At 59.2% G+C, this 57,671-nt stretch carries 52 protein-coding genes (2 of these 52 cut by a window edge); 24 read left to right on the top strand and 28 right to left on the bottom strand.

Features of this window, described 5'->3' with window-relative positions; translation table 11 throughout:
* Positions 1 to 244, top strand: partial view of a YqiA/YcfP family alpha/beta fold hydrolase gene (locus MLC70_RS09195; RefSeq protein WP_248183281.1) — the 3' end only. The gene continues 281 nt to the left of window position 1, outside the view; the window shows 244 of its 525 coding nt (coding positions 282-525); its start codon lies beyond the left edge, outside the window; the stop codon is at positions 242 to 244.
* On the opposite strand, the gene MLC70_RS09190 is transcribed toward MLC70_RS09195, so the two are convergent.
* Positions 228 to 689, bottom strand: a complete 462-nt coding sequence (locus MLC70_RS09190) for an META domain-containing protein (RefSeq protein ID WP_248183280.1) — start codon at positions 687 to 689, stop codon at positions 228 to 230. The two genes, MLC70_RS09195 and MLC70_RS09190, sit on opposite strands and share 17 nt — an antisense overlap.
* Positions 690 to 933: 244 nt before the next feature.
* Between MLC70_RS09190 and MLC70_RS09185 the strand changes: the two genes are divergently transcribed.
* From MLC70_RS09185 to MLC70_RS09160, 6 genes are all read left to right on the top strand, one after another.
* Positions 934 to 1,965, top strand: coding sequence for a TRAP transporter substrate-binding protein (locus MLC70_RS09185; protein ID WP_248183276.1), 1,032 nt, complete (start codon positions 934 to 936; stop codon positions 1,963 to 1,965).
* Between the two features lie 104 nt (positions 1,966 to 2,069).
* On the top strand, positions 2,070 to 2,663 hold the full coding sequence (locus MLC70_RS09180) for a TRAP transporter small permease (protein WP_248183274.1): 594 nt from the start codon (positions 2,070 to 2,072) through the stop codon (positions 2,661 to 2,663).
* A 33-nt stretch (positions 2,664 to 2,696) separates the two neighbouring features.
* A complete protein-coding gene (locus MLC70_RS09175; protein ID WP_248183271.1) occupies positions 2,697 to 3,983 on the top strand; it encodes a TRAP transporter large permease in 1,287 nt (428 codons plus the stop codon).
* Between the two features lie 33 nt (positions 3,984 to 4,016).
* Positions 4,017 to 4,460, top strand: a complete 444-nt coding sequence (locus tag MLC70_RS09170; protein WP_248183270.1) for a universal stress protein — start codon at positions 4,017 to 4,019, stop codon at positions 4,458 to 4,460.
* 83 nt (positions 4,461 to 4,543) lie between these two features.
* Positions 4,544 to 6,127 carry a hypothetical protein gene (locus tag MLC70_RS09165; RefSeq protein WP_248183269.1) on the top strand — a complete coding sequence of 528 codons (1,584 nt, stop codon included), beginning with the start codon at positions 4,544 to 4,546 and terminating at the stop codon, positions 6,125 to 6,127.
* A gap of 117 nt (positions 6,128 to 6,244) precedes the next feature.
* Complete coding sequence (locus tag MLC70_RS09160) at positions 6,245 to 7,657, top strand: alanine/glycine:cation symporter family protein (RefSeq protein ID WP_248183268.1); 1,413 nt, start codon at positions 6,245 to 6,247, stop codon at positions 7,655 to 7,657.
* A gap of 20 nt (positions 7,658 to 7,677) precedes the next feature.
* Here the strand turns inward: MLC70_RS09160 and MLC70_RS09155 are convergent, their stop codons facing one another.
* The 7 genes from MLC70_RS09155 to MLC70_RS09125 all read right to left on the bottom strand — a co-directional run bounded on the left by MLC70_RS09155 (position 7,678) and on the right by MLC70_RS09125 (position 17,709).
* Positions 7,678 to 9,975: a sensor domain-containing diguanylate cyclase gene (locus MLC70_RS09155; protein WP_248183267.1), complete on the bottom strand. Its 2,298-nt coding sequence runs from the start codon at positions 9,973 to 9,975 to the stop codon at positions 7,678 to 7,680.
* A 161-nt stretch (positions 9,976 to 10,136) separates the two neighbouring features.
* Positions 10,137 to 11,177 carry an extracellular solute-binding protein gene (locus MLC70_RS09150; RefSeq protein ID WP_248183265.1) on the bottom strand — a complete coding sequence of 347 codons (1,041 nt, stop codon included), beginning with the start codon at positions 11,175 to 11,177 and terminating at the stop codon, positions 10,137 to 10,139.
* Positions 11,174 to 11,947 carry a spermidine/putrescine ABC transporter permease PotC gene (potC, locus tag MLC70_RS09145; RefSeq protein WP_248183262.1) on the bottom strand — a complete coding sequence of 258 codons (774 nt, stop codon included), beginning with the start codon at positions 11,945 to 11,947 and terminating at the stop codon, positions 11,174 to 11,176. Before potC ends, MLC70_RS09150 begins: the two co-directional genes overlap by 4 nt.
* Positions 11,944 to 12,801, bottom strand: coding sequence for a spermidine/putrescine ABC transporter permease PotB (potB, locus tag MLC70_RS09140; protein WP_248183260.1), 858 nt, complete (start codon positions 12,799 to 12,801; stop codon positions 11,944 to 11,946). The genes potC and potB overlap by 4 nt, the downstream gene beginning before the upstream one ends.
* Complete coding sequence (gene potA / locus MLC70_RS09135) at positions 12,794 to 13,918, bottom strand: spermidine/putrescine ABC transporter ATP-binding protein PotA (RefSeq protein WP_248183258.1); 1,125 nt, start codon at positions 13,916 to 13,918, stop codon at positions 12,794 to 12,796. The genes potB and potA overlap by 8 nt, the downstream gene beginning before the upstream one ends.
* Positions 13,919 to 14,027: 109 nt before the next feature.
* Positions 14,028 to 15,107, bottom strand: a complete 1,080-nt coding sequence (locus MLC70_RS09130; protein ID WP_248183256.1) for a TRAP transporter substrate-binding protein — start codon at positions 15,105 to 15,107, stop codon at positions 14,028 to 14,030.
* A 115-nt stretch (positions 15,108 to 15,222) separates the two neighbouring features.
* Positions 15,223 to 17,709, bottom strand: a complete 2,487-nt coding sequence (locus MLC70_RS09125) for a penicillin acylase family protein (protein WP_248183254.1) — start codon at positions 17,707 to 17,709, stop codon at positions 15,223 to 15,225.
* 176 nt (positions 17,710 to 17,885) lie between these two features.
* On the opposite strand from MLC70_RS09125, the gene MLC70_RS09120 reads away from it, so the two are divergent.
* Both MLC70_RS09120 and MLC70_RS09115 read left to right on the top strand, forming a co-directional pair.
* Positions 17,886 to 19,238: a CHAD domain-containing protein gene (locus MLC70_RS09120; protein ID WP_248183253.1), complete on the top strand. Its 1,353-nt coding sequence runs from the start codon at positions 17,886 to 17,888 to the stop codon at positions 19,236 to 19,238.
* The gene (locus MLC70_RS09115) at positions 19,222 to 19,596 is read left to right on the top strand and encodes a thiol-disulfide oxidoreductase DCC family protein (RefSeq protein WP_248183252.1); all 375 of its coding nucleotides are present in this window, start codon (positions 19,222 to 19,224) and stop codon (positions 19,594 to 19,596) included. The genes MLC70_RS09120 and MLC70_RS09115 overlap by 17 nt, the downstream gene beginning before the upstream one ends.
* Before the next feature lie 17 nt (positions 19,597 to 19,613).
* Here the strand turns inward: MLC70_RS09115 and MLC70_RS09110 are convergent, their stop codons facing one another.
* Both MLC70_RS09110 and MLC70_RS09105 read right to left on the bottom strand, forming a co-directional pair.
* Positions 19,614 to 20,072 carry a YchJ family protein gene (locus MLC70_RS09110; RefSeq protein WP_282448395.1) on the bottom strand — a complete coding sequence of 153 codons (459 nt, stop codon included), beginning with the start codon at positions 20,070 to 20,072 and terminating at the stop codon, positions 19,614 to 19,616.
* A 59-nt stretch (positions 20,073 to 20,131) separates the two neighbouring features.
* Positions 20,132 to 20,812 carry a Frag1/DRAM/Sfk1 family protein gene (locus MLC70_RS09105; protein WP_248183246.1) on the bottom strand — a complete coding sequence of 227 codons (681 nt, stop codon included), beginning with the start codon at positions 20,810 to 20,812 and terminating at the stop codon, positions 20,132 to 20,134.
* Between the two features lie 202 nt (positions 20,813 to 21,014).
* On the opposite strand from MLC70_RS09105, the gene MLC70_RS09100 reads away from it, so the two are divergent.
* The 7 genes from MLC70_RS09100 to pelG are packed head-to-tail and all read left to right on the top strand — an operon-like array spanning position 21,015 to position 32,934.
* The gene (locus tag MLC70_RS09100) at positions 21,015 to 23,789 is read left to right on the top strand and encodes a bifunctional glycoside hydrolase/polysaccharide deacetylase family protein (RefSeq protein WP_248183243.1); all 2,775 of its coding nucleotides are present in this window, start codon (positions 21,015 to 21,017) and stop codon (positions 23,787 to 23,789) included.
* A gap of 2 nt (positions 23,790 to 23,791) precedes the next feature.
* Entirely contained in the window at positions 23,792 to 27,148 is a 3,357-nt protein-coding gene (locus MLC70_RS09095; protein WP_248183241.1) for a tetratricopeptide repeat protein, read from the top strand.
* An 11-nt stretch (positions 27,149 to 27,159) separates the two neighbouring features.
* Complete coding sequence (locus tag MLC70_RS09090) at positions 27,160 to 27,687, top strand: hypothetical protein (protein WP_248183239.1); 528 nt, start codon at positions 27,160 to 27,162, stop codon at positions 27,685 to 27,687.
* Between the two features lie 9 nt (positions 27,688 to 27,696).
* Positions 27,697 to 29,040, top strand: coding sequence for a PelD GGDEF domain-containing protein (locus tag MLC70_RS09085; protein WP_248183235.1), 1,344 nt, complete (start codon positions 27,697 to 27,699; stop codon positions 29,038 to 29,040).
* Complete coding sequence (locus MLC70_RS09080) at positions 29,037 to 30,023, top strand: HEAT repeat domain-containing protein (protein ID WP_248183234.1); 987 nt, start codon at positions 29,037 to 29,039, stop codon at positions 30,021 to 30,023. Before MLC70_RS09085 ends, MLC70_RS09080 begins: the two co-directional genes overlap by 4 nt.
* Positions 30,020 to 31,558: a GT4 family glycosyltransferase PelF gene (pelF, locus tag MLC70_RS09075; protein WP_248183232.1), complete on the top strand. Its 1,539-nt coding sequence runs from the start codon at positions 30,020 to 30,022 to the stop codon at positions 31,556 to 31,558. Before MLC70_RS09080 ends, pelF begins: the two co-directional genes overlap by 4 nt.
* Positions 31,558 to 32,934 (top strand): exopolysaccharide Pel transporter PelG, encoded by a 1,377-nt coding sequence (pelG, locus tag MLC70_RS09070; protein WP_248183230.1) that lies wholly within the window; start codon positions 31,558 to 31,560, stop codon positions 32,932 to 32,934. Before pelF ends, pelG begins: the two co-directional genes overlap by 1 nt.
* A 23-nt stretch (positions 32,935 to 32,957) precedes the next feature.
* Here pelG and MLC70_RS09065 read toward each other — a convergent pair whose 3' ends face one another.
* On the bottom strand, positions 32,958 to 33,383 hold the full coding sequence (locus tag MLC70_RS09065) for a hotdog fold thioesterase (protein ID WP_248183229.1): 426 nt from the start codon (positions 33,381 to 33,383) through the stop codon (positions 32,958 to 32,960).
* A 93-nt stretch (positions 33,384 to 33,476) separates the two neighbouring features.
* A complete protein-coding gene (locus MLC70_RS09060; protein ID WP_248183227.1) occupies positions 33,477 to 34,859 on the bottom strand; it encodes a ribonuclease J in 1,383 nt (460 codons plus the stop codon).
* A 216-nt stretch (positions 34,860 to 35,075) separates the two neighbouring features.
* Here MLC70_RS09060 and MLC70_RS09055 point away from each other — a divergent pair, with 216 nt between their 5' ends.
* Entirely contained in the window at positions 35,076 to 35,759 is a 684-nt protein-coding gene (locus MLC70_RS09055; protein ID WP_248183226.1) for a type 1 glutamine amidotransferase domain-containing protein, read from the top strand.
* 30 nt (positions 35,760 to 35,789) lie between these two features.
* Here the strand turns inward: MLC70_RS09055 and MLC70_RS09050 are convergent, their stop codons facing one another.
* Entirely contained in the window at positions 35,790 to 36,242 is a 453-nt protein-coding gene (locus MLC70_RS09050) for an acyl-CoA thioesterase (RefSeq protein ID WP_248183225.1), read from the bottom strand.
* Between the two features lie 142 nt (positions 36,243 to 36,384).
* Between MLC70_RS09050 and MLC70_RS09045 the strand changes: the two genes are divergently transcribed.
* Positions 36,385 to 37,116: a flagellar motor protein MotA gene (locus MLC70_RS09045; RefSeq protein WP_248183222.1), complete on the top strand. Its 732-nt coding sequence runs from the start codon at positions 36,385 to 36,387 to the stop codon at positions 37,114 to 37,116.
* A 6-nt stretch (positions 37,117 to 37,122) separates the two neighbouring features.
* Positions 37,123 to 38,169, top strand: coding sequence for a peptidoglycan -binding protein (locus MLC70_RS09040; RefSeq protein WP_248183221.1), 1,047 nt, complete (start codon positions 37,123 to 37,125; stop codon positions 38,167 to 38,169).
* A 4-nt stretch (positions 38,170 to 38,173) separates the two neighbouring features.
* Here MLC70_RS09040 and MLC70_RS09035 read toward each other — a convergent pair whose 3' ends face one another.
* Positions 38,174 to 39,286 carry an S-(hydroxymethyl)glutathione dehydrogenase/class III alcohol dehydrogenase gene (locus MLC70_RS09035; protein ID WP_248183219.1) on the bottom strand — a complete coding sequence of 371 codons (1,113 nt, stop codon included), beginning with the start codon at positions 39,284 to 39,286 and terminating at the stop codon, positions 38,174 to 38,176.
* A 130-nt stretch (positions 39,287 to 39,416) separates the two neighbouring features.
* On the opposite strand from MLC70_RS09035, the gene MLC70_RS09030 reads away from it, so the two are divergent.
* The 3 genes from MLC70_RS09030 to MLC70_RS09020 all read left to right on the top strand — a co-directional run bounded on the left by MLC70_RS09030 (position 39,417) and on the right by MLC70_RS09020 (position 41,861).
* Positions 39,417 to 40,742: a DASH family cryptochrome gene (locus MLC70_RS09030; protein ID WP_248183217.1), complete on the top strand. Its 1,326-nt coding sequence runs from the start codon at positions 39,417 to 39,419 to the stop codon at positions 40,740 to 40,742.
* Entirely contained in the window at positions 40,739 to 41,236 is a 498-nt protein-coding gene (locus MLC70_RS09025; RefSeq protein WP_248183215.1) for a DUF6231 family protein, read from the top strand. The genes MLC70_RS09030 and MLC70_RS09025 overlap by 4 nt, the downstream gene beginning before the upstream one ends.
* A gap of 217 nt (positions 41,237 to 41,453) precedes the next feature.
* Complete coding sequence (locus tag MLC70_RS09020) at positions 41,454 to 41,861, top strand: DUF6316 family protein (RefSeq protein ID WP_248183214.1); 408 nt, start codon at positions 41,454 to 41,456, stop codon at positions 41,859 to 41,861.
* Between the two features lie 70 nt (positions 41,862 to 41,931).
* Here MLC70_RS09020 and MLC70_RS09015 read toward each other — a convergent pair whose 3' ends face one another.
* Complete coding sequence (locus MLC70_RS09015; protein WP_248183211.1) at positions 41,932 to 44,205, bottom strand: Ig-like domain-containing domain; 2,274 nt, start codon at positions 44,203 to 44,205, stop codon at positions 41,932 to 41,934.
* A gap of 18 nt (positions 44,206 to 44,223) precedes the next feature.
* On the bottom strand, positions 44,224 to 45,321 hold the full coding sequence (locus tag MLC70_RS09010; protein ID WP_248183208.1) for an OmpA family protein: 1,098 nt from the start codon (positions 45,319 to 45,321) through the stop codon (positions 44,224 to 44,226).
* 198 nt (positions 45,322 to 45,519) lie between these two features.
* Between MLC70_RS09010 and MLC70_RS09005 the strand changes: the two genes are divergently transcribed.
* Positions 45,520 to 46,857, top strand: a complete 1,338-nt coding sequence (locus tag MLC70_RS09005; RefSeq protein ID WP_248183207.1) for a putative bifunctional diguanylate cyclase/phosphodiesterase — start codon at positions 45,520 to 45,522, stop codon at positions 46,855 to 46,857.
* Between the two features lie 12 nt (positions 46,858 to 46,869).
* On the opposite strand, the gene wecA is transcribed toward MLC70_RS09005, so the two are convergent.
* Entirely contained in the window at positions 46,870 to 47,952 is a 1,083-nt protein-coding gene (gene wecA / locus MLC70_RS09000) for a UDP-N-acetylglucosamine--undecaprenyl-phosphate N-acetylglucosaminephosphotransferase (protein WP_248183206.1), read from the bottom strand.
* Positions 47,953 to 48,262: 310 nt separating this feature from the next.
* Here wecA and MLC70_RS08995 point away from each other — a divergent pair, with 310 nt between their 5' ends.
* Entirely contained in the window at positions 48,263 to 48,514 is a 252-nt protein-coding gene (locus tag MLC70_RS08995; protein WP_282448394.1) for a TIGR03643 family protein, read from the top strand.
* Between the two features lie 17 nt (positions 48,515 to 48,531).
* Here MLC70_RS08995 and MLC70_RS08990 read toward each other — a convergent pair whose 3' ends face one another.
* The 11 genes in view from MLC70_RS08990 to MLC70_RS08940 are tightly spaced (at most 41 nt apart) and all read right to left on the bottom strand, a layout consistent with a single transcriptional unit that may run on beyond the window.
* A complete protein-coding gene (locus MLC70_RS08990) occupies positions 48,532 to 48,828 on the bottom strand; it encodes a hypothetical protein (RefSeq protein WP_248183204.1) in 297 nt (98 codons plus the stop codon).
* A 41-nt stretch (positions 48,829 to 48,869) separates the two neighbouring features.
* On the bottom strand, positions 48,870 to 49,268 hold the full coding sequence (locus MLC70_RS08985) for a hypothetical protein (protein WP_248183203.1): 399 nt from the start codon (positions 49,266 to 49,268) through the stop codon (positions 48,870 to 48,872).
* Between the two features lie 27 nt (positions 49,269 to 49,295).
* Positions 49,296 to 49,661: an STAS domain-containing protein gene (locus MLC70_RS08980; RefSeq protein ID WP_248183200.1), complete on the bottom strand. Its 366-nt coding sequence runs from the start codon at positions 49,659 to 49,661 to the stop codon at positions 49,296 to 49,298.
* Positions 49,662 to 49,682: 21 nt separating this feature from the next.
* Positions 49,683 to 50,075 carry an ATP-binding protein gene (locus MLC70_RS08975; RefSeq protein WP_248183199.1) on the bottom strand — a complete coding sequence of 131 codons (393 nt, stop codon included), beginning with the start codon at positions 50,073 to 50,075 and terminating at the stop codon, positions 49,683 to 49,685.
* A complete protein-coding gene (locus MLC70_RS08970) occupies positions 50,072 to 52,399 on the bottom strand; it encodes a GAF domain-containing SpoIIE family protein phosphatase (RefSeq protein WP_248183198.1) in 2,328 nt (775 codons plus the stop codon). Before MLC70_RS08970 ends, MLC70_RS08975 begins: the two co-directional genes overlap by 4 nt.
* 5 nt (positions 52,400 to 52,404) lie before the next feature.
* Positions 52,405 to 54,234, bottom strand: a complete 1,830-nt coding sequence (locus MLC70_RS08965) for a hypothetical protein (protein ID WP_248183196.1) — start codon at positions 54,232 to 54,234, stop codon at positions 52,405 to 52,407.
* Entirely contained in the window at positions 54,224 to 54,517 is a 294-nt protein-coding gene (locus tag MLC70_RS08960; RefSeq protein WP_248183193.1) for a hypothetical protein, read from the bottom strand. The genes MLC70_RS08965 and MLC70_RS08960 overlap by 11 nt, the downstream gene beginning before the upstream one ends.
* A complete protein-coding gene (locus tag MLC70_RS08955; RefSeq protein WP_248183192.1) occupies positions 54,514 to 55,239 on the bottom strand; it encodes a tetratricopeptide repeat protein in 726 nt (241 codons plus the stop codon). Before MLC70_RS08955 ends, MLC70_RS08960 begins: the two co-directional genes overlap by 4 nt.
* 37 nt (positions 55,240 to 55,276) lie before the next feature.
* Positions 55,277 to 56,140, bottom strand: a complete 864-nt coding sequence (locus tag MLC70_RS08950; RefSeq protein WP_248183388.1) for a type II secretion system F family protein — start codon at positions 56,138 to 56,140, stop codon at positions 55,277 to 55,279.
* Between the two features lies 1 nt (position 56,141).
* On the bottom strand, positions 56,142 to 57,059 hold the full coding sequence (locus tag MLC70_RS08945) for a type II secretion system F family protein (protein ID WP_248183189.1): 918 nt from the start codon (positions 57,057 to 57,059) through the stop codon (positions 56,142 to 56,144).
* Positions 57,056 to 57,671: the 3' portion of a TadA family conjugal transfer-associated ATPase gene (locus MLC70_RS08940; RefSeq protein WP_248183184.1), read on the bottom strand. 578 nt of this gene lie beyond the right edge of the window; only the last 616 of its 1,194 coding nucleotides appear in the window; its start codon lies beyond the right edge, outside the window; the stop codon is at positions 57,056 to 57,058. Before MLC70_RS08940 ends, MLC70_RS08945 begins: the two co-directional genes overlap by 4 nt.

Genomic DNA, 57,671 nt, shown 5'->3' with positions numbered 1-57,671 from the left:
CTTTTTGCTCGCCCCGGCACTGGCTCTGCCCGATTACCCCCAGTCCAGCCCGCGGATTGTTGCCGACCACGCACAGATCATTCACGGCTGGGACGACGACGTGGTCCCGGTGATGCCGGTAATTGCCCTGGCACAACAACAGGGACTGCCCATTCTGATGCTGGCCGATGGCCACCGCCTGGAGCACAGCCTTGACCGGGTCGTGGCTGAATTCCGCCAATTCCTGATCAGGGCTGGCGTGTAGCGACGAACTCCGCCAACGTCTCGCCCTCGGAATTCAGCAGATGCAAGCGGCGCGCACCCATCTGAACCCCGGCGGTGCTGGCCATGGCGGCAAACAGTGCCCGCTCCGGATTGTCCCTGTTCTGACAGGCACGGCGGGTGCTCGCCATACTGCTGAAGACAAGATTGCGGTTGTTGATCACTTCGTACTCGCCGCGAAACGCGTTGCAGCCACCAAAGCCGTTCACCATACCATCGTCCCGTAAAATCAGGTGGGCTTCGCTGGCCGCGTCGGAATCGGCCACCGGTTCACCCGCCACCACATGCAACTGCCAGTATGTGTTCGTCAGCGGTACCTCCGCCTCAAAGCCCCCCTCTCCGGGCATCGGCTGAGACACGCAGCCGGTGAGCAGGACGAGTCCCACAACAGCCACCAGCCCGCGGGCGCGATTCCAGAATGTATCCATGAGTCCATCCTCCACTGTGTGCGCATTATCCAATGCGATAGCAATCAACGAGGCGACCGGTCGCACTAAAACGCTACGTACCGCACCACCAGAGCGCGCCATGATGCGGCCCGCCAAAACCATTTTGAAGTGTGACTTACCAGCCGGCTAAATTGGCCAATTTCTTGCGAAACTCGGTTTGATTTGCCAGTCTTTAATAATGTAACAAGAAATTACAGCGAAAAAATCAAACGGAGACAACACGATGAGCAGCTTGAGTAAATTCAGAAAACTGGCCGGTGTATCCGCGATCGCTTTCGCAGCCCTGACCGCGGCGAACTCGGTGAACGCCGCCAACTGGCGCTATGCCCACGAGGAATACGAGGGTGATGTCCAGGATGTCTTCGCCTACAAATTCAAAGAGTACATTGAGGAAAACTCCGACCACACCCTGCAGATTTTCCGTTTCGGGGAACTCGGTGAGTCTGACGACATCATGGAACAGACCCAGGCCGGCATTCTCAACTTCGTCAATCAGTCTCCGGGCTTCACCGGTTCGCTGATTCCGGAAGCGCAGATTTTCTTCATTCCCTATCTGATGCCGACCAACATGGAAACGGTGATCAAATTCTTCCGTGAGAGTGAAGCGATCAATGAGGACTTCCCGGAACTCTATGCCGAGAAGGGCCTTGAGCTTCTGCAGATGTATCCGGAAGGTGAGATGGTCGTCACTGTTGATGAGCCGGTCACCAGCCCCGAGGATTTCAACAACAAGAAGATCCGGGTCATGACCAACCCGCTGTTGTCCGAGACCTATTCCGCCTTCGGTGCCACCCCCACCCCCCTTCCCTGGGGCGAAGTGTACGGTGCACTGCAGACCAACATGATCCAGGGTCAGGAAAACCCGATCTTCTGGATCGAGTCCGGTGGTTTGTACGAAGTGTCTCCAAACCTGGTATTCACCAGCCACGGTTGGTTCACCACCGCCATGATGGCAAACCAGAACTTTTACGCAGGCCTGTCCGATGAAGACAAAAAGCTGGTTCAGGACGCTGCCGACTTTGCCTTCGAAGAAATCATTGTGCACATCGACGGGCTTGCCGATGAGGCTCTGGGGAAAATCCAGAAAGCCAGTGATGAGGTCACGGTGACCCGCCTGAATGATGAGCAGATCGCCTCTTTCAAGGCCCGTGCGCCGCAGGTGGAAGAAAAGTTCATCGAGATGACCGGAGAGCGCGGCAAGGAACTGCTGGCCCAATTCAAGGAAGATCTTGAAGAAGTGCAAAGCGACGACTGAACCTCGCCATCTATTCCCGCCGGTACGCCGGCGGGAATCCGTTTCACCCCGCCCCGCCGGGGACCTCCTTCCGGCCGGGAGCGACATGTTCTGGAGCAGAACCCATGTCCGAGAAATCCCCGGAGATAGAAGACGACACCGGTAGCTACGAGTCCGGCTTGCCCGGGTTTCTGGGAACCATTGATGTGTTCATCAGCAAGGTAGAGGCTGTCATGCTGGCGGCTGGCGTGATCCTGATGGCGATCAATACCTGTATCAATGTAATCGCACGTTTTGTCTTTGGCGAAGGCCTGTTCTTTTCCGGAGAAATCAACCGCATCCTCATTATCCTGATCACCTTTGCCGGCATTGGCTACGCAGCCCGGCACGGTCGACACATTCGCATGTCAGCGGTGTACGACGCCATACCGGCCAAAGGCCGCAAGGTTCTGATGATATTTATTGCCCTGTTCACGTCGGTGGTCATGTTTTTTCTCTGCTATCACGCGTTTGGTTACGTGGAAACGCTGCACAGCCGTGGCCGCATCCTCCCAGCACTCGGGTTCGAAATCTGGTGGATCTACGTCTGGGCGCCGATCGGCTTCGCCATTACCGGGATCCAGTATTTGCTGACCGCGGTCAAAAACATCACCAGTGATGACGTCTATCTCTCAACTGGCGTGGTTGATGGCTATGCAGACACCGAATCGGAAGTCTGACCCCCGCAGACCCAAATCAGAAAGGATAAAAACATGGCAACTATAATGATGCTGGTCATGGTCGGGTTGTTGCTGCTGGGCTTCCCGATGATGGTCCCACTGATCACCGGTGCAGTGGTCGGGTTTGTAATGATGTTTGATGGTTTCGGTCAGATGGGCACCTTCATTCAGCAGATGATGGGGGGTATCCGGCCGGCCTCGCTGATCGCGGTTCCCATGTTCATCCTCGCCGCTGACATCATGACCCGAGGCCAGTCCGCAGATCGCCTGATCAATATGGTCATGGCCTTTATCGGTCACTTCAAAGGCGGCCTCGCGATCAGTACCGCCACGTCCTGCACACTGTTCGGCGCGGTGTCCGGTTCTACCCAGGCTACCGTTGTCGCTGTGGGTTCGCCGCTACGGCCGAAAATGCTGAAAGCGGGTTACTCCGATCCGTTCACCCTGGCATTGATTATCAACTCCAGCGACATTGCCTTCCTGATTCCACCCAGCATCGGCATGATCATCTACGGGGTGGTGTCCGGCACCTCCATTGCCGAACTGTTTATTGCCGGCATCGGACCCGGCGTGCTGATCCTGTTGATGTTCTCTGCTTACTGCCTGATCTACGCCTATAAGAACAACGTGCCGACGGAGGACAAGGCGACCTGGACGCAACGGGCCGTGTCCGTCCGGGATGCTCTCTGGCCGCTCTTCTTCCCGGTCATTATCGTTGGCGGTATTTACGGCGGCATTTTCAGCCCCACGGAAGCGGCCGCGGTGTGTGTGCTGTATGCCTTCCTGCTGGAATTTGTGGTTTTCCGTTCCCTGAAACTGCCTGACATCTACCGCATCGCCAAATCCACCGGCCTGATCACGGCGGTGGTCTTCATTCTGGTCGCGGTCGGCAATGGCTTTTCCTGGATCATCTCCTTTGCCCAGATTCCCCAGGCGATCCTGGAATCCGTCGGGGTCAATGATGCCGGTCCCGTAGGCGTGCTGGTCGCGATCTGTATCGCCTTCTTCATCGCCTGTATGTTCGTTGATCCGATCGTAGTCATACTCATTCTGACGCCGATCTTTGCTCCCGCCATTCAGTCCACCGGGCTCGACCCGGTACTGGTGGGCGTGCTGATCACGCTGCAGGTGGCCATCGGCTCGGCGACGCCACCGTTTGGTTGCGATATTTTCACCGCCATCGCCATTTTCAAGCGCCCCTACCTGGAGGTGATCCGGGGCACACCTCCGTTCATTTTCATGTTGGTGACCGCGGCCGGGCTGATCATCGCCTTCCCGGACATTGCCTTGTTCCTGAGGGATCTTGCCTTCCGGGATTGACGGGGATAGGGCCATAGCCAATTGGAGAAAGCCATGTTCAAGAAAATGCTGGTTGCTGTGGACGGTTCGAAAACCTCGCTCAAAGCGCTGGACAAAGCCATTGCGCTGCAGAAACTGATGCCGGATGCAGAGATTTACATACTCTGCGTGTTCAAGCATCACAGCCTGTTCGAAGCGTCATTGTCCATCGAACGCCCGGTTGAGCTCGACATTCCCGACAAAGTGCTCTCGGATTACGCCAAAGGCGTGGTCAACCACGCCAAGGACCTTGCAAAGGACCATGGAGCCACCAAAGTGCGAGGCTTCGTCAAAGGCGGCCGCCCGTCCAAGGTGATCGTCAAATTCGCAGAGGACAAAGAGGCGGATCTGATCGTGGTAGGCACCCGCGGCACCCACAGCGACAAAGACGGCATGCTGCTGGGCAGCGTGTCACACCGGGTCGCTTCCCATGCCAAATGCCCGGTACTGGTGGTGTAGCGGGGCCCGATAGCCCACTCGTAACACAGACGTCACACTGACGCGGTAGAAACGGTCCGACATGTGTTTTTGGAGCTGTATCAATGTCGGATCGTTCATCTCTGCTGGTGGAAAAACTCTGGCGCCTCAAGCGCCTGATAGACAAGGGCGAATGCCCCGGTGTGTCTTTTGTTCATCTGAATAATCTGTTGCGGGAACCGGGGTACCGGAGCGATGTCCTGCGTCGTGTTGAGGGCGCCGGCTCCGAGAAACTGAAGCGACTGGCGGAGGAGATCCGTGCCGAAGACACCGGCGCACCCCTGATGGCAACTGCCACCACTTCAACTGCGCAAATCACCCCCCCCGAGTCAACGACGCGCGATCACTCCTGGTTCCGCCGCAATCTGGTCTGGATGGCGCCCGGCGCTGTCGCCGGTGTTATCGCCATCGTCGGGTTCACCGCTTTTGAGCCTCAGACGGTCCGCGTGCATGAAGACATCATTGCCAACACGGTGTGGGAGTCCGGAAAATCCTACATTCTCGAAAAACCGATTTTCGTCGAAAATGCCCAACTCACCATTGAGAGCGGCGTCACCGTGAAAGGCAACAATGGTTCGGCCTTGATTGTGAACAGCGGCAGCAAGCTGTTTTCCCGCGGTCGCCCGGACAGCCCGGTCGTCTTTACCAGCAATCAGCCTGAAGGGAAGCGTTCACGAGGCGATTGGGGCGGGGTGGTCGTTCTCGGCAAAGCACCGGTTAACCAGCCCGGCGCGTCAATCGAGGGCGTTTCGGAACAGGACGCACGTGGTCAATTTGGCGGCAAGGATCCGCGCCACAGTTGCGGGGTCATCGAGTACACCCGCATCGAATTCGCGGGCTTCGAGGTTTACCAGAACAATGAACTCAACGGCCTGACCCTGGGTGGCTGCGGCAGTGACACCATCGTCCGCAATGTTCAGGTCCACCGGGCCCTGGACGATGGCATCGAGATGTTTGGGGGCTCCGTCGACCTCAAGAACATTGTGGTCACCGGCGCTGCGGACGACAGCATAGACTGGGACTGGGGCTGGACCGGGCGGGTTCAGTTCCTCGTTGTGCAGCAGCACAGTGACGTGGGTGACAATGCCTTCGAGGGGGACAACAACGGCAACGATCATCAGGCCTTGCCGCGCTCCGAGCCGGTGTTCTACAACGTGACCCTGGCCGGAACCGGGCAAACCGCCACAACCCACCGCGGCATGGTGCTTCGCGAGGGTACCGGCGGGCACTTCCACAACATGATCGTGGACAGTTTTGGTATCGAGGCCGTCGACCTGAGGGACGAAGTTGCGACCCTGGTCAACAATGGCACCCTCACGTTCTCCCACAACATGATTGCCAACACCGGCAACCTCGGCAGAGACTCTGACGAATCCGGCAGCGGCAACGACGATTTCGGCTTCAGCGAGAATCGCTGGCTGACAGATGCCCGCAACGGTAACGCCAGACGCCTCGACAGTGCCCTGCACGTTACCGCCCGCGACCCGGTCAATCCGAACTTCTTTTCCCGCGGCCAGGTCAGACAAATGGCGGCAAAAACGCCTCCGAAATCGGAATTCTTCGATGAGTCTGCCTCCTGGGTTGGCGCCCTCAACCCACGCCTGCAAAGCAGCTGGTTAACCGGCTGGACCGCCTTCCCTTCGCACTGATGAACCACGCGCGGATATCCGGGTCAACTTCGGATATCCGCAACATCTCTCTGAAATCCAGCTGCTAGACTTTTCGGCCTACCCTCAATCCAATTCGAACAACGACAAGGCGTCGGTATGACTGCAGTGGTTGACTTCCTCAACTCCATTCTCTGGGGTTACGTTCTGGTATATGGGCTTCTGGCCGTCGGTGTGTTTTTCACCATTCGCCTGAGGTTCCTTCAGTTTGTCAATTTTGGCGAAATGGTGCGGGCCATTCGCGGCTCGCGGGAAAGTGACGTACACGGCATTTCTCCGTTCCAGGCCCTGTGCACCAGCCTCGCTTCCCGTGTTGGCACCGGTAACCTGGCCGGCGTGGCGGTGGCACTCTACCTAGGGGGTGCCGGCGCCATTTTCTGGATGTGGATGGTGGCGCTCGTAGGCATGGCAACCGGCTATGCCGAGAGCACCCTGGCTCAGTTGTACAAGGTTCGTGACGGCAAGGGGCAGTATCGGGGCGGCCCGGCGATTTACATTGCCAAGGGCCTGCGGGCACCCTGGGCGGCGGGCATCTTCGCGGTGTGCCTGATCATCTCATTCGGGCTGGTGTTCAATGCCGTGCAGGCAAACTCCATCGCGGATGCCATGGCCGGCGCCTTCGGTTTTGAGAAACTGACCGTGGGCATTGTGATCGCGGTGCTTGCCGGCGTCGTCATATTTGGTGGTCTTCGCAAGATCGTCCGCTTCGCCGAGTTCGTGGTGCCGTTCATGGCCGGCGCCTATGTTCTGGTTGCGCTGGGCATTATGGCCATCAACATCACCGAGGTGCCGGGCATTCTGATGTTGATTGTCAAAAGCGCCCTGGGGCTCGAGGAAGCGGCCGGCGGCGCGGCCGGCTCGGTCACTGCCGCTATGCTGAACGGCATCAAACGGGGGCTGTTTTCCAACGAGGCCGGCATGGGCTCAGCGCCGAACATTGCAGCGACCGCCACGCCGGCACCTCATCACCCATCATCCCAGGGTCTGGTCCAGGCTTTCGGGGTGTTCGTCGACACCATCATCATCTGTACCGCCACCGCGGTCATGATTCTGCTCTCCGGCGTGCTGGAACCGGGTTCCGGCGTCACCGGTACGCAACTGACCCAGGAGGCAATGGAAGCCCACCTTGGCGATTTCGGTGGTTACTTCATTGCCGTGGCCATTCTGTTCTTTGCTTTTACATCCATCGTGGCCAACTACACCTACGCGGAAAATGCGCTCTATTATCTGAAAGGTGGCAATACGCTCGGCGTAACGGTCCTGCGTCTGGCGGCACTGGGCATGGTGATCTGGGGCGGTTACGAGGCCGTCATTACCGTGTTCAATACCGCTGACGCCTCCATGGGGCTGATGGCAGCGATCAACCTGGTGGCCATTGTGCTGCTCTCGGGCACGGTGGTGAAGCTGACCCGGGATTACCTCGCCCAGCGCAAGCAAGGCGCGGTGCCGCACTTCCGTTCGAAGGATTATCCGGAGCTGCACGAGAAAATCGACAGCGATATCTGGCACTGAGGTCATCCATCTGCCCGCCGTCACTCCAGACGGGCGGGCAGGTCTGTCGGACACGCCTCAATCCGGTCGCGACCACCTTCCTTGGCTTTGTAGAGCGCGCTATCGGCGAGCCCCAGCAGAGCGTCCGGATTGTGCGCGCATTCGGGCCAGGCAGCCACACCAACCGAGAGAGTAACGCAACCCAGGCTCCTGCTACCGTGCTGTACCGGCGTCGTCCGCAACACCCGGCAAAGGCGCTCGGCTTTGTCCCGCGCACTCGCCAAACTGGCGCCTGGCATGATCACCACAAATTCTTCACCGCCAAAGCGGCAGACCACGTCGCTGTCACGGAACTGCTGCAACAGCACGCAGGCAACGGTTTTCAGAGCGCTGTCGCCGGCCTCGTGGCCATGGGTATCATTGAAGCGTTTGAAATGGTCGATATCCACGATCAACAACGCCAGGGGCACTTTGCTGCGCTCGGCCACCGCACCTTCATGCTCCAGTAACTGATTGAAGTAACGCCGATTCTTGAGCCCGGTCAGCGCATCTTCGTAGGAGTACTTCTGGAGTTCCTCATGCAGACTGATGCTGGACAGGGTAATGCTGATGCGTTGCATGCCCTGATCCAGCGCGTGAAACAGGCGGGCCGCTCCGTAATCAGCGCCCTCGGAAGAGAAATCATCAGGAATCTCCACCATCAGTAACCCGAGCGTCAGCATACCCTCACTGGCGGACTGGACATCCAGGTACAGGCACACCGAGCCATTCAGTCCGGCGCGTTTGTCGTCTTCGTAATCCTCCGGGAATGTCCGGTATCTTGAGGGCAGCGTTGTTGCCTCCGGGACGCCCTCGGTGGTGTCGAGGATCAGGGCAAAATCCGGAATTTCCCGGGCATAACCCCAGTAGTTCAAACGCTCGTACGCCCTGCCGTCATCCACCCGCTGGTAAAGTGCGCCGCGCAGGGGGCTGCACAGATCCGGCATGACCCGGGACAGGTAATTGAACGCCTGATTCAGGCTGAGGCAGTCCTGCAAGCCGGCAATGATGTCGTTCAGCACCCGGTTCTTCTCGTTCTCGAAGGTCAGCAACCGGACCCGGGCCTGTTCGCGATGCACCAGAGATTCCGCTTTGCGGGTTCGCTCGGTGACCTGCTTTTCGAGAGAAACATTCAGGGTGTGAAGGGCGTGCTGATTGCGGGCATAGTGCACCAGCGAAATGATCACCACCGACAGCGAGAACGCCAGGGCGCCCCAGCTTACCGGCACCCGACCCCAGGGCAAAAAGCCGTGGGCAACGGCCATGTCCAGGATCAGCAACACACAGAAAATACCGTAGGTCAGCAAAATGATCTGCCGCTCTATCGCCAGATCCCGAAACCGCTTAATCACCACCACACTGATGGTAACCAGAGACACCAGGAACAACAGATCGAACGGCGGAAAAGTGGAGGACAGATTGATGGCGCCCACCGCGGACAGCCCCAGAGCCCCGGCCAGGTAGATAAAATGGACCTTCCACACCAGATTGATCAGCCACGGGCGTTGGTCGGCGAACCACTGTTCCAGCAGCAGCGCCATGGCCACCGGCAACAGGTAGTAAGACCCTGCCGCGAGGTAATCCCAGGCCAGCGGGGCATTCCAAACCAGCAGGCTGGCCTGGCTTTCCGCCACCAGCATGAGGCCCGATGAAAAGGCAAACAGGGCGATGCTGGCGAAGCTCTTTTTCTCAGCCTGGAGGATGGCGAAGAACAGTGCCAGCAGCCCGATCAGGGCGGAAAATCCGGCGATAATCAGCGCTTCCATGGAATTGCCAAGGATATAGAGCACCAGATCCGGCCGATCCATGACCGACACTTCCCCCCACAGGCCGATATCGGTGTAATTGGAAAACACGCGGAAATACAGCTCCTTGCCCTCGAAACCTTCCGGCAACGGGACCTCATGCCAGGGCCAGCCCTCAAACCGGCCCCGCCCTACCTCGTCAAATGTGCCGTGCTGGTATATCCGCTCTCCGTCCAGATATACCTGGACAATCAGGTCCACACTGAAGATGTACAGCACCGGCTCCTGCCAGTCACCGGGAGGAAGGGTCACCCGAAACCAGACGTTTTCACGCCCGGCCCGCCCGGGCGGATTGGAGGGGAAGCCGATTTGGTGCCATTGCCCCGGTGTTTCGTCTCGCACCCATTCCGGGACACCGGCGGGAGCAAAGGGAGAGTCGCCCCAGCGATATTCCCAGCCCTCGGTTACAGGCTGTGATGCAGCAAGCACCTGGCCAGACAGACAGAATGCCAGCAGGAGAGGGACGATCAGGCGTGGCAGGCTTGACGGTGGCATCAGCAAGGAGACCCTGAATAGGTTGGCGGTCTGCCCTGATTATAGACCACTCCCCGTTGATACGGCCCAAACGGACAATCCGCAAGGTGCACGGCGCGACAGACAAAAAAACGGAGGCCTCGGGCCTCCGCTCTTTGCAAACTAATACACGTTCGTGGCTTTTAGCGGCCGGATTTCAGCATCTCCCAATATTTTGCGTACACCTGCAAAGCATCGTCTCCGATATCCACCTGAAACTCGGCGTTTTCCATGTCCTCGGGTGTCGGATAGCTGGCGCGATTGCCCGCCACTGCATCGTCCAGCAGCTCACGGCCTTCCAGATTCGGCGTCGCGTAGCCGATGTCCTCGCTGATCAGCGCTGAAATCTCGGGCTGCAATACAAAGCTGATGAACTGGTGGGCGGCGTCCGGATTGCGGGCATTCTTCGGAATCACAAAGCTGTCGAGCCAGGCGATGACCCCTTCCTCCGGGTACACGTATTCCAACGCGCCCATGGTGTCCTTGCCCATCACCGCCTCACCGTTCCAGATCATGCCCACATCGGTTTCGCCCTCCAGGTAGGGCATCCGTGGCGCATCGGAGTTGAACGTGCGCACGGACGGCATCAACTCCGACAGCTTCTTGTAAGCTTCCTCAATCTCCTTCGGGTTGGTGCTGTTGCCGGAATAACCCAGCACCCGCAGGCCCACATGGAACACTTCCCGCATGTCATTGGTGAGCATGACCCGACCCTCGAAGCGGTCATCCCACAGGTCCTGCCAGGCGTTTACCGGCTCACCCTCAATATCGGCGGTATCAACCGCGAGGCCAGTGGTGCCCCAGAGATAGGGAACGGAGAACTGGTTATTCGGATCGATGTCCAGGTTCACCAGCTCGGGGTCAAGCCGGTTGAAGCCCTCGATCTTGCTGCGGTCGATGGGCATCAGCAGGTCTTCCTGGCGCATCTTGCTGACGTAGTAGGTTGAGGGCACCGCCAGGTCGTAGGCGGCACTGTCGTCCAGCAACTTGAGGCGGGCATACATTGCCTCGTTGCTGTCATAGGTGGTGTAGACAACCTCTATACCGGTCTCCTCGGTAAAGCGGTCCAGAACCTCCTGGGGCATGTACTCGGACCAGTTATAGAGGCTCAGAACCTGCGGCTCTTCAGAACTGCAGCCGGTCAGTCCCACAGCCAGCAAGCCGGCCAGCGCCAGTTTTTTCATCGTTTGCTCCTTATCAGAATCCATTGAGACAACATCAGCATGACCAGTGAAAACACCAGCAGCAAGGTGCCGAGGGCGTTCACCTCGGGTTTCAGGCCCACACGCACCATGGAATAGATGCGCAGCGGCAGAATCTCATAGCTGGGGCCACTCACGAAGGTGCTGACCACCACATCGTCGAGAGACAGTGTAAACCCCAGCAGCCAGCCTGCCAGTAACGCCGGCATGATCACCGGTATCAGCACGGTGCGGGTCATGGTGAAATCGGACGCGCCAAGATCCCGCGCTGCCTCCGGCAGGCTGTCGTCAAACCCGCTCAGGCGGGCCATCACGGTGATCACCACAAACGGCAGGCAGAAGGTCACGTGCGCCAGCAACAGGGACACGTAGCCCAGTTGCAGGCCGACCAGCAAAAACAGCGCCAGCAGGGAAATCGCCAGCACAATCTCCGGCGACATCATCACCACAAACAGCATGCCGTTCAGCAGCTTCTTGCCCCGAAACCGGTAACGGTGCAACGCCAGGGCGGTCAGCGCACCGATCACCGTGGAAACCGTGGCCGCCGACAGCGCCAGCCAGATCGAATTCCACATAGCCGCTACCATGGCGCGGTTATTGAAAAGCGCCTCGTACCAGCGCAGGCTCAGCCCTTCCCAGGCATATCCGGTACGGGATTCATTGAACGAGAACACCACCAGCACCACGATCGGCACGTAGAGCAGGATATAAACCAGCGTAAGGTAGGTGCGCGGCAACCATCGGTGTGTCACGGGCCTTCCTCCCCCAGACGCCGCTTACTTAGGCGATGGGCGAACATCAGAAACGCCATGGCCACCGTCAGCACGATGCTGGCGGCCGCACCGAACGGCCAGTTGCGGGCATCAAGAAACTGGTTCTTGATGACATTACCCACCAGCAGATGGCGCGAGCCGCCAAGGATGTCCGGCACAAAGAACAGACCCATGGCCGGCAGCAGCACCAGCATCACGCCCGCCAGCACGCCCGGCAGCGTAAGCGGCACGATCACGTGAATGAAAGTGGACAGGCGCCCTGCCCCCAGGTCGTGGGACGCCAGCAACACTTCCTGCTTCAGGTCATCAAACACCGAGTACAGGGGCAGAATCATGAACGGCAACAACAGGTACACCAGTCCGACAATCACCGCACCTTCGGTATACAGCAGCTGCAACGGCTCATCGATGAGCCCCAGGGACATCAACCCGTTGTTCAGCAGTCCGTTGGTGGCGAGGATCAGTTTGAGGGCGTAAGTGCGCACCAGCGAATTGGTCCAGAAAGGCACAATGAGCAGGAAAATCAGCAACAGCTGCCGTTGCTTGCCCACCCTGGACAATGCCCAGGCAAAAGGATAGCCAATCAGCAGGCACACCAGCGTGGTCATCGCCGCCATGAAGAGCGAATGGAGAAACACCTCCAGGTAGAGAGGATCAAAAAGCTGGCGGTAGGCGTCCAGATTCAGAGGCAGCGACAGAAACGACACCGGATCCCGTGTCATCATACTGGCGCCGACCACCAGCAGATTCGGGGCCAGCACCAGAAACAACAGCCAGCCCCAGACCAGGACCAGCACCGCGGTTTTGAACGGCTGCTGCCGCACGCTAAGCATCGGCCGTTCGTTCCCCGTCCGGCACCGCCTGACCGGCTTCTTCCGGCAGCAGCCATTCCCAGCCATCGACCCAGCTCACCTTGACCGGCTCGCCCAGGCGGTAATCGAATGCCGGGTCATCCTCGTCGAAAAATTCACTGGCCAGCACCTCGGTGCCATCGTCCAGGTGAATGACCGAATCCAGGGTGCTGCCCTTGTAATTCCGCTCCACCACTTTGCCAGACAAACCATGATCGGCGTTCGGTTCCAGCACACGGATGTCTTCAGGGCGCAGCAGCACGTGTACGCTCTGACCGTCAGCCACCGAAAAATCCGGTCTGCGCAGGGTTCTGTGCACACCGAACACGTCCACGGTGATTGCGCTTTCGGTTATCTGCTTCAGGCGCCCGGGGAACAAATTGGTTTCCCCCACAAAACGGGCGGTAAAGAGGTTGGCCGGGCGTTCATAGATTTCACGCGGCGTACCGAGTTGCTGAACCACACCGTCCTTCAGCACCACCACCCGGTCCGACATGGACAGCGCCTCTTCCTGATCGTGGGTCACGAAAACGAACGTGATGCCCAGTTCCCGCTGCAAACGCTTGAGCTCCACTTGCATAGTGCGACGCAGTTTGTAATCCAGTGCAGACAGCGGCTCATCCAGCAGCAACAGCCGGGGCCGTTTGACCACCGCGCGGGCAATCGCCACACGCTGTTGCTGACCGCCCGATAACTGGTGGGGCTTGCGGCGGGCGTAGTCACCCAATTGCACCATGGCCAGGGCGTCTTCGACCCGCTCGCGGATTTCGTGTTTCGGCCGCTTTTCCATTTTCAGGCCGTAGGCGACGTTGTCGAAGACGGTCATGTGCGGGAACAGGGCGTAATGCTGGAAGACGGTGTTGAGCGGGCGATGTTCCGGAGGCGCATGGCTGATGTCGTTATCGCCAAGCAGGATACGACCGGCGTCAGCCTGCTCGAAACCCGCCATCAGGCGCAGCAATGTGGTTTTGCCACAACCGGACGGTCCCAGCAGCGTAATGAACTCGCCATCGTAGATGTCCAGATCCAGGCCATCGAGTACGGTTTTGTCTGCAAAAACCTTGCTGATGCCCTGCAATGACAGCAGTGTCTGTTTCATCGGCCCTGCCTCAATAATGAGCGGCCTATTTTTCCAGAAACCACTGCAAACAAAAAGGGCACAGCAGGCTTTTGTAAGCAGCCACTGCACCCTTTTCAGCAATCCCTGATCAGTCGGTAGCGATGCTGTTCAGATAGGCCTTGTCAGAGATGTTGGTCCATTTGCGCACCTTCCGCAGGTAGTCACGCTGGGAGGTGATGATTTCTTTCGCCAGCGGGTCGTTCTCCGCTTCCTGCGCCAGCAGCTTGTCGGTGGCCTCCCGCAACGCCTCGATCACCTCCGGTGGGAAAGTCTTGTGGGTCACATCGGGGTAGTCTTCCTTCATGCGGTCCCAGGCCTCCGCGCTCATGTGGGTGCTCTGGCTGTACATGTCGTAGGCCGCGGTACGCATGGCCACCCGCAGAATCTCCTGAAGGTCTTCGGGCAGGCTATCCCAGGTTTTCTGGTTGATCAGGAACTGAACCTCCGCCCCGGGTTCCTGCCAGCCGGAGTAGTAATAATCCGCGATCTGATGAAAGCCCATGGGCAGATCCAGTGCCGGCCCCACCCACTCCAGTGCATCAATGGTGCCGCGCTCGAGGGCGGTGTAGAGCTCGCCGGGTGGAATGTTGGTGACCGCCACACCGATTTCCGACATCACCTCGCCGGCAAACCCGGGGGTGCGCATTTTCAGCCCCTTGAGGTCCTCGAGGGAGTTGATCTCCTTGCGGAACCAACCGCCCATCTGATTGCCGGTATTGCCGCCGGGAAAAGACAACAGACCGTGGGGCTGGTAAACCTTTTCCATCAGCTCCATGCCACCGCCGTAGTAGAACCAGGCATACTGTTCAGGCGCCAGCATTCCGAACGGCACGGTGGTGAAGTACATGGCGTTGGGGATCGTGCCCTTATAGTAGTAGGAGGCAGTATGCCCCATGTCGTACTGACCCTGGCGCACCATGTCGAAGATCCCGAAGGGTGCCTTGTGTTTGTTGGAGGAATCAATACGGAACTTCAGGCGCCCGGCGGACATCTTCTCAGCCATGGCGGCCATGCTGCGGGGTGTATCCCCCAGGATCGGTGAATTGGGCCCCCAGGTCTCGGCCAGCCGCAGGGTGTAGGTCTTGTCTGCCATCAGTGAGGTGCTGACCATCGACAGCAGCAGCGCGATAGCCGCAAAATAGGATTTGCGGTGAGTAAGGGTTGGCATGGTGTTACCTGTTATCGGATAGGTTCCTGGAATCCCGACCATAGTAGCCCGCCAAATACCGCTTAGCCAATGGGGCGGGCTCCGGCGCCGGTGCCCGCCCCATTGGCGATTTCAACTAGTTACCTTCCAGTTCCACCAGACGGTAACGCACCAGTTCCGGATCAGCGTCGATCTCGGCCTGCCGGTAAGGGAAGCGGATCCATTGCTTGCCGGAATAGGCCTCGGTCATGTCGCTGAAATAGGGCGAGGCCGGGTCAGTGGACTGGGAATAGGTTACAAACCCTTCCGCCAGTGGCTGGCCGGCCTCGTCCCAGGTCACGGTTTGAATGTAGCTGTTGCCGTAGTTCACGTTGTACTGGCCATCGCTGAGGTCGTTCGGCCGCGAGCTGGCAATGGTAAAGGCGCCCTCGAAGCCTTCGCCGCCGAAAATCGGAATGGCGGTGTCGTGCAGGCCGGATACCTGTAGCGTGCCCATAGCGGCGGTCATTGCCATGGGTGAATCCTGGATGGCCTTAACGCCGTCCGCGAAAGCGGTCTGGATCAATGGGCTGAAGACGTTCAACATTGCCGGCGTGTTGACCGGATCGGCAGGATCAAAGGGTGTCAGCCATTTGATCGGGGATTCCACCGGCAACGGGTCTACATTCCGCCAGAACTCGCGCCAGATGTGCCCGCCGACAGACCCCAGGTTATGGGTGCCGTCCCAGCTTTGCAATACGGTGCAGGCTTCGGAGATGTCTACCGGCTGGCCATCGCTGCCCAACAACGTGCCGAGGGGGCAATAGGCGTTCAGGACGTTCTCGCGGGCCAGCTGTTCAGACAGCAGCGAGCTGTCAAGCACCATGTCCTGCAGGTTGGCCATATCAAAACCGGTACTGCCCGGTCGTCCATCGGAGCCATCGAGGCGCTGGATCACCTGCTCCATGCACTTGCGGGTGCGCAGGGACCGGGGGGTTTCCTCGTCACCGATAATGGCCGCAAAGCCAGTCAGTGGTTCTGCGGGATTGGTAACCCAGTAACTGTCATTGCAGTTATGCACCCAGTCATCCCGCTGCAGCGATGGCAGGTTGGCGGGCCCGAACACGCCTTCTGCCGGTGCATCGGGGTCATTGTCCCACTGGCAATCGGCACGGGCGCCGTCCAGCAGCGGCAGGCCCGGAGCCAGCAGGTCAAACACCGGCGACAGTAACGTGGTACAGGCCTGCACCTTGCTGTCGGGCACATTGGGCACCACCGTCAGGTCACCGTAATACGCCGGCTTGCCGGGCCCGGTGGCGACGGTATTGACCCATGGCGTCCCGAGCACACTGCCGTGGAGTTCCACGAATTCCTCGAAACTGTCTGCCTGATTCCAGCGGAAAAACTGGTTCAGTAACCGGTCATTCTCGGCATTGGCATCCCGCAGAGTGTAAGCCTTGAGATTGGACCAGTTCAGTATCGGCACACCGGCCGCCTCAAAGGTCAGCAGGGGGCCATAACGGGAACGGTACAGGGTGCGGGTGACCTCGCTCAACTCCCCGGTATCGTCCATCGCCTGCACGGTGATGTCCGAGGCCTCCATATCCACGAATTCGCCTTCGTAAAGGTACTGGGTGGGGTCGGCGGGATTCAGCGTCAACTCGTAGAAACTGAAACGGTAGGCCGCTGAGACCGTGTGGCTCCAGGCAAAATGCTCGTTAAAACCGATCAGCACCGCCGGCAGGCCATAGAGCGCCGCTCCCATAATCTCGGTATCGTCCCCGACCTTGAGATGCGCCAGATACAGGCGCTCGGTGGCCTCCCATGGAAAATGGGGGTTGCCGAACAGCAGGGATTCACCACTGCGACTGGCACCGGCCGACAACCCGTACATGTTGCTGCCGATGGGCAGCTCGGTGTCAAAAGGGAACGGCAGGGCCCCGCCATCCTCAATGCCGAGGTCAGCCAGCGCATCCAGAATGGCGTCAGCCGACAGCTCCGGTACGTCGGTCGCGGGCGGCTGCGCCGTGGCAATGCCTTCCACGAACACCGATGACGACGCCAGCACCGCGAGGCGGAGATAGCGACGGTACATGTCATCTTCCTCAATGGGCATCAGCCACGGCTCATTCCGGCAGGCCTCATGGCGACCGGGATGTTGGCCCTTGCGAAGTTCCTGCAGATAGCGATTGAAACCGGCCACATAGCCCCGGGAGGCCTCGCCCACCTCGGGGTCGCTGCCAGTTTTCAGGGGCTGGATGGCGTCGTCCGTCGCCGTTGCCCGCCAGAAGAAGTCAGCATTCAGGTTAGTGGTGGTGGCGCCATTGGAGGGTATCTGGTAGTTACCCCCGGCCCCAAGAAAGCGGGCCCGCAATCCGCGGATGGTCAGGGTATCTTCCGCCAGCAGGCACAGGTTGTCTTCGGCCTGGGCATAGCCGTAGGCGTACCCCATACTGCCGAAATCATCGGCTTCAATGTGGGGAATGCCGAAGGCGGTACGCTTGAGGGTTGCCTTGAAGACTTGCTCATTGCCGCCAACCACCGGCGCCGGGGCATCGGAGCCGTCGCTGCCACTGCTGCTCAGACAGCCGGCAAGCAGGACTGCAGACACGGCAATCCCGCCCAGTTTCAGTTTATTGTTCATGGCTTCATCCGTCGTTGTTATTGTTGGTTACAAAGCTGACGCCCTGTCACTTACAAACGGCCAGCGGATGAAAAGGGTTCCCTGCCGGGATGAAATTTATGCCTTGAGCTGGGCGGCAGTCACGTAATTGTCTTGAAGATTCGTTAGACTGAAAGACCATGACACGCGGTCGGCCAATGAAGCACCTGTTTCTCGTTCGCCATGCCAAATCCAGCTGGGCTGATGATCGTCTCAGTGATCGGGAGCGCCCGCTCAACCACCGGGGGGAGAGTCAGCTCGCCCCCCTCGGCAAGGCACTGACCGCTGCCGGTGCCTTCGAGGCAGAGGTCTATGCCAGCGACGCCTGCCGTGCACAGGCGACACTGTCCGGAATACTGCCAGCGGGGTTTCCGGCGGACGCGCACCATGTGCGAAGTGAGCTGTACACCTTTGATTACCGGCGACTGCTGGCCTGGTTACAGCGCAAGGGTGACACGCCGCGAATCACGCTGATCGGCCACAACCCCGCCCTGCTGGAGCTGGCCCAATGGCTCCTGCCGCAACCGCCGGCCCAGCTGCCTACCGGCAGTTTCATCCACATCCGTCTGCCCATCGAACGCTGGCGCCAGCTTGATGAAGGCTGCGGCACGCTTGTGGCGTTGCTGACACCGGCGGATTTCAGCTACCCCCTCTTCGCCCGCAAACTGAAAAAACGTGCCCACAACTCGGCAGCCGACCCAGTAACGGGTATCCCGGCCGCGTTGCATCACCAGATCGAGCGCCTGCAGAAACTGGAACGAGGTGTGGTGCTGGGGCTCGATGACGAGTTTCTTCACCAGTACCGCATTGCCATTCGCCGCAGCCGGGCGATCGCCGAGTCGGTACAGGAATTGACCGGAGACAAATCACTGGCAAAAGCCGTCAAAACACTGCGGCGCCATGCCAGGGCCACCGGGCCACTACGAGATCTGCACGTCTTGCTGCAGGACCTGCCCGCCCTTTGCGTTGACAACCACGAACTGCTCGAGGCTCTCCAGCACGCCCTCGAGACCGAGCAGACCAGCAAACACGGGAAATTGTCAGCACGCCTTGTCAGCAAGCGCTACCGGGACAGCATGGACCACTGGCTCAACCTGATTGACTCCCGCGCATTCCGGAAGCAGGTGGCAACACTTCGCCCCGCAGACATCCGAAAAGCGGTGGCGCGTCGTATCAAAGGATTCAACAAACGCACCGCCCGCCTTGACGACGACGCGCCGGATGAGGACATTCACCGGTTGCGCAAACAGCTCAAGCGACTTCGCTATCTGATGGAACTGGATACAAAGCGCTGGAAAAGCGACCTCAAGTCGCTCAGGGCACGGCAACAGTTGTATGGGCGCTTTCAGGATCTGCACGTTCAGATCGAACTTCTGCTGAGCATCCGGGAAGCGGCACCCGAACACCTCATCGCGGCGTTCAGCGCGGTTATCGACACGCTGGAAGCTCGCAAGGCGGACACCCGCCACCAGATTCTGGCCCTTGGAGGACTCGATGGAGCCCCGCTATGACACCCTGTTCTATGACGGACAATGCCCGCTCTGCGCCAGGGAAATCGCAACCCTCAGAAAACTGCAAAAAGGTCAGCTGATTTTTGCCGACATCCATCAGCAAACCGCTCTGGACTCCCTCCCCGAGAAGGAGCTGCTGCTGCGCAGATTGCACCTGATGACGTGGACCGGCGAATGGGTAACCGGGCTGCACGCAAACGTGCGAGCCTGGTCACACACACCGGTGGGCTTCGTGTTCAAACCCTTGCTGTGGCCCGGTATCTTCCACGTCGCGCGCAAAGTTTACGAACGCTGGGCTGATCGTCGCTACGACCGTAAATACGCCTGCACGGTCTGCAGTGCAGGCGAGCCGGGCTGAGCCGCGAGCGGAACGAACTAGAGACAGCAGACCTTGAATTTGAGGCCACTACCGCAGGGGCACGGGTCGTTACGGCCCGGTTTCAACGGCCCTTCGCGGGTATCGCCCCGCAGGTAACACCAGTATCCGTTCTCCCGGACGAACTCCGAGGCTTCTTCAAGACAGCCCCAGCCGCTCCCCGCGCGGTAAACCGCCCGGAAGTGAACCGTGCCGGCGTCACCGGTGTGACTACTGCCAAGCACCCGCAATGAGACCCAGTCCGGTGTGTCATCCAGTGTCAGAGTGTCCGGCCGGGTACTGTGGTGCCAGGTGGCGCGCAGGTAGTCAGCCAGCCCCAGCACGAAGGCGGTATAGCGGGAGCGCATCAACGCTTCTGGCGAGGTCGCCGCCTGCCCCCGATGCAAGGGCCGGCAACATTGCTGATAGAGTGTTTTGCTGCCACACGGGCAATCAGTCTGTGCGGAATGTTCTGTCATCTGCGCCTTGGGGTTCGGTCAGTTCCGGAAGCGCCCAGTGTACCAGCATCACCACCGGGCTATCCCGCCCACAGCCGCATACGAAAGCGGCTCTTTCGCCACAGCCACGCCAGCCAGAGCGCGTGCAGGTTGATGAGCAAGGCCAGAATCCATTCAAATGCATCGTCCCTGCGGCTGTAGAACTCGGGCATCACGCCATTGAGCATCACCGACAGGATGCCCACCGCCAGGGTGAACTGGCACAGATTCAACAGGCGGTTCCCGGGGTGCCTCCATAATGGATGACTGCGCAGCCCCGCGCTGATCAGTAACTGGCAGATAAACGTGAATGAAAAGTACAGCACCACTCCGATCCGGCGCGTGAGGTTGAAACCGTCTCCGGCGTGGCCCAGCGCCAGCGTGTATACACCCAGGGCAAGACCGGCGATCAACCCCAGCCAGGGCACCCACAGCACACCCCATGTGTGCACGCCCAGTTGCCGCAACCAGCGGCCGTTCAGCCACCAGAACACTATGCCCAGCGCCGCGGCCGGCAGCATGGTGCCTTTGAAAATGAAGTAGGAGGTACCCTCGCGCCCCGTGCGGCTGATGCTCGTGCAGCTATCCCAGTAGGGCATGCAGAACGACACATGCCCCTCCAGCACCGACACGGCAAACGTGGCATGAATGGTCAGCAATGGGATCAGACCGGCGACCAGCGCCAGGCCCCAGAGTGACACCGATGAACTCTTCCCCGTCATACCCTCTGACCCCGGACAGTGTTCCGGCAAAACAGACGTTTTTGCCTGTTCATGAAACTTATTGGGATTTTGCCCGTATAATAGAACTGACCCTGATCGTAGTCATAATTTTCAGGGTTATCTACACTCCGGCTCATTAAGACATTAACCAAGGACGCTTAGCAGATCCTTCGACAGGTCTGCGCCTGACAAACGGTCGATAATGCCTTTACCACGCCTGCTACCCTGCCTGCTCCTGCTGTTCTTGCCGCTCTCACTGGCCATCGCCCATGATATCACTCCAAAGCCCGACAACATTGGCTTTTACTACGGTGATGAGGCTCCGATCGGCGCGCTCTACGCCTACGACTGGCTGGTCCTGCAGCAGGATCAGGTATCCGATGCGCGACTGGAACTGCTCGCCCAGGGCGACACCCTGCCCCTGGCCTATTTCAGTATCGGGGAAATGGCACGAAGCCACCGTCTGTATTCCGAGATTAGCCCGTCATGGAAAGTCGGGAAAAACACTGCCTGGAAGAGCACCGTTCTCGATCTGCGAAACCCTGATGTGCGCCAGTTCCTGATCGACAACATCGTGGCACCGGCAATGGCGCGGGGTTTCCGGGGTGTATTTCTCGACACCATGGACAGCCACCTCCTTGCAGAGGCGGGCCGCGCGGATCCTGAAGCGTTCGTCGCTGGGCAGGAAACCCTCATTCGCGCCATCAAGGCCCGCTTCCCCAGCGCCCGGGTCGTTCTCAATCGCGGGTTTCATCTGCAGGGCGCCATGGACGACCTGGTGGATGGTGTTGCTTTCGAGTCCTACCGCGAGGGCTACGATCCCGGCCGCCGGCAGTACTACAGCGTATCCGATCAGGACCGCCAGTGGCTGGATACGCAGCTCGCCTATTGGCGCGAGACACGACCGGACATCCCGTTGATTGCCATCGACTATGTGAAGGATGGGACGCGCGCGGCGGCGTTAGCGGACAAACTGCGCGACGATGGCCTGGTGCCTGTTGTCAGCAACCCGGAACTGACGCGCCTGAGCCCGACCCGGCCCGCCGTGCAACCGAGACACGTGCTGGTGATTCACGATCTACCTGCGAGCCGAATGGATCAGAGCGGCGCACACCGGCGCCTGGGCATCGTTCTCGAGCGCATGGGCCTGGTCCCTCATTATCGATCGAGCCGCGAGACGGTACCGGACGAGCCCACCAACGACCGATACCTGGGGGTCGTTCTGTGGTGGGAGAGCGCTGGCACCAAAAGCGCCGTTTGCGGCTGGTTGAAGGGCGTGCAACAGCGAGGACTGCCCGTTGTGTCCCTGGGCCTGCTGCCGGCCGAAACGTCCTGCCGTCAACTGCTGGGCGCCAACACCCTGGCCCTGCCGGCCACCCCACTCACGTTCTCGGAGCGGGCGCCCTCTGTCGCCACCTATGAGGGTCGGCGCCTGCCGCAGGCACCGACTTCCGCACTCCCGGTGCTTGACGGCGGCCAAAGCTGGTTTACCGCCACCGACACCCGCGGCCGCGAGTTCCACCCGGTGTACACCTTCTCCGGCGGTGGCGTGGCCCTGGCACCGTTTCTGTTCGAACAGGGCCCGGATGACGAGGCCTACTGGCTCTTCGATCCCTTTGCCTTCCTGAGTGAGGCGCTCGGCAACCCCGGCATCCCCGCCATCGACAGCACCACGGAGGCCGGGCGGCGCATTCTGACCGCCCACATCGACGGTGACGGCCTGGTTTCCCGTGGTGAATTCACCGGCAGCCCGCTGAGCGCGGCGGTGATCACCGACAAGATACTGCAACGGTTCACCATTCCTCATACCGTTTCAGTCATTGAAGGGGAAACCTCACCCAACGGCCTCTATCCGGGCGTCAGTGACGAGGCGGAATCCAACGCCCGCGCCATGTTGCGCCTCGACAATGTCGAGGTGGCCTCACACTCCTACAGCCATCCGTTCTTCTGGCAGGCTCTGGAAGGTGGTCCGGCGCCCCGCCTGGAAAACACACTCTACGGCTACTTCATGAACATTCCCGACTATCAGGTGTCTCTGGACCGTGAGATTGCCGGCTCGGTGGACTACATCAACCGGGAGCTGGCCCCGGCCGACAAGCCGGTGTCGGTATTCCTGTGGACCGGCGATGCGCGGCCGGGCCCAAAAGCGCTGCGGAAGGTTCGTGAAGCGGGGCTGCTGAACGTCAACGGCGGCGACACCCACCCGCTGCCTTACGCATCCGAGCTGGCCGGTACCTGGCCCGATGCCAGACCGGTCGGTGACGAGCTGCAGATCTACGCACCGGTGATGAATGAAAACGTCTACACCAATCAGTGGACCGGGCCATACTATGGCTTTCGCTACGTGATCGACACCTTCCGCCTGCTGGAAGACCGCGGCCGTCTGAAGCCCATGGGGATCTACTATCACTTCTACTCGGGCACCAAGCCGGAAGCCCTGAATGCCCTGGAGGAAATCTACCGCTACGCCCTGGCGCAGCCCGTGACCCCTCTGTACCTGAGCGACTACGCCAGGCGGGTTCAGACCCAGTATTATTCGGTAATGCAGCAGGATTCACAGGGCGGATACCGCTGGCGTGGGCTGGGCGCTCCCAGCACCGTTCGCGTCGCCGCCGACCGGTTTCCCGATCTGGAGCACAGCCGCGGCGTGGCAGGCTTCCACGATGCAGCTGGCGTGCGTTTCGTTCACCTCACCGGCAAAGATCCCGTGCTTCACTTGAGCGACGCCCGCCCGGAGGGCCCATACCTGTCTAACGCCAACGCCGTCATTACCCACTGGCAGCGCAGTGGAAATACTGGCGGCTGGAAGCTGGAGCTCGGACTGCAGGGTCACCAGGCACTGGAGGTGGTTATTGCCAACGGTGGTAACTGCCGCGTCACGCAACCCGCCGGGGTCGCCGCCACCCGGAGCGGTAGCGACCTGCAACTGCGGCTGGCACGCTCCAGCGTGGCCAGGCTGACCATGGAGTGTCGCTGAGCATGGCGCAACGCAGAGAGGCCTTTTTCAGCCTGCCGGCACTTCTGCTGATGGCCGCGCTGATGGGAGCTGCGCTCTATCTCCTGTTTCCACGACAGGCGATATTTGAGGACATCAACTACCTGAGCAATCCGGACGGCCTCTCCATAGCCTACCTGGAGGTGCTGCTGCGATCGGATCAGGACAACCTATCACTGCGTATCAATCTGGGCACCATGCTTGCCCGATCCGGCCAGCCCCGCAAAGCGCAACAGACACTGGCGCCGCTGATGGAGCGAAAGTCCATTCCCTCTCTGGCGTTCGAGACTTACACCGGGCTTATCGCCCAGCAAGTGTTTGCCGAGCCTCCGGGACCTGAGCGGGAAGCGGTTCGTCAGCGCCTGTTTGAAACCTATCAGAAACTGTCGCTGCAAAACTACGACATCGACCGGATGTTAAACCTTCTGAGACCGGCCAACGATTGGCTGACCGGCGATCAGTACCTCGCCATCCTGTCTTCGCTTCGCGATGTCGCGGATACAAAGACGTCCCGTATCGCCATCGCGCGCGAGGTTGCCCGCAGGCAAGAGGCAACGGGCGACCCCGCTCTGGCCGTCATAACCTTGCGGGAGGTGTTGCCAGAGGTATCGGAACCCCTGCGAGCGCCCATCGTCTCGGAACTGATTCGCCTTGAACTGGCGGCGGGCAACGCCACCGGTGCTCTCGATCTGTTCCGGCAGGCGTTCGCGTCGCCGCCAATGACGAGCGGAGAACTCGCCCGGGGTATGGAGCTTGCCCGGCTGGCCGGTGACGACCGGCAGTACCGTCGCTGGCTGCTGCAGCGAGCGCGGCAGGAGCCAACCGACATAGAGACCCAGCGTTCGCTGTTGCAATTGCAGCTGGGCGAGGGCGAGCTGGTGGCTGCGCTGGGCACCGTGCGCCGTTTGCAAGCCATCGACGGACAGCTGAGCCGCACGGACCGGGAACAGATGGCCCGGGTACTGGAGTGGAACAATCGCCCCGCGGAAGCCCTGAGTGCCTGGCAATCCATCTACAACCGGTATGGCTCCGCCGAGGCCTTCCGACGCATCAGAGCCCTCGCCAGCAGCCTGTTCCGCTGGGATGTTCTGGCATCGGTTCTGGCCAGTGAGGCGGCGGCGAACCGGCTGCGACCGGATGATTACAGCCTGCTGTCCGACGCTTTGATCAACATTGGCGACTTCGAGGGCGCACAACGGCGCCTGGCGGAGGGGCTGGAACGACATCCTGATGCCTCGAGCCTCCGGGCGCGGAAGTTGACCCTGCTGATCAACAGCCGCCGCTTCCCGGAAGCCATCGAATTGCTCGAACGCTCTGAATCACTGACCGATGCGGAGCGGCTGCAACTGGCCAACCTGTACTGGCGCATCCGGGAACCGGACACTGCGCTGGCGCAACTGAATTTTGAGTCAGAGGATCCGGACATCGCGGCGGAAGCCGCCGCCATGCGACTGGATCTCGCTGTGTTGCTGGGGCGCACCGATGTGCTGCGCCAGGAATACCGACAAGCCGTGGCACGCGACCCGATTCCGCAAGATGCCTTCGCACAGGAACGGCTGCTCAGCCTGGCCGTCCTGTTTGGCGAATACGACCACGCCATCGCACTGAGTAATGCCCGGTTCCAGGCCACCGGAGAGCCACGCTACCTGGCTGCCCGCGCGGAATACCACCTCATTCTGGAGGAATACGACGAACTGGAGGCCACGCTCTGGCAATGGCGAAAAGCCGACCCGGACGTCACGAACACACCGCGTTACTGGACGCTGACAGCCTCGCTGACGCAACAGCGGGGAGATGCCGGGGCCACCGCCGCGGCTTTCCGCCGAGCCTCGGCGCTGGCTCCGGAGAACAACGACATCCTCACCGGCTGGGCATGGTTCCTGATCAGCCATCCGGAACGCCAGCCCGGCGAACTGCCCCTCCTGCTGCAGCGACTGGCGGACTCTCCGGGGGCCAACACCTATCCGGTTCTGGCCTATGGCTACAGCGCGTTGGGTGAACATGAGCACGCCCTGTACTGGTTCCGCGAGGGCCTGCCGCTGTTCGAGAACGACGACAACTGGCTGGTGTCCATGACTTCCGCCCTCGACCAGACCGGTGCCCACGGCACCGCCAGCGACCTTCGCCAGCAGGTTGCCGAACGTATGTCGTCAACCAGCGGCTCCAGCGACAGCAACAGTCGTCTGGCCGTGTATCGTGGCGAGCACCTCGATCGCCTGGCCTGGCAGGAAATCGCCCGCTATCAGACTGCCAGCAGTTCACTGGATGTCAACGAGGGCGACTACCGCCAGGCGCTGGCCCAACTGGCCATTGAGCAAAACAGCAGTCTGGCTGCCGAGAGCCTGCTGCGCGGTGATGAGACCGCCCGGCTGTATCCCGATCCCGCACCCCTGGTCAACAACGACAACCGGGCCCTGCAACTGGGCTATACCCGTCAGAACCTGGGCAATTTTACGGTCGGCGGACACGAACTCACCGGCCAGTTCAGCCACGACCGCTTCCGCTGGCTGTTCTCCACCAGGCAGCTTGAGGCCAGCGGGCGCGGGCGCCTGAACCAGCGCCCCGACAGCCACAACGAGAGCAGGCTGGAGCTGGAGAGCAATCACAGCAACTTGCGGCTGTGGCTCAGTGCCGGGCAACTGGGCCGGTTCGACCAGACCGATACCACCGCAGGCCTCGAAGTGGGCGGCCCGGTTACCGACCGGATCAGCCTCACTGCCGGTTATCGCCTCAGCGAGCGCACACCGGACACTGCGGAGGCCTGGTGGCTGACATCCCGTGACCGGAGTTACCTGGCGCTGAGCTATACGCCGTTCTCGCGGCTGACGCTGAGCGCGCAAGCCGAGCAGTTCGACATCAACGAGCTGAACGGCCGCACCCTCGCAACAGGCACCGGACTGGACCTTAACGCCACGTATACCCTGTTTCGTCGTGATCCGGACTGGACCGTTTCCGCCAGCTACCGGAATCAGGAATCTGATATCAGCGGGTCGTTTTCCCCGGAAACCGCGGCCGCATTGGCGCAACCGCTCGGGGTGCCGCTGACGCCCGAGGATCTGATTTCCCGGGAATACGAACGTCTGGGCGTCAGCACACGCTGGAGCCACGGCGAGCCACACGCGCTGTTCCGCAGCACGCCGTCACCACGACTGTTCCTGGGTCTCGGCACCGGTTTTGTGCTATCCACCTCAACCCCGGATTTCAATCTGGAAGCCGGCCTTGGGTGGCGCGTACTGGGCGACGACGAACTGGCTCTGTCCGGGCGCTGGTCGTCCGAAAACCTGGATGGTAATGCCCGCACCGATGTGAAACTCACGTACACACTGTATTTTGGTCATTAAAGGAGACCCCCATGATCAAGCATCAATTAACCCTGTGGCTCATGCTGACCCTGTTGGCCGGCTGTTCCGTCATCCAGAGCCAGGACGGCGAGCCGATACCCGACGACAACCAGTTTGCCGTGGTGCCACTGAACAACCTGTCACAGACGCCCCAGGCCGGCGACCAGGCCGCCAGCATCCTGTCCGCTATCCTGCGGGCCAATGGCGCTGAACAGGTCAGTCTTTACCTGCCGGACGGTCAGAATCCGCTGGTTTATGAAAGCCGGCAACGGCAGCGGGAAGCGACAGACGAAGCGGCGCGAGACGGTGCCGACTTCATCCTGACCGGTACCGTGGACGAATGGCGCTATAAAAGCGGGCTCGACGGTGAGCCGGCGGTCGGCATCACCCTCGAAGTGCGCCGGGTACAAGATAATACCCTGGTCTGGTCCGGCACTTCCGCCCGCACCGGCTGGGGGCGCGAAAGCCTGAGCGTGGCCGGCCATAAAGTGCTGCAAAAGCTGGTGAACGCCATGCCACTTGTTTCCGGAAACAGGTAACCCGTACCCATGAACGACCTGTTCGGGAAGCTGAATCAGATCCACTCTGCCAAAGAAGGCGTGCCCCGCGTGCTGAAGTGGCTGGAGACCCTGCTACTGACCGGCTTTTTCGTGGTGCTCGGCGCATGGAACCGCCCCGACGATCCGTTCTACGTGTCTGGCGGCTTTCCATGGCCGGTGCTGGCGCCGCTGCTGGTGGGGCTGCGCTACGGCTTCTTTATGGCATTGGTTTCCGCCCTGCTGATCATCGGCGGGCTGGGGCTGCATCTGCGTGAAACTTCCGCCGGGCAGGCCTTTCCCGTGGTCTGGGCAATCGGCATCATGGCGGTCAGCCTGTTGGCCGGGGAATTCCGCGACTACTGGGGACGGCAACTGGAAAAGCTCAATGCCAGCAACCGCTACCGTCAGGTCCGGCTCGAGGAATTCACCCGCAACTTCTATCTGCTGAAAGTCTCCCATGACCGCCTTGAACAGCAGCTGGCCGGCAGTTCCAGCAGCCTGCGGGAAGCTCTGCGGCGGCTGTATGCGGAATTCGCCCATACTGGCCCACAGGGGCTGAGCCGCGAAAATGCCGGTCTGATGCTGCAGTTGCTGGTGCGCTATGGCCAGCTTCAGATTGCCGCCATTTACCCGATGAAAAACCACCGTCTCGGCGATGAACCGATTGCCACCGTGGGCGCCTTCCGCCCGGTCAAAAGCAGTGACCCACTGCTGGCACATGCGCTTGCGGAACGGTCGCTGGTGTCGGTCCAGACCGAGTATCGAAAACATATGGACGACCTGGACACCGACCTACTGGCCGCCATTCCGTTGATCGATTCCGAAGACCGGATCATCGCTATGTGCCTGATCGAGGCCATGCCGTTTTTCAACTTTCAGCCCAAATCGCTGCGGTTGTTGGCCATCCTGGCTGGACATATGGCAGACATAGTGCAAGAGCAGCAATCGGTTCCTACAGCGATCAGTCAGGAGTGGCGGCATTTCCATATGCAATTGGCAAGAGTTGGAAGAGACGCCGCACGGTTCGGTCTACCCGCGGCGCTGGTGGCTCTGGAAATGCACGATGCCCACCAGGCGACGATCATTACCAGCCACATCCGGAAAATCCGGCGTGGGTTGGATGTGGTGGTGGAAACCGGCGACCCTGAGGTGCAACAGGTGATAATTCTGATGCCGTTGACCGACGAGCTGGGACTTGCCGGTTATATGCAACGGCTCAATGAAGAATTGCAGGAAAGACTTGGGAAACCTCTACACAACCAACTCTCGCTCCAGGACAGCCTGCTGGTGAGCGACCGGCAACAGGCCGAAGAGTGGCTCCAGCGATTCCTGAACAACGGAGCCAAACGGTGAACAGCAATCTGCTGATTCTTTTCGCTATTGCGCTGGAGAGCGGGGGTATTGCCGGTCTGATGTCGGACCTGCCCCTGCAGGCCGCATTACCCGGCTATCTGTTGGCTCATGCACTAGCCTGCCTGGCCCTGACCGTGGTCATTTTGCCATTGTTGCCCGCACGCTATCGCGGGCAACCGCTGCTCACCACCCTGTTCCTGTTTTCCCTGCAATTTGCCATCCCATTTATCGGCAGTCTGGGCGTCTTCGTGGGCATTCTGCTGGCCCTGTATCTGCCCCGCTCCACCCGAGAAATGCCCTGGCAAGAGATGGACATCCCTGAATTGCCGTTCCAGCCTGTTGACATGGATTTACAGGTGATCTACAGCGAGGGCGGGCTGCGTCAGGTGCTGAGGGAAGCCCAGAGTCCGGACAAGCGCCTGAAAGCGCTACTGGCAACGCGGCAGATGGACGATCGTACCGGCATCGAGATTCTGCGCGAAGCCCTGAAAGACCCCACCGACGACGTGCGTTTGCTGGCCTATTCCATGCTGGAGCAGAAAGAGAAAATGCTGGCAGAGCGCGCCCGGAAGCTGCAGGCAGCAATGGCAAAAACCAGTGATATCGACAGCGTCGTGCTGCGACGCCGCCTTGCCCAGGTGTGGTGGGAAATGGCGTATCTGGGGCTGGCTCAGGGTGGCTTGCGCCAGTACTACCTGAACAATGCCCGCACCTTGTTGCTGGAGCTGACCGAGCGGCGCTCGCAGCACAACGACTGGCGGCTCCTGGGTCGGGTGGAACTGGCGCTGAATGATATTGATGCTGCAGAGGCGGCGTTTAACGCTGCCCTGGACGCCGGGTCACCGGCCGAGGTGATCCTGCCCTATCAGGCCGAGGTGGCGTTCCTGCAGCGAGATTTCCAGCGGGTGCGGTACTATCTGGCCACCTGTCCGCGCAACCGGATCCACCCTGCAAACCGGCCGATCATGGAGGCATGGTTATGAGCAACCCCACCGGACAGACGCCACCCAAGGCCGACATCGCGCTGCTGCTGGAGGGCACCTATCCGTTTATCCGGGGTGGTGTGTCTTCCTGGGTACACCAGATCATCACCGGCCTGCCGGATTACACCTTTGCGCTGATCTTTCTCGGCGGCGATCGTGCGCACTATGGCAAACAGCAGTATGAACTGCCTGCCAACGTTACGCACCTGGAGTGTCATTATCTGATGGACCCCCACGCCGAAACCCGGCCGCGGCCCAGCAAGGGCAACCGGCAAGCATTCCAGGCGCAGCGGGAACTGCACGACCAGTTCAAGTCCGGCACTCCAGTGCCGGCCCACGTTCTGCAACAGGTGTTCGCGGATCTGGGAGACAAGAAAGGCATCAGCCGGGAAGATTTTCTGTACAGCAAAGAGAGCTGGGAGATGATCGACGACAGTTATCGGCGGTTTTGCACCGAGCCGTCTTTCGTCGACTATTTCTGGACCATCCGCATTATGCATGCCCCACTGTTCCAGCTGGCAGAGATCGCTCGCAATATGCCACCGGTGCGCATGCTGCACTCGATTTCCACCGGATACGCCGGGCTGCTCGGCGCCATCGCCAGCGAGCAGCGCGGGCTACCCTACGCCCTCAGCGAACACGGCATTTACACCAAAGAGCGCAAGATCGACCTGTCCCAGGCTCAGTGGATCAGTGACCCGACGGACCAGGTCAGCGGCACCCTGGACGATCAGCTCGGGTATATCCGCCGGCTGTGGATCCGCTTCTTCGAGGCCCTCGGGCGGCTGGCTTACCAGCAGGCCCAGCCGATTGTCTCGTTGTATCAGGGCAACCGCCTGCGGCAACTCCAGGATGGCGCCGAAGAAGCGCGTACCTGCATCATTCCCAATGGCATAGATCCGGCCCGCTTCAACGCCGCCCGGCTGGCGCGCCCCTACGCCACCCCGAAAGTGCTGGGCCTGGTGGGGCGGGTCGTGCCGATCAAAGACATCAAGACGTTCATTCGCGCCGTGCGCAGCGTATGCGAAGTCATGCCCGAGGCCGAAGGCTGGATCGTAGGCCCGGAGGATGAGGATGCGGAATACGTCAGAGAGTGCAAAGAGCTGGCCACCAGCCTGGGGCTGGATAACAAGGTCAGATTTCTGGGTTTTCAGAACGTCAACGACATCCTGCCACAACTGGGGCTGATGGTGCTGACCTCCATTTCCGAGGCCCTGCCGCTGGTAATCCTGGAGGCGCATGCCGCAGGCCTGCCCTGCCTGGCCACCGATGTGGGCGCCTGCCGAGAGCTGCTGGAAGGCAGCGGCGACGAGGATCGCGCCCTCGGACCCAGTGGCGCGGTGGTGCCCATTGCCGATCCCGAAGCCACCGCCCGCGAGGCGATCCGGCTGCTCTCGGACCAGGAACTCTGGCACAAGGCCCAGACCGCTGGCCTGGAGCGGGTGAAGCGCTATTACACCCTGGACAGCATGTTCGACGCCTATCGCAACATCTATGACCAGCACCTGAGTGCATCGCCGGAGGCGTCCCGCTGATGGCCGGTATCGGATTTGAACTTCGCCGCATCCTGAAACGGGACAGCTTTCTCAACCTGCTGGAAGCCTATGGCCTGGCGGGCATTATCAGCTCCGGTCCCTGGGTGTTGTCAGTGCTGGGGGTCATGCTGATCGGTATCATCAGCCTGTCAGTGGCGGTATCGGGCACGGAGGTGGTGCAGTTCCTGGTGTCGGTGACCTACCTGATGGCCATTTCCCTCACGCTCTCGGGGCTGTTCCAGCACGTGTTTACCCGCTGGGTGGCCGACCGGCTTTACAGCAACCACCACGCTCTCATTCTGCCCAATCTGATGGGACTGATCTGGGTATCTACGTTGCTGTCCATGGCGCTGGGTGTGATTGCCATGATCTGGCTGATGCCGGGCACATCGGTGATGTACCGATTGCTGATGCTGGCCAACTTCGTGGTGCTGTGTAATCTGTGGCCGGTGACCATCTTCCTGTCGAGCATGAAGTCCTACCGCCGCATTGTGGTGGTGTTCACCCTCGGTTATGCCACCGCAGTTGTTGGCTCCCTGATCCTGGCCGATTACGGGCTGGAAGGACTGCTGACCGGGCTGTTGTTCGGCCACAGCCTGCTGTTCTTCAGCTTTTTCTACACCATCATCCGCCAGTACCCCGGCGATTCGTTTATCCGTTTCGATTTTACCCAACGCAGGCAGATTTTTCCGGCGCTGATTCTCACCGGCTTGCTGTTCAATGCCGCGGTCTGGGCAGACAAGGTGATTTTCTGGTTCCACCCGGACACCTCCCAGCCCATTATCGGCATGCTGAGAGCATCAGTGATCTACGATCTGCCGATTTTTCTGGCCTATCTGTCGATCATTCCCGGCATGGCAGTGTTCCTGGTGCGAATGGAGACCGACTTTTCCGAGGCCTACGACCGCTTTTACAATGCGGTGCGGGAAGGCGATACCCTGGCGCGTATCAATGACTTCCGCGACCAGATGGTGATCGTGGCTCGCAATGGCATCTACGAAATCTTCAAGGTGCAGGGGCTGACGGTCATTCTGCTGTTCCTCTGGGCGGAGGAGATTCTCACCGCCATCGGCATCTCCACACTGTACCTGCCGCTGTTCTACATCGATCTGGTGGCGGTCAGCATCCAGCTGCTGTTACTGGCGATCCAGAATGTGCTGTTCTATCTGGATGCCCGCGGCATCAACGTCACCCTGTGTACGCTGTTCTTTGCCAGCAACATTGTGCTGACGCTGATCACCATTGAGATGGGGGCATCGTTCTACGGTTACGGCTTTGCCGGCGCCACCCTGATCTCGGCGCTAACCGGCCTCTGGCTGCTGTCACGGAAGTTTGATCAGTTGGAATACGAAACCTTCATGCTGCAGGGCCGCTGACGGCCCGCAGCATATGGCGGGCGCTAGGGCCGCTTGGTCACGGCCATGGTCAGCCGTGAAATGCAGGTGGTCTTGCCCAGCTCGTTCTCCAGGCGAATTTCCCACACCTGAGTGGCACTGCCGATGTGCAGGGCTTTGGCGGTGCCATAGACCCAGCCCTTGCTGACCGGGCGAATGTGGTTGGCGTTGATGTCCAACCCTACCGCCACGGTGTTCGGGTCTTTCAGGCAACAGTTGGCGGCCATGCTGCCGAGGGTTTCCGCCAGCAGTACCGAGGCACCGCCGTGCAGTATCCCGAACGGCTGAACAGTGCGCTCGTCCACCGGCATACGGCCTTTGACGTAGTCATCACCCACCTCGAGATACTCGATGCCCATGTGGTGAACCGCCGTGTTCTGGCTGGCTTTCATCATCTGTTCAAGGTTCGGCGTTTGGGTCCAGATTGCCATTGCGCGTCAGTCTCCCGAAAGTTTGCTGTGGTTGGATTCTTACAACAGTCTATCCAGATAGGAAGCGAACGACTATTGGAATTTAGTCCCAGCTCAGACCACCCGCACCAACGCGTGTTTCTCCCACCCCAACCGGCCAGTCTCCACCACCTGACGGCGAATACCCGGCACCGGGCGGATCATGAACAGATCACCGTTGCGCCCGACCAGGGAACGGGGCACGCCACAGGCTTTCGCGATGTCGGCGTGGGCATCCATGTGCTCAGCCTCCCCGTGCACCGGAATGGCGACATTAGGTCGCACCCACCGATACATTGCTTCCAGTTCTTCCTGGGCAGGATGGCCAGAGGCATGGATCGGCAGGGCCGCGTCCTCCGCCGTGATGACGGTGACACCCATGGCCTTGAGCCGGTCAATCAGGGCGTTGATGGCGTCCTCGTTACCCGGTATGGCGCGGGCGCTGAAAATCACCGTATCGCCGCTTTCCAGCTCGAAGTCCCGCAGGCTGCCATTGGCCAGGCGCCTGAGCGCGGTGCGGGGTTCGCCCTGGCTGCCGGTGGCCACTGCCAATACCTCATGGCGAGGCAGGTAACCGAGGTGGGCGGCGTTGATCAGCTGATCGGCGGTATCCCATACCCCGGCGGCTTTGGCGGCACCGCTCATGTTGATCAGTGAACGGCCCAGCAACCCCATGTAGCGCCCGGTTTCCCGGGCAATCATCGCCAGAGTATGCAGGCGCGCAATATTGCTGCCAAAGCAGGTCACCACCACGCGACCCTCCGCACCCTGAATCGCCTTGAGCAAACCGTCATGGAGCGCCGCCTCGGACACCGAGTGGCCCGCCACGGTGGCGTTGGTGGAATCACACACCATCGCAGCCACGCCCTCGTCTGCCAGGTCGGTAAAGGTTTTGGGAGAGTAGCCGTGGCCCACCAGGGGCCGGTCATCCAGCTTCCAGTCGCCGCTGTGAAAAATATTGCCCAGGGGGGTGCGGATCATCAGCGCATTGGGGTCGGGGATCGAGTGGGTGAGCGCCAGCCACTGCACATTGAACGGACCAATCTGCCGCTGCTCGCCGGTATCCACCACGATGATGGGGACCCGGTGCAGCATATCGAATTCCGCCAGCTTGCGGCGCAGAATCTCGGCGGTGAAACGGCTGGTATAGATCGGGCACTGCAACAACGGCCACAGGTAGGGCACCGCGCCCACGTGATCCTCGTGAGCGTGGGTGATGATCAATCCGGCCAGCTGGTCGCGACGATCCGCGATGAATTCCGGGTCGGCCATCTGCACTGGCGGCTCGCCGGTGTGGTGGACGGTGCCGTCGGCCGAGATCCGGCCGGGGCGCGGGAAGGTTACTCCGCAGTCCACCATCAGCCAGCGGCCGTCGTGACCGTACAGATTGAGATTCATGCCGATTTCCCCGGTGCCGCCAAGAGGCAGAAACCAGAGGTCATTATGGTCAGGTGTCACGGTTGCGCCTGTTCGATGCCCCCCCAGATCTCTGTAGCGATCGATGCGGTGGTCTTTATCCGTTTTGAGCCCCGAGTATAGCCCTTTCAGGATCTGACCGGGACCGGTTTCCGTATTCGACGGTTGAAATCGGGAACGCTGGCCACAAAGTTCTACAACAAGGCAGTGAACCAGTACTCGAAGTCCCATTCATCCATCAACACAAGGATCGACTCCATGAACGTTCTGATGGTTCTGACTTCCCACGACCAGATGGGCGATTCCGGCCACAAAACCGGATTCTGGCTCGAAGAATTTACCTCACCCTATTACGTATTCAAGGACGCCGGAGCAAACATCACACTGGCTTCGCCGAAAGGTGGGCAACCCCCGGTCGACCCCAACAGTGAGGCCGACGACGCCCTCACCGAAACCACCCATCGCTTCCGGGAGGACGCTCACGCCAAGGAGTCCCTTGCCAGCACCAAAAAACTGGCGGATGTGGACATGCACCAGTTCGATGCCGTTTTCTATCCCGGCGGCCATGGCCCGTTGTGGGATCTGGTCAATGACGAAAAAAGCATTGCAGTGATCAAGGCCGCCCATGAGCAGGGCAAGGTGATTGGCGCTGTATGCCACGCCCCGGCCGTGTTCAAGAACGTGGAAGTGAAACCCGGGCAGAACATTGTCGGCGGTCGCGAAGTCACCGGCTTCAGCAACAGCGAAGAAGAGGCGGTGGGTCTGACTGGCATTGTGCCCTTCCTGTTGGAAGACATGCTCAAGGAAAACACCGCCACCTACTCCAAAGGGGACGACTGGGCACCCCACATCGTGGTGGATGGCAAACTGATCACCGGTCAGAACCCGGCCTCCTCCGAAGGCGTGGCCAAGGCGGTCGTGCAGGCATTGCAGGAGGGCTGAACACCGCCCTTTAAACGCTACTCCTGACCGCTATTCCCCGGCGTGGCTGATCAGCACGCCGGGGGCTCCCACCTCCAGCGTTTCCCGCAGTTCCGCCGGGATCGGCGCTTTCACCATCTTCGACGGCTGAATCAGCACGTAGGTAATGTCCGCTTCAGCGACCTGCTGTGCGTCACCGTGGCGCACAAACTCCAGATGCAGGGTGAACGACGTATTGCCAAGCCGCCCGGCGCGGATCCGCGCCTCCAGCACATCATCAAAGCGCGCCGGCGCGCGATAGTTCACGGTCAGGCTCACCACCTGGATGTCGAGATCCCGCGCCAGCAGATTCTGATAATCCCCGAACAGGGTGCGTATATACTCGTTTACGGCGATATCCACGTAATCCGCGTAGCGGGCGTTGAACACCACGGTCTGGGCGTCGCATTCGCTGTAGCGGACCCGAAATCGGAAGCGGAACGGCAGGTCGGCTGTGTCGGTCATCGTCTCTGGTTCTTGTGGCTGTTGGTGTCGCTAAAGCCTAACCGATCGTGGCACCGTTTTCCCCTGTGGCCTCGTCGCGGCTGGTCAATACCGGCTGGTGTGCTATGTTTTTCATACCCTCGCAAACAGGCAGGCGGTGCACATGAGCAACCCCAAGCACACCTTGTTCTGGATGACACTCTTCCTTGCTGTGGTGGTTGTGGTGTGCGCTCTCATCCATGCGCCGCTGACCACAGCGTTTATGGCCAACTGGGTCTTCAACCTGCTGATCGTGGGTGTGCTGATCATTGGCATCGCTCTGACCTACCGCCAGGTCATCATTCTGTTTCCCGAGCTGCGCTGGATTGCCCAGTTCCGCACCGGCAATGCCGGGCTGTCGGTGCTGCAGGAGCCGCGCCTGCTGAAACCGCTGGCGCGCCAGCTGGGCGACGAATTCAAGCGCGATCGTTTTACGCTCTCCACATTGTCCCTGCGTACGGTGCTGGACGGCATCCACTCGCGGATGGACGAGCAGCGGGAAATCACCCGTTACTTCATCAGCCTGCTGATATTCCTCGGATTGCTGGGCACCTTCTGGGGCTTACTCGGCACCATCAATGCCGTGGGCGATGTCATCACCAACCTCAATATGGACCAGGGCGACTTCGGCGTCGTGTTCGCCGATCTGCAGGCGGGCCTGCAAACGCCGCTTCAGGGCATGGGCACCGCCTTCAGCTCGTCCCTGCTCGGGCTCGGAGGTTCGCTGATCCTCGGCTTCATGGATATTCAGGCGGGCCATGCCCAGAACCGTTTCTACGACGGCCTCGAAGAATGGCTGACCAGCGTCACCAATCTGGTAGATTACGTTGACGATCCACGGCAGCAAACCGAGTAGCCGGCCGTGATTGGCTCCCGCCGCCGCAGCCGCAGCACGGTCAATGTCTGGCCGGGGTATGTGGATGCCCTGTCCGCCCTGCTGATGCTGATCATCTTCATGCTGCTGATCTACGTGGTCAGCCAACTGTACCTGTCCCAGACCCTGTCCGACCGCAACCTTGAGCTGGCAAAGCTCAACGACCGCCTGAACGACATTTCCCGCCTGCTGGGCCTGGAAGGAGAGAGAAGCACCGTGCTCGCCAGCCAGCTGGACGCCAGCCTGGAGCGCAACCAGCAGTTGCAGGGCCGTTTTGACAGTGTGCGTAACCAGTTAATGCAGACCACTGCGGAAAAGAAGGGACAGGAAGAGCAACTGGCCGCGCTCAACGAGACCATAGCAGCCCGGGATCAGGCGCTGGACGAGAAGGACGAGCTTTCCGCAAGCCAGCAGGCGATGATCCTGCGTTTATCCAACCAGATTGCCGCACTGGAGAACCAGCTCCGGCAGATCGCTGCCGCTCTTGAACTCCAGGAGCAACAGACCGCTGCCAAAGAGGCGGAACTGAAGGACATTAGCAGACGCCTGAATACCCTGCTGGCAGAGCGGGTGAATGAACTGCAACAGTACCAATCGGAATTCTTCGCGCGGTTGCGGCGCATCCTGGCGGAGAACGAAAACATTCGCGTGGTCGGAGATCGCTTCCTGCTGCCCTCGGAGCTGTTGTTTGCCTCCGGTTCGGCCGACCTGGGCGAGGAGGGGCAGCGTAAGCTGGATAAACTCGCGGGCGTCTTGCTGGACGTGGTGGAGCGCATTCCGGACGACATTGACTGGATTCTGCGAATTGATGGCCACACCGATCGGGTTCCCATCAACACCCCGCGCTTCCCATCCAACTGGGAGCTTTCCACCGCCCGGGCGGTGGCCGTTGTGCGCTACCTCGCCGAACAGGGCGTACCGGAGCGGCGGATGGTGGCCGCCGGTTTCGGGGAGTTTTTCCCCGTGGCCGACGGCACTTCAGCTGACGCTTTGCAACAAAACCGGCGGATTGAACTCAAACTGACAGATCGTTAAATCCTCAGAAATGAATCACCGTACGAATGCTCTTGCCTTCATGCATTAACTCGAAGGCCTCATTGATGTCTTCCAGCGGCATGTTGTGGGTAATAAACACGTCCAGCGGAATTTCCCCGATCCTGGCCTTTTCCACATAACCGGGCAACTCGGTACGACCTTTTACTCCGCCGAACGCCGAGCCTTTCCAAACCCGGCCGGTGACCAGCTGGAATGGGCGGGTGCTGATTTCCTCACCAGCGCCGGCGACACCGATGATGATGGATTCGCCCCAACCCTTGTGGCAACACTCGAGTGCCGAGCGCATCACATTGACGTTGCCGATGCACTCGAACGAGTAATCGACGCCGCCATCCGTCATGTCCACGATGACTTCCTGAATCGGCTTTTCGTAATCGCTGGGATTGACCACATCGGTGGCGCCGAGCTGACGGGCGATGTCAAATTTACCCGGGTTGATGTCAACGGCAATAATACGACTGGCTTTGGCCATGGTGGCGCCGATAATCGCGGCCAGGCCGATACCACCAAGGCCGAAGATGGCAACGGTGGCGCCCTCTTCCACTTTGGCCGTGTTGAGCACCGCACCGATACCGGTGGTGACACCACAGCCCAGCAGGCACACCTTGTCCAATGGTGCCTCCTTGGGAATCTTCGCCAGCGACACTTCTGGCAACACGGTGTACTCGGAAAAAGTGGAGCAACCCATATAGTGATAGACAGGCTCGCCGTTGTAGGAAAACCGGGAGGTGCCGTCCGGCATCACGCCCTTGCCCTGGGTTTCGCGCACGGAGCCACACAGGTTGGTCTTGCCGGACGTACAGAATTTGCATGAGCCGCACTCCGCGGTGTAAAGCGGAATCACGTGGTCGCCCACCTCGACCGAGGTGACGCCTTCGCCGATGGCCTCGACAATACCGCCACCCTCATGGCCCAGAATGGCAGGAAAGTTGCCCTCGGAATCGGCACCGGACAGGGTGTAGGCATCGGTGTGGCAGACGCCAGTGGCAACAACACGCACCAGCACCTCTCCTTTCTGGGGTGGAGCCACATCCACTTCCACAATTTCCAACGGTTTATTGGGGGCAAATGCCACCGCGGCACGGGATTTAATCACTGGTAGACTCCTTGACTTCGGGTAACGGGATTCGGGGTCGGAATTCGGGGTCGGAATTCACCGACCCATAATCGCTTATACAATGGTGAACGTACAGTATGGAAACGAACCGGACACGGCAGGTCTACGCTTGAACACGCTTTATTGGTTTACCCGGGATCTACGATTACACGACAACGCCGCCTTACTGGCCGCTTCCCGCTCGGACATGCTGCTCTGTGTTTATGTTGTTGACCCGCGCTGGTTCAAGCCCGGCCCGCTGCAGAGCAGGGCTATGGGCAAGCACCGCTGGCGGTTTTTATGGCAAAGTCTGATGTCTCTCGAGCGCAGCCTGCGTCCCCTCGGGCAACGCCTGCATATCGCCTTCGGAGAGCCGGAACAGGTGATTCCGCAACTGGTCCGCGAATACCGCATCAATCGGGTGATCCGCTCCCGGCAACCCGGCACAGAGGAAGCCGCTCAATGGCAAGGTATCAGGGATCAGCTTAACGGCGTGGTATTCCAGCAGTTCGAGACCCTGAGCCTGTTCACCGAGGGCTCGCTGCCCATAGCGCTGGAGGATCTGCCCGATACATTTTCACAGTTTCGCAAGCGGGTGGAGAAAACCGGCGAGCGCTGCTCAGAGCGCCTGAGAATACGCACCATGAGCGCACTGCCCCCGCCCCCAGGCTTCCCCGAGGATAACCGCGGCGACTGCCCGCTCATCGCAGAGCCGCTTCACCGATTGAAATTCACGGGGGGTGAACCTGCCGGACTGGAGCGTCTACAGACATTTCTTTATGGCAACCAGAGCATCGACCGCTACAAGGAAACCCGCAATGCCCTGGACAGCTGGGACGCGTCGTCCAAATTCTCGCCGTGGCTCGCCAACGGCTGCCTGTCTGTGCGTGAAGTGGCAGACACGATCACCGAGTATGAAGAACGGGAAACGAAAAACGAATCCACCTACTGGCTCTGGTTCGAACTGCTGTGGCGGGAGTACTTCTACTGGTACGCGCTGAAACACGGCGCCAGCCTGTTTCGCCGGGATGGCGTGCAACGCAAACACCGGCACGCCACCTTCTACGGTCACCGCTTCAAAGCCTGGTGTGAAGGCAATACCGAATACCCCATTGTGAATGCCGCAATGAACCAGCTGCAGGAAACCGGCTATATGAGTAACCGGGGGCGACAATTGGTCGCCAGCTGTTTTATCAACGAACTGGGCCTGGACTGGCGCTACGGCGCTGCCTGGTTTGAAGAGCAGCTGATCGACTATGATGTAGCGAGCAATTACGGCAACTGGCAATACCTCGCCGGCGTCGGCGCTGACCCCAGAGGCCTGCGGCAGTTCAATCTCGACAAGCAGACACATCAGTATGACCCGACAGGCACCTTTGTGGACCGTTGGGGCGGACATGCGGAACAGCCTGTCGGCTTACATACCGTGGATGCAGCAGACTGGCCCCTATTATGAGTCATTCCGAAGCAACTCCCACAATACAGGCGACTCTGGCTCGCCTGATTGACACCTGCCAGCCGTCAACACTGGTCGCCTGTGGCCAGATCGCAGAAGAGCTTGGGCACCGCTGGTGCCGGCAACATGACGGGGCCTCGCTGACCACACTGAACGCCAGTGAGCCCAACAGCGCTTTTCCACTGCCGTCGACCCAGGATCTTGCCCTGATTACCGATACTCTGGAGCACCTGACCCACGACGACGGCGAAACACTGCTAGGCCAGCTCCGTAACTACGGCACGCATCAGATCGCCGTGTTGGTGACGAACGATGCCCGCTGGACGTTTACCGACTTCATAGGGTTCGGATTCCGTCGGCACGCCGAAGTCACTGCCTCTGACAATGCGCAGACGCTGTACACCTACAACATCAGCACCTACAACCACAAGCGGGCATGGAATAACCCTGACCATTGGGCCAACCCCGAAATGTGGGGAAAAGCCTGGTGGTAGAAAATCAGCCTAAATATCCGTCCAAAACCAGACGACAACATTGGCCTGTTGCCACTGGAAATGTTGGTATATAAGGGACAGTACGACTTGAAAACCCACCTGACTTACCTCATATTAATCGTCGAGCTTCCCGGCTCAATGAGCGACATCGCTCACACCCTTTGCCACTGTCCGTAGTGTAAAACCCGACGGATAGTGGCTCTTTAAAGAGTGTTACATGGCTAAATTCTTTTCCTTTTTTTCAAAAGACGGCCAGGGACTGAGCGACAAAAAAGTTTCGGAAGAGCAAAAACCAGAACCGATAGCTGACGCAGTCTCCGGCAAGGAAGAACCTGTCACGCACCACGGAGCGTCGTCGCGGATGGTCGAGACGTCCATCGGCTGGTTTGCCCGCACCCGTGAAAAAGACGATCTCGGACCTTACCCTACCGAACAGGACGCTATGGACGCCCTTGCCGCGTACCTGAACTTCACGCGGCCCAACGAAGGCAGACCGTATTCTCCGCATGTGGTGCACGGCATGGTAATTCACGACCCGGACACCTGCCCCAAGGACCTGTGCGCCTTCTGTATCGAAGCGGAATCGTCGCAGCAGGATACCTGGAACGACCTGGTCGAAAGCTGATCCAGCGAAAATGGTAAGGCAACAAAAAACCCGCCAGATGGCGGGTTTTTTGTTGGTCGAACTGCCTGTATTAACCTGGTACTGGAAATAGGCCCAACAGGTCGCCCAGCACCGGAATACCACCCAGCTGATCCGACAGGTCAGCCAGCTGTTCCGGGTCGAACAGATCAGTGAGCTGATCCGGGTTCAGCTGCTCCGGGTTCAGTAGATCAGTCAGCGGGCCCAGAGGACTGTCGCCGCCCAGATCACCGCCTTGGAACAGCGTGATCAGCTCGCCGATCAACGGCAGATCCTCGGGATTCGCTCCGCCTTCGCTGAGCGCCAGCAGCTGCTCAACCAGATCACCGAGTACCGGGATCGAGGTGAGTTCGCCGCCGTCAAAATCGCCCAGGTTCGACGGGTCCAGCAGCTGGATCAGGTCGCCGATCAGCGGCAGCTGATCTGCGCCACCATCAGGGAAGCCGCCAGGGAAGTCGCTTGGCAGCGCCGCCAGAATGTCGCCAATCAGTGGCAGGGTTGCCGGATCAAACTCGAAATCGTCCGGAAGCATCAGCAGTTCTGCCAGCTGCCCCAGGCTGCCCGGATCCAGCGGGTTACCTTCCATGTTCAACAGGTCGCCGATCAGCGGCAGGTCCTCTGGGGAAAGCGGCAGATCGCTACCCGGAACACCTGGATTACCTGGCTCGGGAAGACCGTCCAGCAGCAGATCAAACAGAGCGCCACCAAGATTCAGCACGCCCTTCTCGCCAATGAACTGCTCAGTGCCGCTAAGCACGTCCAGCGATGCCAGAGCACCCAGGTCGAGGCCCAGTAACGAACCCTCCAGCAACCCCAGGTCGACCAGGGGTCTGTCATCTGTCTGGTTCAACAGATCACCGATGAGCGGGACCTCATTCAAAGCGTTCAACACGGTCAGCAGAGCATCTTCAGCCTCGGCCGGGAGCGGAAGGCTACTGTCATCCACCAGACGCAACTCGACACCGAGGCCATCATCCACCGGGAACAACTGGCCACCCAGCACATCGGACAGTTCCGGTGGCAGGTTGTTGAAATCACCGGAGGCGAAGCTTTCTGCCAAGGCCTGAATCAGTGCCGGAACCTGTTCGGGATTGCCACCCGTAAACGCGTCAGCAAGGCTCTGTAGCTGAGTCAGGTCCAGACCGAGATCAAGACCAACAACACAATCTGCCGAGGGGCTGACGGTCGTGACTGACTTCGGATCACAGACTGCAATGAGTGCAGACGTAAAATCGGTAAACTCGGTTCCATTCACAGTGGTGGTCTGGAAGCCATTAAAGTTATCAAGCCCACCGGCACCGCTGAGCAGGTCAGTCAACCCACTGAGCAGAGGAATCTGGAGCAGCAGCAGGTTATCGAGACTGTTGAGGCCGTCTTCCTCACTGCCGAAAGCCAGCGGCGCGAGCAGAAGACCACCCAGTCCATTCAGTCCCTCGTCCAGCGGTCCGAGCTGCGAAATCACGCTCTGGTTAAGAAGCACGATCAAACCACCCGTGCGGAACGTGAACGTTTCCTGCTGCAGAAGCGCATTTCCGGCGAGGTCGGCAATCGTGGTATCGACCTGAATTTCGTAGAACGTCTGGCTCTTCAGGTTGGCGTTAGGATTGAAACGGACAGAGTTGCCAACCGGGCTGAGCACGCCCGCAACTGGCACACCATTTCCGCCGACCTCAGTCACCGTAAAGTTGCTGGCTGTGACCGAAGCAGGGTCAATCTCTTCATCGAATTCAACCAGAATGTCAGAATCCACTGGCGCAAGCGTCACACCATCTTGCGGCGACGACGCCACAACACTGGGGCCCTGACCATCGAATTGGTCACCCGTCGTAAAGCTGGATGACTCGTTCGCCAACAGGTTCTTGGTCAGATCTGCTTCTCCGTCACACAGAGCGCGAAGCCCAGTTGTGGCGGTTACTTGGTAGTCGGTGTTGATCTGGAGATTCTGGTCGGGGTTGATCACAACCGCCGTTCCAAGAACGTTGTAGGTTGCAGGTACCGGGTTGGCGCCACCACCGATGGTGAAAGGCAGCGTGTTCGGATTGACCGATGCCTCATCGATCACCGCATTAAAAGTTACCCTGAGGCTTTTGTTGAGCTCAACGCCCTGCTCTCCGTCTGCCGGTACGAATTCGGCAACTTCGAAAACCGTACTTTCCGATGTGCAGAAAGTTTCCTGTTCGCCGCCAACGTTTCCGCCGTCCCCACCGTTATCGGAAGGTACGTCGAGCCGTGGGTCGCCAGGACCACCACTACCGCCGCCGCAACCGGCCAGCGCCATGGCTGACACGAGTGCCAGCGGAACCCAGTATTTTGATGATGTCACCATGATTGCGTCCTCTGCGACTTACTTTTTGATAATTTCTGAATATTGGCCGGATACAATCGCCTCGACACGACGATTCTGCATCCGCCCTTCAGCGGTACCGTTAGACGCAATCGGTTGAGATTCGCCCATACCGGTGGTGTTGATGCGATCCGAGCTAATGGAAAACTCGTTGATCAGAACCTTCATGACCGCGTTAGCACGGCTCTTCGAAAGCTCCTGGTTGTAGCCGGCAGAGCCGGTGCTGTCGGTATGGCCCTCCAGAAGAATGGCGCTGTTCGGGTACTGCTTCATCACGTCAGCCAGCTTTTTGATGTCCGGGTAGAACTGCTTGCGCACCTCGGTTTTGTCCAGCTCGAACTCGACGTAGAGCGTCTCCCGAATGTCTTTAGTCAGTTCCTTGGCACAACCATCGGAATCAACCAGGGCGCCTTGTGGGGTATCCGGGCATTTGTCGAGTTGGTCAATTACGCCGTCGCCGTCGGAATCCTTGGGGGGCTCGATCTTGGGCTCTTTCTTGGTTGCCAGCACCACTTCACGTTTGGGTGCAGCCGGGTACTCCCGACCAAACAGAAAAGCCACACCGGCGAAGTACTGGCCGTCTACGTAGCCGTCTTCAAGCTCGGTGCGGGCGCGAATGCCGCCTTCCACCAAGAACCGTTGCGACAACATGCGCTGCAAACCACCTTCCAGGTACAGTGCATCTTCGGTCTTGGAAGCGCCGGTGCTATCCACGTCGAAGTCGGTGTAGCTGTATCCCAGGCCACCAAACGGACGCCAGCCACCCAGGCGGAACTTGCCGGGGTGAACCCGACCGCCCAGAGAAAAACGCATCATGTCCACATCAAGGCCCGTGGTCCGGGTTTCAGGCTCTGCGTAGCTGCCTTGCAGCAACATGCTGATATTGGGATTGAACTGATGAGTGAAGTTCAGGCCGAGCTCGCCGTAGTTATCAAGGTTGTCGCTGACCGTGCCTTTATTCCGGGAGTTACCGGAATCCACATAACTGCCTTCAATGCCAACCGAGCTATAGCTCAGCGGAAAATTTTCATTTGCAAGAACTGCCGCCGGCACCATAAGAGCCACCGCGACAACCCCCTTCCAGTGTGAAACACCCATGTTAACTCTCCTTTAGGTTTTTTAATCTTGCGTCAGTATATGATAGGTCATATTATTTTCAGAGGGCGATAGATGTGTATTTGACATTCTTTTATAAATGATGCAAATCGGGCTCAGCGAAGGCTGTTCGCCCACCACGGTCGACAACCAAAGAGGCCATCTCAGGGAGCGGTAGGGATAGGGCCGGAGGTAAGGGATATGACCACGCTTATGGTACGGGACAGTGCAGGGCTTTCAGCGAAAGACACCGATCACCCGGAATACGACCGACTCACCGGACTGCTGAACCGGGAAGGCTTTGCAGCACTTCTGCAAAGCCGAATGCAAACTTTGAAAAAACAGTCGGTTATCCATCTCGATTTCGAGCATTTCGGGCTCATAAATCAGAAGTTCGGCCGCGAAACCGGCGATTACATCCTGCGCAACACCGCACTCAGGCTGCGCCGTTTGCTGGGCAACCAGAATAGCTACTGCCGCCCGGCCGGAGACGAATTTCTTATTCTGATCAACGCCAGTAAAAAAGAGGATCTGCTGGCCAGCGCCTATGACATCCAGGTGGCCCTGGAACGACCATTCCAGATAGGCTCCCAGCAAATCAGCCTGAGCGCCAACATCGGCATTGCCCGATGCCCACTGGATTCCGACAACATTGAGTTGCTGCCCGATCTTGCCGAGTGCGCCCTACGGCTCGCCAAATCACGGCAAGAACCGGTCGCGTTTTTCAGCCGTGAGTTTCACACCGAAATGACACGCACGCTGGATGTAGAGCAGGCGCTGAAATCCGCCATTCAAAAAAACGAACTGGAAGTCTTCCTGCAACCCAAGTACTGCTTCAAAAGTGGTGACATTGTAGGGTTTGAGGCGCTGCTGAGGTGGCAGGACACCCTGCTGGGCAGCGTTACCCCCCAGGAGTTCGTCGCCGTAGCCGAGCATTCAATGCTCGGCCAGCAACTGGATTTTTATGTACTGAGAACCGTGAGCGAACTGATTGCCGAGCGCAAAGACCTGGGGCTCTTTACCCCACCCATCTCCATCAACATCACTACCGGGCATTTTTCCGATCCGGAGCTGACCGGCAACATTTTTGCGATTCTGGAGGCGGCTGGCGTGGTGCCGACGGATATTGTGCTGGAGATCACCGAGGGCGTGCTGATGGAATCCGACGGGCAGGTGGCACCTAATCTCAGGATTCTCAGGGAAAGCGGCTTTGCCATCGCCATCGACGACTTCGGCACCGGCTACTCAGCACTCAGCTATCTCAAATTCATACCAGCTACCGAACTAAAAATCGACAAAAGCTTTATGGAAGATATTGAATCAGAACAAGGCAAAACTCTGATCAGCATCATCATCAATCTGGCCAAGACCTACAACCTGGCCGTTACGGCTGAGGGCATCGAAACCGAAGCTCACCATACATTGCTTCAGGGGCTTGGCTGTGATTACGGGCAGGGCTATCTCCTGTCTAGGCCACTTCCGGCCCAGTGCGCCCTGCACCTGCTGCCGCCCTCCCCGGCCCCGCGCCAGCTGGGCTGAAGGCCTGACGCCTCAGGAGAGATCCGGGCGCGCCGCGGCTTTGGCGCCCGGCGTGTAGGCTCTGAGCAGGCTCACACGGCCCAGCAATCGTCCGTAAACGGCAAAAAGGCCAAGGAAGCTCGCGAACATGAGCCACTCCGGCACCTGATACAGCTCGCCCATCAATCCCACCGCCGCCAGCAACGTGGCTGCAAACACCATACATACCAGCGCCTGAGTCTGGCTGAAGCCAGCACGGAGGAACATGTGGTGCAAATGGTCACGGTCGGGCACCATCATGGACTGGCCATTCCGGACCCGCCGCACCATGATCGCCACCATATCCATCAGCGGCAGCGCGATGATCCACAACGCCGTAACCGGGCGCATAGCCGGCGCCTCCGCCTGGGTGCCGTTAATCAGTAGCCAGACAATCGCAAATCCGATGAAAATAGAGCCCGCATCTCCCATAAAAATCTTCTGGCGAAACCAGAAAATCTGCAGATTCGCCGCGAGATAGGGCACCAGGGCAACGGCAATCCCGAGCGATAATGCCAGTTCCAGCTCGAAGCCAGGCTGCAGACTGAACAGGTACGCCAGCGACAACAGAGCCACCAGGCTCACGGCGCCGGCGAGACCGTCAATGCCATCCATCATGTTGAACGCATTGGTTGCGCCAATCACCGCGGCGATCGTGATCAGCGAACCGACCAGCAGGCCAAACTGAATCTGTCCGAAACCCAACAAATCTCCAAAGGTATCCAGATGCAGGCCGGAGCCTGAAATCAGCAGAATACCCAGCAGCACCTGGGCTGACAGACGGAACTTCGCGGGCAGATCACGCGCATCGTCCACCGCGCCGATCACAACCAACATACACGAACAGAAGAAAAACACCGCGTAGCCCAGATCCATCGGCATCACCAGCACCCACGCGACAAACAGTCCGGAGAAAGCACTGAGCCCTCCCACCAATGGCACAGCACCGACGTGCACTTTGCGATGGTCGGGGTTATCCAGTAGACGAATCCGAACGGCAAACGGCTTGAGTACTGCAAGCGCCAGCCAGGCAAAAATGCCGGCTGCGATAATCAGGGTCAGGGGAAGGATGTTCACGGAGCCTCCATGCTATCAAATGCACCTATTTATGCTGAACGTTTATTTGGAAAACAGATACTTCCACCATAGGCTTTCGCGTTTGAGTCGCAATTAAATGCTTGTCGGGGAAATTGACACATCGTTAATTTATCTTATAACCCACTATATGCCAATCTGTGTTGCGGTTTTTTTACACACTTCCATGCTTTGCAAGTCGTGGCTCCGGTCCTCTTCAAGGCATCGGGGCGCGGGGCATGGGAAATACGTCTTTTTGGCAATGTCGATCGTATTGACTCAATACTTTGAATGCAGGCGGGAGATCTAAAAATTGCTTTTTTCAGATGATGAGGAGTCCAGGATCATTGAAATGGCCTGGGAGGACAGAACGCCCTTTGAAGCAATAGAGCAGCAGTTTGGCCTGGGGGAGCCTGAGGTGATAAAGCTGATGCGTAAGCGCTTGAAGCCACGAAGTTTCAGGCTTTGGCGGGCAAGGGTAAGCGGTCGTGCAACAAAACACGCCAGCATTCGAAGCCCGGACGTCAGCCGGGGCTATTGCCCAACTCAGTATAAGCCGCGCTGAGGAACTGGCTGGCCGGTTTAGCTTTTGATCCGGCCCTTGATGTTACCCGGCCTCACCGCGGATCTGGGCGCACCGATCATGCCTTCGTCTCGCGAATACAACGCCTGGGAATTGTGGCTGGAAACAGCCAGTGAATCGACACACAGCGTCATGATTGTGCGCTCGGCCGCGGTATTCATGCCCGGCGCTCGCTCTGACACCAGGGACTTATCGAGAGATCTCAGTGTTCGCGCACTCAACAGGCGAAGCTCCATTCCCTCGGAAGCCATGGCCTTGATTTCATCAATGTAGCGTTCATCGTAGTCAGCTTGCATGATTTCATCCGCCTTTCGTCAGTATTTACAATTCCATTGTATCAGACTGCCCGTGCCAACTCTTTGACCATTGTCACATAGTCACTATAATACTGAACGGGCAACAGCCATTCCACTTTGCTGCTGTTGGCTGCCACAGTATCATCTTCCTGTAACGCGGAAATCAGAACATATCCGTAGGTCTGGTAGAACTTGCAGACTTCCGCCGCATTCTCCCGATCGGTAACCGATTCCCAATCCGCGTAGACCACGTACTCTTCACCATCCAGATCAAAGGAAATCATCTGCGGCGAGCCCTGGCCAAAGGATTCACCGAGAAATACGACATCTTCCGGCGCGGAGCTGGCCTGGGGCAGCCCGTAAAGGAACCAGACAATGTTGCTGATTTTCTGATGTTCATCTCGCTGAATTGCGAGCGTACCGTCTAATACTATGGCCATTTCACACAATCCCTTACAGCCGTTAACTCAGTATTCGCGACGCTGTATTTCCGTCAGGTATTCGTCCATTTCAGCCTGGCTGGCGAAAATCGTCAGATCCGGCATCACTTTTACAATTTCAAACACTTTCCGCACGCCCTTGGACATCTGAGACATGCTCACCTGACCACCACGTGCTTTCATCTGCTTCAGTGTCTTGAAGATCACACGAAGGCCGGCAGAACTGATAAAAGTGACCCCACCCATGTTGATGGCCACCACTTTGGTTTCCGGCGTCATCAGCTTCGACAGCTTGTCGTCCAACTGCGGTGCGGTTTCGCTGTCCAGCGCGCCCTGTAGGGCCAGGCTGACGGTTTCAGCGGTACTCTGGAGATGATCAATGGTTAATGACATGAATGTCTTTCCTGCATTGTTCTAGAAATTCTTTTTGATGGTCCACTCATTCATTCCGTCGTGGTAGTGGTAGTGCTGTTCGTCGCTTAATGAGGATATCAGCACCAAGCCCAGCCCCCCGATACTGCGTTGTTCAATGGGTCGGTCAGTCACCGTTTTTGCGGCTTCGAACGGGTCGAACTTTGCTCCGGCGTATCTGAATTTCATTGTTACACCGGATGACGTTTTGTCCAGTTTTAACGTCCAGTCCATATCCCCCGCGTGGGGATAAACATGATGGGTCATGTTGGCCATAAATTCGTCAACAATGATCAGGCATTCGTGAGTCACCTCATCCGGCAGTCCATGCAACGCCGTTGTGGTGACGCCGAGAACGTCACTGACCGAATCATTTGCGTGAACGGTAAAAATCATAACGCCCCGGAATGATGCTGTATGGTCATTATTGTAATGTCATCTGATTGTGGAGCATAGCCGGAAAACTGCTCTATTTCACGCCTGAGCGTGGTCAGGAAACTGTTGCCTTTCTCATTGGCCCGATAACCAACACTGACCAGTCTCTCGTCACCGAATTCCTGCTGTGCCGCATTGAACGATTCGGTCACGCCATCACTGTACAACGTCAGGCTGGCGCCGGACGCTATTTTCACGTAATCCGACTCGAACTGGCTTTCCTCATAGAGCCCCAGGGGCGGCCCGGATATCCCGGTAATCAATTGCGGGGTCATGAACGGCTCTACCAGCATCGGCGCGGTGTGGCCGGCGTTCACAAATTCCATCTCGCCGCTGGCCAGGTCCAGCAAGGCGAAAACAGCGGTCACGAACATGCAGGAGTCGTTGTTATCACACAGCTCAGTATTCAGTTTGGTGATGATGCGTTCAAGGTTCGAATCTTCCGCCTTGGTGAGGTAGTTAATAAGTGAGATGGTTTTTGCCATGAAGAGCGCGGCAGGGACGCCCTTGTCTGACACGTCACCCACCACCAGCAACAACTTGCCGTTGTCACAGCGGATGACGTCGTAGAAATCGCCCCCGACTGCCCTTGCAGGCTTGAGCAAGGCCTCTATGGTCCAGTCCTTGTAGGTTTCCCGGAACTCCCCCTGCAGCGGCACCATCGACATCTGGATATCCCTGGCAACAGACAGCTCACCCTCCAGCTTTTCCCGCGCGCCTTTTTCACGTTCCACCGATTGTGACAGCGAGCTCAGCAAGCGCATACTCATCATGCTGGTGGACAACATTGCCCCGATCATCACCAGGTAATCGATGGTTGCCTTGGCAACATAGAAATAGCGCGGCTGAATCGTCAGCACCCCCAACAGAGTCTGCTGATCCACCAACAACGGCACCGCAAGCACCGGGCGTTTTTCCTGACCTCGGGCGCACACCTGGTGGAGGCTGTCCGATGGCATCACATAGCCGCTGGTGGCGTTATCACCCAGGGTGTCTTTCAGTTCATCGACGGTGAACGTCAGACCGGGTGAAGTGAGATCCGCGCCGGCCAGGGTGGACGCAATGGGGCGAAAACAGTCTTCCTGCAACGGCCGTTCCCACAGGGTAATGCCGCCCAGCTCATACTGGCTTTTCACCAGCTGCAAAATGCTCTCCAGATCTTGTCTGAGATTGCCTGAAGTAACCCCCGCCAGACGCACGCCGATACTGCGAATAAAGCGCTCATACGACAAGGTAGCCTCCAGCGACACCTGCCAGGTGTGGCGCTCAATGGCGAGGCTGGCAAGGGACACAACGGAGGAGAATTCAGCAATTTCCTGCTCGGTCGGGTGTTTTACTCTGTCAAAAAACAGGGTCATCACACCGAGGAGGTTGTTTTCTCTGCCGTTGATCACCTCAGACCAGGACGAGGCCATCCCCAGCTCATACACCATCGAGCCATAACCCTGCCAGCGGTGATCGGTCTTGAGGTTTTCACAGATGACCCGGCCACTGATGTACGCCGCAGAACCGATGGAAGTCGCACCGTAGCGAGACATGATCGTAGGGAACAACTGATGAAACGCTTTTACGAACGGTGAAGAACCGGACGGCCGCAACGTGGCGCTTTGCTCGTCGTACAGCGTGATGACGCAATTTGAGTGGCCGATAACCACCTCGGCAAGCTTCGACAGCGTATCCAACACGGTGTCGAGGGGGCGGCCTGACATGATGCCCACCAGCGAGCGGTTCCGCAGGTGCTCGGCTATCTGGTTGGTTTTAATGCCATGGATGTTGTTTGCGGCAAACAGTCGCGCCAGGCGACCTTCAAAAGCGGTGTTACTGACGGTGGCCTCCACCCAGAGGTGGTCATCCTCACCGGTCCGGAAGCACCATTCCTTGCGTTCGGTACCGATCACCCGCGCTTGCTGCAGCCAGTCCTCAAAGTCGATCAGCCTGTGAGGCGCCGGGAGCCATGAATCCGGGCGGGAGATAAACTGATCCATCAGTTCAGCAGTCGTGTCTTTGCCAAACGCCTCGAGGGCCTGTTGGTTGGCGAACAGAAGAATGGGCGCATAGCGCTCGAACACCAGGATGATCTGCGACGCCTGGTTCAGCAGCGCCCGCGTGTCGGCCGTGGCGGACTGCAACTGCCGCGACATCAGATTCCGCTCTTCTTGGTGTAGCAGCTTAATCCGCCGCATTTTGCGGCGGATCAGCGTCAGCGCTACGGTAAGCCCAACGGCGGCAAGAACGCTGACAATCGCCAGCCATTCAACCACTCCGAGCAATGCCATCATGTCCATATGAATCACAACTGAACGTTTTCAATAAGCTGGGTTCTTTGCTGACTGGCGCCAATAACCTTAACCGATACACCGCCCAGATCGGCACCCAGGGACGAGAGCAGGGGCGACACCACCTCGCCCAACACAGTGCCGGTCACTTCTTCGACCACGGTTTCTGCCACACCCTCAAGGATACCGGTCAGAGGCGTGAGCAACCCACCCAGAAGGCCCGTGAGACCACCCTGGCTGCAGTCGAGTGCGATGTTGTTCAGACTGACGGACAAACCCTGCAGATCGCCGGTTGATCCTTCGGAGACCGTCGCCTCCGAACACTCACCCTCGGGGCAATGCAAAATGTAAGACTGAATATCCTGGAACATTTCCTGCGCCGGAAGCGCAACACCCAGATCGCCGCTGACGCAGGCGATCACCGCCGGTAGCAAAGGCGCCTTGAGCCTGAGGATGTCGAGCTCCAGCGATCCCGGGGCAACGGCACCCGTCGACGAGTCGATGGTGCCCGTGTCGATCTCGACCACGCTGCTTTGGGTTGCGAAATCCATGTTGACGGTGTTGCTGTTACCCCGGGCGCAGTCGGCGGCAATCAACTCAGCCTCACCACCGCCGACCTGAATCGCCAGAGGAATGCTGATGCTGTCCAGTACCGTCACGTTGATCAGACCAAGGGACAACGCGCCCACCAGGTCACCCACCACGCTGGTGGCAAGTGTAACGTCAACACCGGCCTGGATACTGATATCTGCACTGCGGACCTTTGTCAGCCATTCGCCATTTTCATCCTGGCGGGCGGGGCCGAACACGATGCGGGGTGGCTCATCCACAATGATGTCGAGGGTAACGTCCACATCACCCAACAGATCAAGGGTGGACACCAGGCTGCTGATCACCGTGGAATCGGTGGTGTCGAGTTGCAATGACAATAATCCCATGGCGCTCTGGTTCGCCGCGCGCACGCTGTTCAGGACCACACTGGTGACCAGATCATACAATGGGAACGAGCTGTCACCCGACACCGTGGCGTCGCCCACCACGTCGAAAACCGCGCTGCCGTTCAATCCGCTGACGCCAACCGCGGCGGTCAGGTCGTCGATCAGGCCGCCGGCGGGTGTGGCCGCCCCACCCAGCGAGTCCCGGACCGCTTCCAGTACATCGATCAGCGGCTCATCCACCAGGTCGGCGAGATCGGCAACGCCGGCGTTGTCCAGCAGGTCGCCAACACCCACCAACGTGGATTCCAGGCTCTGCAGGCTGGTGGCATCCAGCGAGTACCCCGGCACTCCGGTCAGGTCGCCAATCAGCCCACCGAGCAGGCCGCCCTCGACTTCAGCGGTGGAGCCCACAGCGCTCAGTGTGGCGACGACCTCTTTTCGGGCTGCGGCATTGACCGACAGCTGAACCGGGTCAAACAGACTCTGGGGCAGCAGGCGGGATAACGGCTCAGAGCGGGTGTAGGAAACCAGGGCCGAGTTGGTCTGACGGATTTCACTGACCGGATCTTTGGGCAGGAAACGCAGCGATTGCGGATCATCCACACGCGGGCCGAGCAGGCCGGCGCTCACTAGCAGGTCGTCGTCATTGCCATTGAATCCGACCGCCCGGGCCGCCGCCAGAGCCCGAGCCCGCATCTCATCGATATCGCCGGTGGGGCCATTGCAGGATTGTGCGGCATCCGCAGCAGCGGTGGCCGCGGCATTGACCTGCGCCTGCATCGATGATTGCACCGACAGCAGCCGTGACCCATCCAGTATCAGTGTCAGCAACACGAAGATGAGGGTTAACAGGATAGGGGTGAGCGCAATCAATACCCCGCGCTGGGCGCGCCTGTTAATCGTCATCACGCGTTGACTCGTTGATGCTGTCCGGAATCGGCCGCGAGAATGTCTCCTCGACGCGTTCCAGAGTCTTCACATAGATTGCCTGGCTGAGTTCGCCACCCACTGCCGGCTGCGATGCCTGCTCATCAAGAATTTTCGCCACATTGCTCCTGGCGTCTTTCTGAAAGGATAGCCCCATCATTCCGCCGAGCTGCGCCTCGCTCGACTCCACGCTCTGTGCGTATACCGAGGCGCTGCCCATCACAGACATCGCCACTGCCACGCTTACTGCGATCATCTTCATGGCCGGCCTCCCAGGATGTTTTTAGCCACTTGCTTTCCGGCAGACAGGTCTGCCTCTTTCAGGCGCAGGTCTTTTTTCAGGTCATTGAGGGCTGCTTCACCACCGTTCAGGTAGTAGGCAGCGACCATATTCTGCCGCACCGCGGCCTTGCCTTTGGACAACTCATAGGCCGTTCGGAGCTCGAAGGCCGCGCGACCGTACTGTCCACCAACCATCAGGGCGTAGCCATAATCGTTGCGGATCTCGGGCACCGCTGGCGACATGTTTTTTGCACGAGCGAGTATGTCGATGGCGTCCGTAATTTTGCCCTGCTTGACGTACACCACACCCAACCCATGATACGACTCGTACGAATCGCACGTTGCAGCGATGGCCCTGAAGGCATCAGCGGAGTCTTCAACCTGCTCCACCTGCGCCAGCAACTGCGCCCAACGCAGCCAGTGATGCTGCGTATCGAATGACAGCGATTCCAGTTGCGCCAGCGCGGCATAGTACTCTCTGTCGCTCATCAGCGAGTCGATGAGATCCAGCTCAACCCGATGCTCGGGCTGTACCGTTGTTGAGCAACCCACGGTGTAGATGGGGTCGTTGAGCGGCCTCTGGCTTGTGGTTTCCTGCTCGGCCACATCGGAGGACGCACAGCCTGCCGTCATCAGGGTCAGTGCCACCAGAAGACAGGGCAGCGTCTTAACCGGATAGTCCGTTCGACCGTTAGATTTCATAGCGTTTTCCTTCACTGACATCGTCGATGGCGCCTGTTTAGTTTTGTAGCGTATCCAGAATCGAGAGCACCGCCGGCCCCCCGATGAGCATGAACAGAGCGGGCAGCATGCAGACCATCATGATGATGGTCATGCGGGCGCCGATCCTGTTGGTCTCTTCTTTCAGCTTGCTGCGTTCCTCGTGCTGGGCTTCCTCGATGATCTGATCAAGGCTGCCGGCCACTCGGGAACCCAGGGTGCCGCTTTGCTTCATGAGAGTGACGTAGCTTCGCAGTACGGTGATGTTCCGGTTCCGCCCCAGTTCGTCCAGCGCTACCGTGCGATCTGCCCCGCTTTCCATTACACGGTTGAACCGATCAACCCGATGGATCAGGTGGGGCATAAGATCCCGCGCCTGGGCAGACACCAGTTTGAGGCTTCGCTCCGGCGACAGGCCCGCCTCAAGCAGCATCCGCGTCATGTGGCACAGTTCGATGGCTTCCCGGTTCTGCTGTTTCTCGGACAGGGCGCCAGAGGTTCGAATGGCCCGGCGCGGCAAATAAAAAGCAACAAGCGTTGTGATCACCGCCGCTACCACACTGAAAAAGATAAATGCAGCCACGGTGACGCAGGCGGGAAACACCCAGCAAGCGATGAGATAATACTGCCGTGACCGGTAAGGGCTTCGCCCGGCGGTTTCCAGGGCCGGCTCCAGCTCTTTGTAGTCTCCGGCAAACAGCGGCCGATTGACCAGCCAGAACACCAGATCCGCCAGGGCAGAATCGCCATCAGGGTCATCCGCCGCCAGGCGCTGGCGTGTCAGCCGGGCGTTGATGCGGGCGCCCAATGACCAGGACGGCGCGCCAAGAATGCCAACAATCAGCGACAACAGCCCCAGGATCAGCGCGGCCGCAAAAACCATCTCAACCACGGCCCACCCCCCGGATCAGGTTCCAGATCAGCAGGCTGCCCAGCACCTGCAGGAAGCCGGCAATCATCAGCAACGTGTGCCCGGTGTCCGTGTTGAGCAACACCGCAGAAAATTCTTCATTGAGTATGACCATGTACGCCGCCAGCCCGGGCGGTAACACGGCGAACACCACCGCGGTGAAGCGGGTTTCCGCCGTTGCCGCCATGAACTCCCGCCGCAGTTCCTGCTGGGAGCGTATGGCCTTGGTCACTTCCTGCAGCACCGGCCTGATGGAGGAACCAAACCGGCTGGTGGTGCGCAGCGCAATGGCCAGCTGGGTCAGCGCAGGCACCCGGTACATGGTGGCAAACCCCTCGAACAGGGAGGTGTAATCGCGCCCCTGCTTTATGGCACCGCGCAGCCGGAACAATAGCGGTTCGAACACCGGCGAGGCGTCTCCGAACGCTGCCAGCAAACCCTGCTCGGTAGACCGCCCGGCCGTGATTGAGCGCAGCAACGAATCCAGAATAACCGGCATTTCTTCCAGTATCTGACGACGGAGTTTCTCGAATTTCACGCGCCACCAGGTAATGCCTGCGGACACCACGAAAAACAGGCCGATCAGGCCCTCAATCACGCCCCGGGCAATGGCCACGGCCACCACGAGGGCGAGGGCCAGAATCACCAGGCTGATGGCTTTGCCGGGAGACATGGTAAAGCCCGCTCTGATCAGGGTTTTCTCGAGCGGGCCCATGTCAACTTTTTCATCGTCTCCGCGCTGGTCGGACACATCAGACCGCAACCGGCGCCGCACTCGTCCCGTCATCGTCCGGGAGGCACTGGCCTGGCTCCAAAGCCCCTGGAGCACCACCAGGATCAATGCGAAAAAGCCTAATATCATCGACAGCAACAGAATCAGCTGAACACTCATACGGGCTCCTCGGCGGGGGGCGAGAAGTCAAGATCCGGCGAGCGGTACAGCGACTCCATCCGATACGGGTCAGACATGGTGGGTTTCAGCGCAACCACTTCGCTGATCAGACGGCGGCCGTTGGGCAAGCGGCTGAGCTGAACGATGATATCCAGTGACGAGCCGATCAGCCGTCCGATGGCCCGCTCACCGGCATCGTACCCATTGACCGCGAGCAGGGTTTCGATCCGCACCAACGCATCTTTTGCCGAGTTCGAGTGGATGGTGCTCATGGAGCCCTCGTGTCCGGTGTTCATCGCCTGCAGTAATTCGATGATTTCACCGGAGCGCACCTCACCCACGATGACCCGGTCCGGGCGCATCCGCAATGCGTTTACAATCAGATCCCGCGCGGTCACCTTGCCCGAACCTTCGGTGTTGGCCGGGCGGGTTTCAAGGCGAACGATGTGTGGGTGGTTCAGCTGCAGCTCGGCGGAGTCTTCAATGGTCACCACGCGCTCATCTTTGGGAATGTACTGGCTCAGCATGTTAAGAATGGTGGTCTTACCGGTACCGGTGCCGCCACTGACCAACAGATTCCGACGGCCCTCAACCACCGAAACCAGCAGATCC

It is taken from the genome of Marinobacter goseongensis, assembly GCF_023156235.1.
GTDB classification, from domain to species: Bacteria; Pseudomonadota; Gammaproteobacteria; order Pseudomonadales; family Oleiphilaceae; genus Marinobacter; species Marinobacter goseongensis.
The sequence above is the reverse complement of the archived record's forward strand: the minus strand, read 5'-3'. Positions and strand labels throughout refer to the sequence as shown.

What these genes read in the sequence shown, in the direction of transcription:
- MLC70_RS09190 (WP_248183280.1), bottom strand. Translation starts at nt 689, where the DNA reads ATGGATACATTCTGGAATCGCGCCCGCGGGCTGGTGGCTGTTGTGGGA.
- MLC70_RS09185 (WP_248183276.1), top strand. Translation starts at nt 934, where the DNA reads ATGAGCAGCTTGAGTAAATTCAGAAAACTGGCCGGTGTATCCGCGATC.
- MLC70_RS09180 (WP_248183274.1), top strand. Translation starts at nt 2,070, where the DNA reads ATGTCCGAGAAATCCCCGGAGATAGAAGACGACACCGGTAGCTACGAG.
- MLC70_RS09175 (WP_248183271.1), top strand. Translation starts at nt 2,697, where the DNA reads ATGGCAACTATAATGATGCTGGTCATGGTCGGGTTGTTGCTGCTGGGC.
- MLC70_RS09170 (WP_248183270.1), top strand. Translation starts at nt 4,017, where the DNA reads ATGTTCAAGAAAATGCTGGTTGCTGTGGACGGTTCGAAAACCTCGCTC.
- MLC70_RS09165 (WP_248183269.1), top strand. Translation starts at nt 4,544, where the DNA reads ATGTCGGATCGTTCATCTCTGCTGGTGGAAAAACTCTGGCGCCTCAAG.
- MLC70_RS09160 (WP_248183268.1), top strand. Translation starts at nt 6,245, where the DNA reads ATGACTGCAGTGGTTGACTTCCTCAACTCCATTCTCTGGGGTTACGTT.
- MLC70_RS09155 (WP_248183267.1), bottom strand. Translation starts at nt 9,975, where the DNA reads ATGCCACCGTCAAGCCTGCCACGCCTGATCGTCCCTCTCCTGCTGGCA.
- MLC70_RS09150 (WP_248183265.1), bottom strand. Translation starts at nt 11,177, where the DNA reads ATGAAAAAACTGGCGCTGGCCGGCTTGCTGGCTGTGGGACTGACCGGC.
- potB (WP_248183260.1), bottom strand. Translation starts at nt 12,801, where the DNA reads ATGCTTAGCGTGCGGCAGCAGCCGTTCAAAACCGCGGTGCTGGTCCTG.
- potA (WP_248183258.1), bottom strand. Translation starts at nt 13,918, where the DNA reads ATGAAACAGACACTGCTGTCATTGCAGGGCATCAGCAAGGTTTTTGCA.
- MLC70_RS09130 (WP_248183256.1), bottom strand. Translation starts at nt 15,107, where the DNA reads ATGCCAACCCTTACTCACCGCAAATCCTATTTTGCGGCTATCGCGCTG.
- MLC70_RS09125 (WP_248183254.1), bottom strand. Translation starts at nt 17,709, where the DNA reads ATGAACAATAAACTGAAACTGGGCGGGATTGCCGTGTCTGCAGTCCTG.
- MLC70_RS09120 (WP_248183253.1), top strand. Translation starts at nt 17,886, where the DNA reads ATGAAGCACCTGTTTCTCGTTCGCCATGCCAAATCCAGCTGGGCTGAT.
- MLC70_RS09115 (WP_248183252.1), top strand. Translation starts at nt 19,222, where the DNA reads ATGGAGCCCCGCTATGACACCCTGTTCTATGACGGACAATGCCCGCTC.
- MLC70_RS09110 (WP_282448395.1), bottom strand. Translation starts at nt 20,072, where the DNA reads ATGACAGAACATTCCGCACAGACTGATTGCCCGTGTGGCAGCAAAACA.
- MLC70_RS09105 (WP_248183246.1), bottom strand. Translation starts at nt 20,812, where the DNA reads ATGACGGGGAAGAGTTCATCGGTGTCACTCTGGGGCCTGGCGCTGGTC.
- MLC70_RS09100 (WP_248183243.1), top strand. Translation starts at nt 21,015, where the DNA reads ATGCCTTTACCACGCCTGCTACCCTGCCTGCTCCTGCTGTTCTTGCCG.
- MLC70_RS09095 (WP_248183241.1), top strand. Translation starts at nt 23,792, where the DNA reads ATGGCGCAACGCAGAGAGGCCTTTTTCAGCCTGCCGGCACTTCTGCTG.
- MLC70_RS09090 (WP_248183239.1), top strand. Translation starts at nt 27,160, where the DNA reads ATGATCAAGCATCAATTAACCCTGTGGCTCATGCTGACCCTGTTGGCC.
- MLC70_RS09085 (WP_248183235.1), top strand. Translation starts at nt 27,697, where the DNA reads ATGAACGACCTGTTCGGGAAGCTGAATCAGATCCACTCTGCCAAAGAA.
- pelF (WP_248183232.1), top strand. Translation starts at nt 30,020, where the DNA reads ATGAGCAACCCCACCGGACAGACGCCACCCAAGGCCGACATCGCGCTG.
- pelG (WP_248183230.1), top strand. Translation starts at nt 31,558, where the DNA reads ATGGCCGGTATCGGATTTGAACTTCGCCGCATCCTGAAACGGGACAGC.
- MLC70_RS09065 (WP_248183229.1), bottom strand. Translation starts at nt 33,383, where the DNA reads ATGGCAATCTGGACCCAAACGCCGAACCTTGAACAGATGATGAAAGCC.
- MLC70_RS09055 (WP_248183226.1), top strand. Translation starts at nt 35,076, where the DNA reads ATGAACGTTCTGATGGTTCTGACTTCCCACGACCAGATGGGCGATTCC.
- MLC70_RS09050 (WP_248183225.1), bottom strand. Translation starts at nt 36,242, where the DNA reads ATGACCGACACAGCCGACCTGCCGTTCCGCTTCCGATTTCGGGTCCGC.
- MLC70_RS09045 (WP_248183222.1), top strand. Translation starts at nt 36,385, where the DNA reads ATGAGCAACCCCAAGCACACCTTGTTCTGGATGACACTCTTCCTTGCT.
- MLC70_RS09025 (WP_248183215.1), top strand. Translation starts at nt 40,739, where the DNA reads ATGAGTCATTCCGAAGCAACTCCCACAATACAGGCGACTCTGGCTCGC.
- MLC70_RS09020 (WP_248183214.1), top strand. Translation starts at nt 41,454, where the DNA reads ATGGCTAAATTCTTTTCCTTTTTTTCAAAAGACGGCCAGGGACTGAGC.
- MLC70_RS09015 (WP_248183211.1), bottom strand. Translation starts at nt 44,205, where the DNA reads ATGGTGACATCATCAAAATACTGGGTTCCGCTGGCACTCGTGTCAGCC.
- MLC70_RS09010 (WP_248183208.1), bottom strand. Translation starts at nt 45,321, where the DNA reads ATGGGTGTTTCACACTGGAAGGGGGTTGTCGCGGTGGCTCTTATGGTG.
- MLC70_RS09005 (WP_248183207.1), top strand. Translation starts at nt 45,520, where the DNA reads ATGACCACGCTTATGGTACGGGACAGTGCAGGGCTTTCAGCGAAAGAC.
- MLC70_RS08990 (WP_248183204.1), bottom strand. Translation starts at nt 48,828, where the DNA reads ATGCAAGCTGACTACGATGAACGCTACATTGATGAAATCAAGGCCATG.
- MLC70_RS08985 (WP_248183203.1), bottom strand. Translation starts at nt 49,268, where the DNA reads ATGGCCATAGTATTAGACGGTACGCTCGCAATTCAGCGAGATGAACAT.
- MLC70_RS08980 (WP_248183200.1), bottom strand. Translation starts at nt 49,661, where the DNA reads ATGTCATTAACCATTGATCATCTCCAGAGTACCGCTGAAACCGTCAGC.
- MLC70_RS08975 (WP_248183199.1), bottom strand. Translation starts at nt 50,075, where the DNA reads ATGATTTTTACCGTTCACGCAAATGATTCGGTCAGTGACGTTCTCGGC.
- MLC70_RS08970 (WP_248183198.1), bottom strand. Translation starts at nt 52,399, where the DNA reads ATGGACATGATGGCATTGCTCGGAGTGGTTGAATGGCTGGCGATTGTC.
- MLC70_RS08965 (WP_248183196.1), bottom strand. Translation starts at nt 54,234, where the DNA reads ATGACGATTAACAGGCGCGCCCAGCGCGGGGTATTGATTGCGCTCACC.
- MLC70_RS08960 (WP_248183193.1), bottom strand. Translation starts at nt 54,517, where the DNA reads ATGAAGATGATCGCAGTAAGCGTGGCAGTGGCGATGTCTGTGATGGGC.
- MLC70_RS08955 (WP_248183192.1), bottom strand. Translation starts at nt 55,239, where the DNA reads ATGAAATCTAACGGTCGAACGGACTATCCGGTTAAGACGCTGCCCTGT.
- MLC70_RS08950 (WP_248183388.1), bottom strand. Translation starts at nt 56,140, where the DNA reads ATGGTTTTTGCGGCCGCGCTGATCCTGGGGCTGTTGTCGCTGATTGTT.
- MLC70_RS08945 (WP_248183189.1), bottom strand. Translation starts at nt 57,059, where the DNA reads ATGAGTGTTCAGCTGATTCTGTTGCTGTCGATGATATTAGGCTTTTTC.